At 61.6% G+C, this 57,466-nt stretch carries 48 protein-coding genes and 1 riboswitch (2 of these 49 cut by a window edge); of the genes, 18 read left to right on the top strand and 30 right to left on the bottom strand.

Features of this window, described 5'->3' with window-relative positions:
• Window positions 1-1,363, bottom strand: the 5' portion of a protein-coding gene (locus tag PI739_RS07990; RefSeq protein ID WP_003366102.1) for an adenosylmethionine--8-amino-7-oxononanoate transaminase. The gene continues 44 nt to the left of window position 1, outside the view; 1,363 of the gene's 1,407 nt are visible here — the first part of the coding sequence; its start codon is at window positions 1,361-1,363; its stop codon lies beyond the left edge, outside the window.
• 209 nt (window positions 1,364-1,572) lie between these two features.
• Here PI739_RS07990 and PI739_RS07995 point away from each other — a divergent pair, with 209 nt between their 5' ends.
• The 3 genes from PI739_RS07995 (at window position 1,573) to PI739_RS08005 (ending at window position 4,948) form a co-directional block, all read left to right on the top strand.
• Window positions 1,573-3,447 (top strand): flavin monoamine oxidase family protein, encoded by a 1,875-nt coding sequence (locus PI739_RS07995; RefSeq protein WP_054081275.1) that lies wholly within the window; start codon window positions 1,573-1,575, stop codon window positions 3,445-3,447.
• A 346-nt stretch (window positions 3,448-3,793) separates the two neighbouring features.
• Window positions 3,794-4,342, top strand: a complete 549-nt coding sequence (locus PI739_RS08000; RefSeq protein ID WP_054081276.1) for a cytochrome b — start codon at window positions 3,794-3,796, stop codon at window positions 4,340-4,342.
• A gap of 27 nt (window positions 4,343-4,369) precedes the next feature.
• Entirely contained in the window at window positions 4,370-4,948 is a 579-nt protein-coding gene (locus PI739_RS08005; protein ID WP_002551707.1) for a YceI family protein, read from the top strand.
• A 277-nt stretch (window positions 4,949-5,225) separates the two neighbouring features.
• Here the strand turns inward: PI739_RS08005 and PI739_RS08010 are convergent, their stop codons facing one another.
• From PI739_RS08010 to ahcY, 3 genes are all read right to left on the bottom strand, one after another.
• On the bottom strand, window positions 5,226-7,115 hold the full coding sequence (locus PI739_RS08010; protein WP_003366109.1) for an RNA helicase RhlE2: 1,890 nt from the start codon (window positions 7,113-7,115) through the stop codon (window positions 5,226-5,228).
• A 311-nt stretch (window positions 7,116-7,426) separates the two neighbouring features.
• On the bottom strand, window positions 7,427-8,272 hold the full coding sequence (gene metF, locus PI739_RS08015) for a methylenetetrahydrofolate reductase [NAD(P)H] (protein WP_044308697.1): 846 nt from the start codon (window positions 8,270-8,272) through the stop codon (window positions 7,427-7,429).
• 150 nt (window positions 8,273-8,422) lie between these two features.
• Window positions 8,423-9,832 (bottom strand): adenosylhomocysteinase, encoded by a 1,410-nt coding sequence (gene ahcY, locus PI739_RS08020; RefSeq protein ID WP_003366112.1) that lies wholly within the window; start codon window positions 9,830-9,832, stop codon window positions 8,423-8,425.
• Window positions 9,833-9,855: 23 nt separating this feature from the next.
• Window positions 9,856-9,966: riboswitch (S-adenosyl-L-homocysteine riboswitch) on the bottom strand.
• A gap of 220 nt (window positions 9,967-10,186) precedes the next feature.
• Here ahcY and PI739_RS08025 point away from each other — a divergent pair.
• Complete coding sequence (locus PI739_RS08025; RefSeq protein WP_003316713.1) at window positions 10,187-10,582, top strand: acyl-CoA thioesterase; 396 nt, start codon at window positions 10,187-10,189, stop codon at window positions 10,580-10,582.
• Window positions 10,583-10,741: 159 nt separating this feature from the next.
• Here the strand turns inward: PI739_RS08025 and otnI are convergent, their stop codons facing one another.
• The 7 genes from otnI to alaC all read right to left on the bottom strand — a co-directional run bounded on the left by otnI (window position 10,742) and on the right by alaC (window position 18,049).
• On the bottom strand, window positions 10,742-11,527 hold the full coding sequence (gene otnI, locus PI739_RS08030) for a 2-oxo-tetronate isomerase (protein ID WP_054081277.1): 786 nt from the start codon (window positions 11,525-11,527) through the stop codon (window positions 10,742-10,744).
• A gap of 22 nt (window positions 11,528-11,549) precedes the next feature.
• Window positions 11,550-13,007, bottom strand: coding sequence for a GntT/GntP/DsdX family permease (locus tag PI739_RS08035; protein WP_044308694.1), 1,458 nt, complete (start codon window positions 13,005-13,007; stop codon window positions 11,550-11,552).
• 135 nt (window positions 13,008-13,142) lie between these two features.
• Window positions 13,143-13,781, bottom strand: coding sequence for a 3-oxo-tetronate 4-phosphate decarboxylase (otnC, locus tag PI739_RS08040; protein WP_003392253.1), 639 nt, complete (start codon window positions 13,779-13,781; stop codon window positions 13,143-13,145).
• Complete coding sequence (gene otnK, locus PI739_RS08045; RefSeq protein WP_054081278.1) at window positions 13,781-15,070, bottom strand: 3-oxo-tetronate kinase; 1,290 nt, start codon at window positions 15,068-15,070, stop codon at window positions 13,781-13,783. The genes otnC and otnK overlap by 1 nt, the downstream gene beginning before the upstream one ends.
• A gap of 10 nt (window positions 15,071-15,080) precedes the next feature.
• Window positions 15,081-15,986: an L-threonate dehydrogenase gene (gene ltnD / locus PI739_RS08050; protein WP_003316718.1), complete on the bottom strand. Its 906-nt coding sequence runs from the start codon at window positions 15,984-15,986 to the stop codon at window positions 15,081-15,083.
• 225 nt (window positions 15,987-16,211) lie between these two features.
• Entirely contained in the window at window positions 16,212-16,667 is a 456-nt protein-coding gene (locus PI739_RS08055; RefSeq protein ID WP_002551717.1) for a YkgJ family cysteine cluster protein, read from the bottom strand.
• A gap of 173 nt (window positions 16,668-16,840) precedes the next feature.
• The gene (gene alaC / locus PI739_RS08060; RefSeq protein ID WP_003346356.1) at window positions 16,841-18,049 is read right to left on the bottom strand and encodes an alanine transaminase; all 1,209 of its coding nucleotides are present in this window, start codon (window positions 18,047-18,049) and stop codon (window positions 16,841-16,843) included.
• A 337-nt stretch (window positions 18,050-18,386) separates the two neighbouring features.
• Here alaC and ilvD point away from each other — a divergent pair, with 337 nt between their 5' ends.
• Window positions 18,387-20,234, top strand: a complete 1,848-nt coding sequence (gene ilvD / locus PI739_RS08065) for a dihydroxy-acid dehydratase (protein WP_044308688.1) — start codon at window positions 18,387-18,389, stop codon at window positions 20,232-20,234.
• A 69-nt stretch (window positions 20,235-20,303) separates the two neighbouring features.
• On the opposite strand, the gene PI739_RS08070 is transcribed toward ilvD, so the two are convergent.
• The 8 genes from PI739_RS08070 to PI739_RS08105 all read right to left on the bottom strand — a co-directional run bounded on the left by PI739_RS08070 (window position 20,304) and on the right by PI739_RS08105 (window position 26,682).
• Entirely contained in the window at window positions 20,304-20,627 is a 324-nt protein-coding gene (locus PI739_RS08070) for a DUF3392 domain-containing protein (protein ID WP_002551720.1), read from the bottom strand.
• 9 nt (window positions 20,628-20,636) lie between these two features.
• Complete coding sequence (gene hemW / locus PI739_RS08075; protein WP_271351683.1) at window positions 20,637-21,851, bottom strand: radical SAM family heme chaperone HemW; 1,215 nt, start codon at window positions 21,849-21,851, stop codon at window positions 20,637-20,639.
• On the bottom strand, window positions 21,848-22,441 hold the full coding sequence (gene rdgB / locus PI739_RS08080; protein WP_003366128.1) for an RdgB/HAM1 family non-canonical purine NTP pyrophosphatase: 594 nt from the start codon (window positions 22,439-22,441) through the stop codon (window positions 21,848-21,850). Before rdgB ends, hemW begins: the two co-directional genes overlap by 4 nt.
• Before the next feature lie 33 nt (window positions 22,442-22,474).
• Window positions 22,475-23,095, bottom strand: coding sequence for a methionine biosynthesis protein MetW (gene metW, locus PI739_RS08085; RefSeq protein ID WP_003316724.1), 621 nt, complete (start codon window positions 23,093-23,095; stop codon window positions 22,475-22,477).
• 7 nt (window positions 23,096-23,102) lie between these two features.
• The gene (metX, locus tag PI739_RS08090) at window positions 23,103-24,242 is read right to left on the bottom strand and encodes a homoserine O-succinyltransferase MetX (RefSeq protein ID WP_003432070.1); all 1,140 of its coding nucleotides are present in this window, start codon (window positions 24,240-24,242) and stop codon (window positions 23,103-23,105) included.
• Between the two features lie 297 nt (window positions 24,243-24,539).
• On the bottom strand, window positions 24,540-25,130 hold the full coding sequence (locus PI739_RS08095) for a YggT family protein (RefSeq protein ID WP_003366132.1): 591 nt from the start codon (window positions 25,128-25,130) through the stop codon (window positions 24,540-24,542).
• Between the two features lie 25 nt (window positions 25,131-25,155).
• Window positions 25,156-25,974, bottom strand: coding sequence for a pyrroline-5-carboxylate reductase (gene proC / locus PI739_RS08100; RefSeq protein ID WP_003366134.1), 819 nt, complete (start codon window positions 25,972-25,974; stop codon window positions 25,156-25,158).
• Window positions 25,975-25,995: 21 nt separating this feature from the next.
• Complete coding sequence (locus PI739_RS08105; protein ID WP_003366136.1) at window positions 25,996-26,682, bottom strand: YggS family pyridoxal phosphate-dependent enzyme; 687 nt, start codon at window positions 26,680-26,682, stop codon at window positions 25,996-25,998.
• Window positions 26,683-26,737: 55 nt separating this feature from the next.
• On the opposite strand from PI739_RS08105, the gene PI739_RS08110 reads away from it, so the two are divergent.
• A complete protein-coding gene (locus PI739_RS08110) occupies window positions 26,738-27,772 on the top strand; it encodes a type IV pilus twitching motility protein PilT (protein WP_003366137.1) in 1,035 nt (344 codons plus the stop codon).
• A 95-nt stretch (window positions 27,773-27,867) separates the two neighbouring features.
• On the opposite strand, the gene PI739_RS08115 is transcribed toward PI739_RS08110, so the two are convergent.
• Window positions 27,868-28,545, bottom strand: a complete 678-nt coding sequence (locus PI739_RS08115) for a C40 family peptidase (protein ID WP_003432065.1) — start codon at window positions 28,543-28,545, stop codon at window positions 27,868-27,870.
• 250 nt (window positions 28,546-28,795) lie between these two features.
• Between PI739_RS08115 and PI739_RS08120 the strand changes: the two genes are divergently transcribed.
• The gene (locus PI739_RS08120; RefSeq protein ID WP_271351685.1) at window positions 28,796-29,200 is read left to right on the top strand and encodes an NINE protein; all 405 of its coding nucleotides are present in this window, start codon (window positions 28,796-28,798) and stop codon (window positions 29,198-29,200) included.
• Window positions 29,201-29,291: 91 nt separating this feature from the next.
• On the opposite strand, the gene PI739_RS08125 is transcribed toward PI739_RS08120, so the two are convergent.
• The 7 genes from PI739_RS08125 to gshB all read right to left on the bottom strand — a co-directional run bounded on the left by PI739_RS08125 (window position 29,292) and on the right by gshB (window position 35,461).
• On the bottom strand, window positions 29,292-30,563 hold the full coding sequence (locus tag PI739_RS08125) for a dihydroorotase (RefSeq protein ID WP_129484618.1): 1,272 nt from the start codon (window positions 30,561-30,563) through the stop codon (window positions 29,292-29,294).
• Entirely contained in the window at window positions 30,560-31,564 is a 1,005-nt protein-coding gene (locus PI739_RS08130) for an aspartate carbamoyltransferase catalytic subunit (RefSeq protein WP_003366142.1), read from the bottom strand. The genes PI739_RS08125 and PI739_RS08130 overlap by 4 nt, the downstream gene beginning before the upstream one ends.
• Before the next feature lie 12 nt (window positions 31,565-31,576).
• Window positions 31,577-32,089: a bifunctional pyr operon transcriptional regulator/uracil phosphoribosyltransferase PyrR gene (gene pyrR / locus PI739_RS08135; protein ID WP_003366144.1), complete on the bottom strand. Its 513-nt coding sequence runs from the start codon at window positions 32,087-32,089 to the stop codon at window positions 31,577-31,579.
• Between the two features lie 255 nt (window positions 32,090-32,344).
• The gene (ruvX, locus tag PI739_RS08140; RefSeq protein ID WP_002551734.1) at window positions 32,345-32,785 is read right to left on the bottom strand and encodes a Holliday junction resolvase RuvX; all 441 of its coding nucleotides are present in this window, start codon (window positions 32,783-32,785) and stop codon (window positions 32,345-32,347) included.
• Entirely contained in the window at window positions 32,785-33,357 is a 573-nt protein-coding gene (locus tag PI739_RS08145; RefSeq protein WP_003366147.1) for a YqgE/AlgH family protein, read from the bottom strand. The genes ruvX and PI739_RS08145 overlap by 1 nt, the downstream gene beginning before the upstream one ends.
• A 75-nt stretch (window positions 33,358-33,432) precedes the next feature.
• Window positions 33,433-34,335 (bottom strand): energy transducer TonB, encoded by a 903-nt coding sequence (locus tag PI739_RS08150; protein WP_032609252.1) that lies wholly within the window; start codon window positions 34,333-34,335, stop codon window positions 33,433-33,435.
• 166 nt (window positions 34,336-34,501) lie between these two features.
• A complete protein-coding gene (gene gshB / locus PI739_RS08155) occupies window positions 34,502-35,461 on the bottom strand; it encodes a glutathione synthase (RefSeq protein WP_003316740.1) in 960 nt (319 codons plus the stop codon).
• 254 nt (window positions 35,462-35,715) lie between these two features.
• Between gshB and pilG the strand changes: the two genes are divergently transcribed.
• From pilG to PI739_RS08185, 6 genes are read left to right on the top strand one after another with little or no spacing between them, the layout of a single operon-like run.
• On the top strand, window positions 35,716-36,126 hold the full coding sequence (gene pilG / locus PI739_RS08160; RefSeq protein WP_003366149.1) for a twitching motility response regulator PilG: 411 nt from the start codon (window positions 35,716-35,718) through the stop codon (window positions 36,124-36,126).
• Between the two features lie 46 nt (window positions 36,127-36,172).
• The gene (gene pilH, locus PI739_RS08165) at window positions 36,173-36,538 is read left to right on the top strand and encodes a twitching motility response regulator PilH (protein ID WP_003316741.1); all 366 of its coding nucleotides are present in this window, start codon (window positions 36,173-36,175) and stop codon (window positions 36,536-36,538) included.
• A gap of 14 nt (window positions 36,539-36,552) precedes the next feature.
• Complete coding sequence (locus tag PI739_RS08170) at window positions 36,553-37,092, top strand: chemotaxis protein CheW (protein WP_003432055.1); 540 nt, start codon at window positions 36,553-36,555, stop codon at window positions 37,090-37,092.
• 50 nt (window positions 37,093-37,142) lie between these two features.
• Window positions 37,143-39,185 carry a methyl-accepting chemotaxis protein gene (locus PI739_RS08175; RefSeq protein ID WP_032609251.1) on the top strand — a complete coding sequence of 681 codons (2,043 nt, stop codon included), beginning with the start codon at window positions 37,143-37,145 and terminating at the stop codon, window positions 39,183-39,185.
• Between the two features lie 47 nt (window positions 39,186-39,232).
• Window positions 39,233-45,214, top strand: coding sequence for an Hpt domain-containing protein (locus PI739_RS08180; protein WP_271351688.1), 5,982 nt, complete (start codon window positions 39,233-39,235; stop codon window positions 45,212-45,214).
• Entirely contained in the window at window positions 45,207-45,677 is a 471-nt protein-coding gene (locus PI739_RS08185) for a chemotaxis protein CheW (RefSeq protein ID WP_002551743.1), read from the top strand. The genes PI739_RS08180 and PI739_RS08185 overlap by 8 nt, the downstream gene beginning before the upstream one ends.
• A 385-nt stretch (window positions 45,678-46,062) precedes the next feature.
• Here PI739_RS08185 and selO read toward each other — a convergent pair whose 3' ends face one another.
• Together selO and PI739_RS08195 are read right to left on the bottom strand one after the other, a co-directional pair.
• On the bottom strand, window positions 46,063-47,526 hold the full coding sequence (gene selO, locus PI739_RS08190) for a protein adenylyltransferase SelO (RefSeq protein ID WP_054081281.1): 1,464 nt from the start codon (window positions 47,524-47,526) through the stop codon (window positions 46,063-46,065).
• A 137-nt stretch (window positions 47,527-47,663) separates the two neighbouring features.
• Window positions 47,664-48,329 carry a GntR family transcriptional regulator gene (locus tag PI739_RS08195; protein WP_005778794.1) on the bottom strand — a complete coding sequence of 222 codons (666 nt, stop codon included), beginning with the start codon at window positions 48,327-48,329 and terminating at the stop codon, window positions 47,664-47,666.
• 253 nt (window positions 48,330-48,582) lie between these two features.
• Between PI739_RS08195 and PI739_RS08200 the strand changes: the two genes are divergently transcribed.
• Genes PI739_RS08200 through PI739_RS08220 form a run of 5 tightly spaced genes read left to right on the top strand, consistent with a single transcriptional unit; the run spans window position 48,583 to window position 54,736 of the window.
• The gene (locus PI739_RS08200) at window positions 48,583-49,815 is read left to right on the top strand and encodes an NRAMP family divalent metal transporter (RefSeq protein ID WP_002551747.1); all 1,233 of its coding nucleotides are present in this window, start codon (window positions 48,583-48,585) and stop codon (window positions 49,813-49,815) included.
• Between the two features lie 15 nt (window positions 49,816-49,830).
• Window positions 49,831-50,595 carry a LamB/YcsF family protein gene (locus PI739_RS08205; RefSeq protein ID WP_003366163.1) on the top strand — a complete coding sequence of 255 codons (765 nt, stop codon included), beginning with the start codon at window positions 49,831-49,833 and terminating at the stop codon, window positions 50,593-50,595.
• A 2-nt stretch (window positions 50,596-50,597) separates the two neighbouring features.
• Window positions 50,598-51,392, top strand: a complete 795-nt coding sequence (locus PI739_RS08210; RefSeq protein ID WP_003366165.1) for a putative hydro-lyase — start codon at window positions 50,598-50,600, stop codon at window positions 51,390-51,392.
• A 9-nt stretch (window positions 51,393-51,401) separates the two neighbouring features.
• A complete protein-coding gene (locus PI739_RS08215; protein ID WP_054081282.1) occupies window positions 51,402-53,006 on the top strand; it encodes a 5-oxoprolinase subunit B/C family protein in 1,605 nt (534 codons plus the stop codon).
• Window positions 53,003-54,736, top strand: coding sequence for an acetyl/propionyl/methylcrotonyl-CoA carboxylase subunit alpha (locus tag PI739_RS08220; protein WP_054081283.1), 1,734 nt, complete (start codon window positions 53,003-53,005; stop codon window positions 54,734-54,736). The genes PI739_RS08215 and PI739_RS08220 overlap by 4 nt, the downstream gene beginning before the upstream one ends.
• A 50-nt stretch (window positions 54,737-54,786) precedes the next feature.
• Here PI739_RS08220 and mscK read toward each other — a convergent pair whose 3' ends face one another.
• Window positions 54,787-57,466 carry the 3' portion of a mechanosensitive channel MscK gene (gene mscK, locus PI739_RS08225; RefSeq protein WP_003432039.1) on the bottom strand. Its footprint extends 710 nt past the window's final position, so 2,680 of the gene's 3,390 nt are visible here — the last part of the coding sequence; the start codon falls outside the window, past its right edge; the stop codon is at window positions 54,787-54,789.

Genomic DNA, 57,466 nt, shown 5'->3' on the forward strand with positions numbered 1-57,466 from the left:
CAACGCTGACGCTGCTACGTGTCGCGATATCAACGCCTTCGCTGGCCACTTCGGCGAGGAAGTCGATTTGCTCCGGCGTAATCACATACGGCGGCAGGAAATACACCACGCTGCCCAGTGGCCGCAGCAGTGCGCCACGCTCCAGCGCATGCTGGAAGACTTTCATGCCGCGGCGTTCCTGCCACGGGTAGGCGGTTTTGCTCGCCTTGTCCTGAACCATTTCGATGGCGATGGCCATGCCGGTCTGACGCACTTCCGCGACGTGCGGATGATCGGCCAGGTGCGCGGTGGCCGTCGCCATGCGTTGCGCCAGGGCCTTATTGTTTTCGATGACGTTGTCCTGCTCGAAGATATCCAGGGTCGCCAGCGCCGCCGCACAGGCCAGCGGGTTGCCGGTGTAGCTGTGCGAGTGCAGGAACGCACGCAGGGTCGGGTAGTCGTCGTAGAACGCGTCGTACACATCATCGGTGGTCAGGCAGGCCGCCAGCGGCAGGTAGCCACCGGTCAGTGCCTTGGACAGGCACAGGAAATCCGGACGGATGCCGGCCTGTTCGCAGGCGAACATGGTCCCGGTACGGCCGAAACCGACAGCGATTTCATCGTGGATCAGGTGCACGCCATAGCGGTCGCAGGCGTCGCGCAGCAGCTTTAGGTAGATCGGGTGATACATGCGCATGCCGCCCGCGCCCTGGATCAGCGGTTCGACGATCACCGCCGCAACGCTGGCGTGGTGTTCGGCAAGGGTCTGCTCCATGGCGACGAACATGTTGCGCGAATGCTCTTCCCAGCTCATGCCGTCCGGGCGGTGGTAGCAATCGGGGCTCGGCACTTTGATGGTATCGAGCAGCAACGCCTTGTAGGTTTCGGTGAACAGCGGCACGTCACCGACCGACATCGCCGCCATGGTCTCGCCGTGGTAGCTGTTGGTCAGGGTGACGAAGCGTTTCTTGTCCGGCTGGCCGCGATTGAGCCAGTAATGAAAGCTCATTTTCAGCGCGACTTCGATGCAAGACGAGCCGTTATCGGCGTAGAAGCAGCGGGTCAGGCCCTCGGGCGTGAGTTTGACCAGCCGTTCGGACAGTTCGATCACTGGCTGATGGCTGAAGCCGGCGAGGATCACATGCTCCAGCTGGTCGACCTGATCCTTGATGCGCTGATTGATGCGCGGGTTGGCGTGTCCGAAAACGTTGACCCACCAAGAGCTGACAGCGTCCAGATAACGCTTGCCCTCGAAGTCTTCAAGCCATACGCCTTCACCACGCTTGATCGGTATCAACGGCAGATTTTCGTGGTCTTTCATCTGGGTGCAGGGGTGCCACAGGACCTTCAGGTCACGCTGCATCCACTGGTCATTGAGGCCCATTTTCAATCTCCGGGTAGCGACTCGCCTGATGCGAGGACGAACAATCGCGCAAGCCTATGCAATGCCCGGCTGCGGAACAACCTTTGATGCAGTTTTAACGGGCGATGGACATTGCTGGCGGCTATTTGATGGCTCGCGTATCCTGCGCAGCGAGTCGATGTGTCGGGCTGACTTGCCCTATCTTCCCTATGTTTTCTGGAGTTCGCCGAATGCTTTCTGGTTGGCTGCGCGCCTGTGCGCTGATAGTGGCAGGGTTGGTCAGCGTTTCGACGCTCGCCGATGAAAAACAACGAACCGCCATTGTCGTCGGTGGTGGTCTGGCAGGTTTGACTGCCGCCTATGAACTGCAGGCCAAAGGCTGGCAGGTGACGGTGCTGGAAGCCAAGCCGAGTCTGGGTGGACGCTCCGGTCTGGCGACCAGCGAGTGGATCGGCAACACCAAGGCTCAGCCTGTGCTGAACCGTTACCTGGACAGCTTCAAGCTGACGACCGTGCCCGCGCCTGAATTCGTGCGCACGCCCAGCTACCTGATCGACGGCGTGTACTTCACCCAGGCTGACCTGGCCGTCAAACAGCCGGCGACCGCCGAAGCCATCAAGCGCTACAACGACACGCTGGACAACCTCGCGCGTTCGGTTGACGACCCGGAAAACCCGGCGTCCAACAGCACGCTGTTTGCGCTGGACCAGATCAACGTCGCCAACTGGCTGGACCGTCTTAACCTGCCTGCTACGGCGCGTCAGTTGATCAATCAGCAGATCCGTACCCGCTACGACGAGCCTTCGCGCCTGTCGTTGCTGTACCTCGCCCAGCAATCGCGGGTTTATCGCTCGGTTGACGAGCGTGACTTGCGTGCTGCGCGCCTGCCCGGAGGCAGTGCGGTGCTGACCCAGGCGTTCGTCAAGCAACTCAAGACCGTCAAGACCAACTCGCCGGTGACGGCAGTCGTCCAGGAGAAGGACAAGGTCACCGTCAAGGCTGGCGCGACCAGCTACACGGCGGATTACGTGGTCATGGCCGTGCCGTTGCGTTCGCTGGGCAAGATCCAGATGACGCCTGCGCTGGACGCTCAGCACATGGGCGCGATCAAGAGCACCAACTACGGCTGGCGCGACCAGATCATGCTCAAGTTCAAGACCCCGGTCTGGGACAGCAAGGCGCGCATGTCCGGTGAAGTGTTCAGTAACACCGGTCTGGGCATGTTGTGGGTAGAGCCGGCGCTTAAAGGTGGCGCCAACGTGGTGATCAACCTGTCGGGCGACAACGCGCGCATTATGCAGGCCTTCGGCGACAAGCAGATGGTCGATCAGGTGCTGATCCGTCTGCATGCGTTCTACCCTGAAGCACGCGGTGCGTACACCGGCTATGAAATCCGCCGCTACAGCGTCGATCCGTCCACTGGCGGTTCTTACCTGGCGTTCGGCCCCGGTCAGATCAGCAAATACTGGCGTCTGTGGGAACGGCCGATTCTGCGTGTAGCCTTTGCTGGCGAGCACACCGACACCTTGTACCCCGGCACTCTGGAAGGCGCCCTGCGCAGTGGTCAGCGTGCAGCCGGTCAGGTGCAGGATCTGGCCGCTGGCAAGTCGTTCGAACCGGTCAAGGTTGCACCGCCGAAAGCACCGGCCCCGGCTTCGCAGAAGTCCGAAGGCAATTTCTTCAGCAATCTGTTCGGTGGTTCCTCCGACAAGCCGGCCGAACCTGCCAAGCCGCAGGCTGACAAGCCAGGCTTCTTCTCGCGCCTGTTCGGTGGTGATGAAGCACCGGCCCCGGCCCCTGCTCCGGCAGAGAAGGCTGTAGAGCCTGCTCCAGCGCCTGCACCGGCTGCCGCTCCGGCACCCGTGGTTGCGCCGGTTGTCCAGCCTGCCACGCCACCGGTAAAAGCCGAGCCAGCGAAGAAGCCGGCGACCAAGACCGAGCCTGCGAAGAAAGTGCAGAGCAAGGAAGCGGCCAGGAAAGAAGCGGCTAAAAAAGAGGCTGCGAAGAAGGAAGCGGCCAAAAAAGAGGCCGCGAAAAAGGCTCAGAGCAAACCGGCTCCCGCCAAGACCCCTGCTGAAGCAGCGCCTGCAGACGCCAATAACTGACCGTCCGATGGCTGACTGAAAGGGATGCGGTTCATACCGCATCCCTTTTTTATGCGTGCTCGATTCGTTCTATCCCTGTGCTCAGGCCTGATGGTGCCGTTCATCGGCATCGAAAGGCCGATGGTCATTGCAAAGTGTTACTGACGGCAAATTATCGGGATGCTGCTGCAGCGCGGACAACTTGACACTGCTCAACAGTGGTTCAGGTGTTGAGGGAAGCAACAGAATCGAGGTACGAACTGCCCACCAGACCTATCGTATTGTTCGATACGTCCGAGCGAAATTTTGCGCTTTCATTCGATAGATAAAAAGCTAGTCTGGTAACACTTCTGACAAGGTACTGGTAATGCAGCTACGTAATTCATCCTCTCGCTACGGTCTGGTCAGCATGGTGCTGCACTGGGGTGTGGCTGCTGTCGTGTTTGGAATGTTTGCGCTGGGGCTGTGGATGGTCGGGCTGGATTACTACGATACGTGGCGCAAGGCGGGCCCTGATCTGCACAAGAGCATCGGCATCACGCTGTTTGCGATCATGCTGATCCGCGTGGTCTGGCGTCTGCTCAGTCCGCCACCGCCGCCGTTGACCAGCTACAGTAAGTTGACGCGCATCGGTGCTGCATTCGGCCATCTGTTTTTGTACGTCGCACTGTTTGCCGTGATGTTCGCCGGGTACCTCATTTCCACCGCCGACGGCGTGGGGATTCCGGTATTCGGCCTGTTCGATGTGCCCGCGCTGGTGTCGGGCCTTCCTGATCAGGCAGAAACGGCGGGCTGGATTCACCTGTATCTGGCCTGGATCATCGTGATATTCGCGGGGCTCCATGGTCTTGCTGCATTGAAACACCACTTCATCGATCGCGATGTGACCCTCAAGCGCATGCTGGGTCGTAATTGATTGTTCAACCAAAACGGGAATAAAAGCATGTTGAAGAAGTCTCTCGCCGCTCTGGCTCTGGGTACCGCACTGTTGTCTGCTGGCCAGGCCATGGCCGCCGACTACGTTATCGACAAGGAAGGTCAACACGCATTCGTTGACTTCAAGATCAGCCACCTGGGCTACAGCTTCATTCACGGTACCTTCAAGGACTGGGACGGCACGTTCAGCTTCGACGCTGCCAAGCCTGAAGCCAGCAAAATCAATGTCGAGCTGAAAACCGCCAGCCTGTTCACCAACCACGCCGAGCGCGACAAGCACATCTCCAGCAAGGATTTCCTGGACGTTGCCAAATACCCGGAAGCCAAATTCGTTTCCACCGCAGTCAAATCGACTGGCGAGAAAACGGCTGACGTCACTGGCGACCTGACCCTGCACGGCGTGACCAAGCCAATCGTCATCAAGGCAACCTTCAACGGCGAAGGCAAGGATCCGTGGGGCGGCTACCGTGCCGGCTTCAACGGTACTTCGACGCTGAACCTGAACGACTTCGGCATCAAGGGCCCAGGCCCGACGTCGCAGACGCTGGATCTGGACATCAGCTTCGAAGGCGTACAGAAGAAGTAATTGCACGCTTGATCGACAGAACGCCGACCCTTGGGTCGGCGTTTTTGTGGGTGCGATGAAACTTCCTGAGATGACTATCGTGCCAATGCTCCGCGTTGGCATGCATTTCGTGACGCTCTGCGTCACAGATCGGCGCTGCGCCACCCGCTTAAGATCGGACGCGGAGCGTCCAGGGCTGCGCTACCACGCGGAGCGTGGGAGCGATGATCAACATCCTCCGGGCCCACAAACAAAAACGCCCCGAACAGGTAGGGGCGTTTTTAGTGTTGCGTGGCTGTCAGCTGTCGCGGTTGCGGGTCAGCAGGGCCGGTTTTTCACCGCGTGGGCGGCTCGGCAACTGGTCCAGTTGCTCGGCAGACGGGAAACGGTCGATCTTGGATTCCTTGTGCACGATCTTCGGCTGAGGCTGGCCGTCGCGTGGTGCGCGTGCGGCTGGCTCCTGACCTTCACGTGGCAAAGGCTGGTCTTCACGTGCCGGGCGACGGCCACGTGGCTGACCATCACGCGAGCGTGGTGCCGATGAACCCGAGCCGTTGCGCTTTGGTGCGCCGCTGCCGGAGCCGTTACGAGCGCCACCGGCAGGACGACCCTGGTTGGCCGGGCGAGCTGCGCCGCCAGCGGCCGGTGCGGCTGCACCAGGCGCGGCAGCAGGGCGACGACCACGGTTCTGACCTTTGCCCTGATAAGGACTGACGTAGTCAGCGCGATTGCCGAAGTTGTCTACTTCGTCGTCGCGAAACTCGTCTGGCGCACGATCGGCTGCCGGACGCGGTATGGCGGGTTGCGATGCACGCTGTTCGCTGCGAGGCGTGCCCTCACGAGGTTTTTTTTCGCGTGGCTGCCTTGCAGGGCGTTCGCCAGTAGCGGATGCAGCGGCAGGTTTTTCCTTGCCTTTATCCTTGCCCTTGTCGCGACGACCACCGTTGTTCTTGTCACCATCGCCACGTGCAGGGCGTGCGCCACGCGAGTTTCGAACATCCGGACGCTCACGCACTTCCGGCTTCTCAGCCTCGACTGCTGTGATGTCGAAGCCCATCAGGTCGCCGTCGGCGATCTTCTGCTTGGTCATGCGCTCGATGCTTTTGAGCAGCTTCTCTTCGTCCGGCGCAACCAGCGAAATGGCTTCACCGGAGCGACCGGCACGGCCGGTACGACCGATACGGTGAACGTAGTCTTCGTCGACGTTGGGCAGCTCGAAGTTGACGACATGCGGCAACTGATCGATATCCAGGCCGCGTGCGGCGATATCGGTCGCGACCATGATGCGTACATCACCCGCCTTGAAGTCGGCCAGTGCCTTGGTACGGGCGTTCTGGCTCTTGTTGCCGTGGATCGCGACAGCCGCGAGGCCGTGCTTGTCCAGGTACTCGGCCAGACGGTTGGCACCGTGCTTGGTGCGGGTGAAGACCAGCACCTGTTCCCAGGCGCCGACAGTGATCAAATGCGCGAGCAGCGAACGCTTGTGGTTGGCTGCCAGGCGGAAAACCCGTTGCTCGATACGCTCGACCGTGGTGTTCGGCGGCGTGACTTCGATGCGCTCTGGGTTGTGCAGCAGCTTGCCGGCCAACGACGTGATGTCATTGGAGAAGGTAGCCGAGAACAGCAGGTTCTGGCGCTTGGCCGGCAGCCGCGCGAGGACCTTCTTGACGTCATGCACGAAGCCCATGTCGAGCATCCGGTCTGCTTCATCGAGCACCAGGATTTCGACGTGGGACAGGTCGACACTGCCTTGACCGGCCAGGTCGAGCAGGCGGCCAGGGCAGGCCACCAGGACGTCCACACCACGGGACATGGCCTGAACCTGAGGGTTCATGCCGACGCCGCCGAAGATGCAGGCGCTGACGAATTTCAGGTCGCGGGCATAGAGCTTGAAGCTCTCGTGCACCTGTGCGGCCAGTTCGCGGGTCGGGGTCAGGACCAGAACGCGTGGTTGACGCGGGCCGTGACGCTGGGATTTGTCCGGAACACCATTGGGAAACAGCCGCTCCAGAATAGGGAGGGCGAAACCACCGGTTTTACCAGTACCGGTCTGTGCCGCAACCATCAGGTCGCGACCTTGCAACACGGCGGGAATGGCCCGCTGTTGCACGGGGGTAGGCTGGGTATAGCCCGCTGCCTCGATGGCGCGGACTAAAGCCTCGGAGAGACCGAGGGAAGCAAAGGACATGAGTAATCCTGTTCTGTTGGAGCTTAAGCTCAAGGGATGTCTTGCCTGGCGCGAATGGCGTGTAAAGACAACGCGATCCCGTCCGGTCCTGCCGGGTCTTCAGTGCATTCCGTGACGTCTGCGCTTGATGAAAATTGCGCTGTTGGCGTGAACGGATGACGATTGCAAGACCGGGCGTCCGGGCGTAAGCCTGGCGGGAAGGCTGGAGTATAACAGAGCGAGCGCAATACGCCGCTTTCCTGCTGCCCAACGGTGTATGAGGCCGCGATCCCCCGGAAATTACCGGTCGGACCGCGGTGCCGCAGCCGTTTTCAGCGTGGCAGTTGCAGGTTGTTCCACACCGCCAGGCTCGGCTCTGCCTGGTTCAGCGTGTAGAAATGCAGGCCGGGGGCGCCGCCTTGCAGCAGTCGTTCGCACATCTGCGTGATGACTTCTTCGCCAAACGCCTGGATGCTTTGCACGTCATCGCCGTAGGCTTCCAGCTGTTTGCGGATCCAGCGCGGGATTTCCGCACCGCAGGCATCCGAGAAACGCGCCAGCTTGCTGTAGTTGGTGATCGGCATGATGCCCGGCACGATCGGAATGCTGACGCCCATCTTCTCGACCCGCTCGACGAAGTTGAAATAGCTGTCGGCGTTGAAGAAGTACTGCGTGATCGCACTGTCGGCGCCGGCGTTGGCCTTGTTGACGAAGTGCTTGAGGTCGTCTTCGAAATTGCGCGCCTGTGGATGCATTTCCGGGTAGGCGGCGACTTCGATGTGGAAATGGCTGCCGCTTTCCTGGCGAATGAAGCTCACCAGGTCATTGGCGTGACGCAGCTCACCGCTGGCCATGCCCATGCCGGAAGGCAGGTCGCCGCGCAGTGCCACGATGCGTTTGATGCCCGCATCCTTGTACTGCGTCAACAGGTTGCGCAGGTCGTCCTTGCTGTCGCCCACGCAGGACAAATGCGGTGCAGCAGGGACTTTGATCTCGTTTTCCAGCTGCAGCACGGTATTGAGCGTGCGGTCGCGGGTCGAGCCACCGGCACCATAGGTGCAGGAGAAAAAATCGGGGTTGTACGTAGCGAGCTGACGAGCAACGGTCAGCAGCTTTTCATGTCCAGCGTCGGTCTTGGTAGGAAAGAACTCGAAGCTGAAGCGGCGTTCTTGAGACATGGAGCCGATCTCGTCGTAGGAGCGAACTTGTTCGCGAAAAGGCCGGAACGGCCTTCAGATACTGAGCATCACCGGGGCAGCGAGTGCTGCCGGTGATGGCTGATCACGCTCGATCCGCTTCTGCGTAAGAAGCGGACCGAGCCTGCTCAATCAGTAGCGATACGCGTGCGGCTTGAACGGACCTTCGACGGTCACGCCGATGTAATCGGCCTGGGTCTTGGTCAGCTTGGTCACAACGCCGCCGAAGCCGCGGACCATTTCCAGGGCCACTTCTTCGTCGAGTTTCTTCGGCAGCACTTCAACGGTCAGACGCTCGGCTTTCTTGGCCGGTGCCAGGTCGGCGTACTTCTGCTCGAAGAGGAAGATCTGCGCCAGAACCTGGTTGGCGAACGAGCCATCCATGATGCGGCTTGGGTGGCCAGTGGCGTTACCCAGGTTTACCAGACGGCCTTCGGCCAGCAGGATCAGGTAGTCGTCGTTCTGTGCGTCGAACGAGCCTGGGCCGGTACGATGGATCTTGTGAACCTGTGGCTTCACTTCTTCCCATGCCCAGTTCTTGCGCATGAAAGCGGTGTCGATTTCGTTGTCGAAGTGACCGATGTTGCACACCACAGCGCGCTTTTTCAGCGCCTTGAGCATGTTGGAGTCGCAAACGTTGACGTTACCGGTGGTGGTCACGATCAGGTCGATCTTGCCCAACAGTGCCTTGTCGATGCTCGCTTCGGTGCCGTCGTTCTCACCGTCGATGAACGGCGAAACCAGCTCGAAACCGTCCATGCAGGCCTGCATGGCGCAGATCGGGTCGACTTCGGTCACTTTGACGATCATGCCTTCCTGACGCAGGGACTGGGCCGAGCCCTTGCCCACGTCACCGTAGCCGATCACCAGCGCCTGCTTGCCGGACAGCAAGTGGTCGGTGCCGCGCTTGATGGCGTCGTTCAGGCTGTGACGGCAGCCGTACTTGTTGTCGTTCTTGCTCTTGGTCACCGAGTCATTGACGTTGATGGCCGGGATTTTCAACTCGCCCTTGGCCAGCATGTCCAGCAGGCGGTGAACGCCAGTGGTGGTTTCTTCGGTGACGCCGTGGATCTTGTCCAGCATCGCCGGGTATTTCTTGTGGATGATCTCGGTCAGGTCGCCGCCGTCGTCGAGGATCATGTTGGCGTCCCATGGCTGGCCATCCTTGAGGATGGTCTGCTCGATGCACCACTCGTATTCTTCTTCGGTTTCGCCTTTCCAGGCGAACACAGGAATGCCGGCAGCAGCGATGGCCGCAGCAGCCTGGTCCTGAGTGGAGAAAATGTTGCACGACGACCAGCGAACTTCGGCACCCAGGGCAACCAGGGTTTCGATCAGTACGGCGGTCTGAATGGTCATGTGGATGCAGCCGAGAATCTTCGCGCCTTTCAGCGGCTGATCACCAGCGTATTTGCGACGCAGACCCATCAGGGCAGGCATTTCGGATTCGGCGATGATGGTTTCGCGGCGACCCCAGGCGGCCAGGGAAATATCGGCAACCTTGTAGTCATTGAATTCTGCGGGCGTCATTACAGCACTCATTGAGAGTCTCCATTCCATAAAAATGCGAATGGGCGCCGTTGTGCGTTTAAGGTTTGCCGGTCGAGGATCGTCCTGGCAAACAACGCCCCATCCGAGCCTGACAGGGAAAACCTGCTGCAGCGCCCCTCGGACAGGTGGCGGGAACGGTATCAAGCGTAGATGACCGTTTTGAAACGTTTGGCAGTATAGCGGTGCTCGCGATTCTACCCAAGGCTTTCTGTCGGTTTAAAGGCCATCCAATTGCCATCTGTCTGTAATAGGGTCGATGCACAGTCGCTATCACGCAGGCATGGGCGCGGGTCGCCGGCTCTGCCATCATGCAGCTATCCATCGGCCAGACGCTCAGGAGTGACCATGAATTTCCACACCCGCAAGTGGGTAAAGCCCGAAGACCTCAACCCCAACGGCACGTTGTTCGGCGGCAGCCTGCTGCGCTGGATCGATGAAGAGGCGGCGATCTACGCGATCGTTCAACTGGGTAATCAGCGGGTGGTCACCAAGTACATCTCTGAAATCAACTTCGTCAGTGCCTCGCGCCAGGGCGACATCATCGAACTGGGTATCACCGCCACGGATTTCGGTCGTACCTCGATCACCCTAAAATGCCAGGTGCGCAACAAGATCACCCGCAAGAGCATTCTGACCGTCGACAAGATTGTCTTCGTCAACCTCGACGAAGACGGTCAGCCTGCGCCGCATGGGCGGACTGAAATCCGCTACATCAAGGACCAGTTCGACGTAGAGGACTGATACCTCTTCAAGATCGGACGCGGAGCGTCCAGAACGGCATGCGACGCGGAGCGTCGCACGATAGTGTTTTCCCGGGCACGACAGTTACAGAATGATCGTTCCTCACGCTCCGCGTGGGAATGCCGTTCACGACGCTCCGCGTCGTCCATCCTGCTGGTTTCAGCCCCTGGCTTGTAACTCGCGCAACCACGCCAGACCCACGCTGGTATCGCCTTTCGGACGGTATTCGCAGCCGATCCAGCCGCTGTAGCCCAGTTCGTCGATGACGTTGAACAGGTGCTCGTAGTTCAGTTCGCCCAGATCCGGCTCATGGCGATCCGGTACCCCGGCGATCTGAATATGACCAATGCCTGCAAAGTCGCGACGCAGCTTGCTGGTCAGGTCACCTTCGACGATCTGGCAGTGGTAGCAGTCGAACTGCACCTTCAGGTTGTCGGCACCCACCAGCTTGCAGATGTCCTGTGCCTGATCCTGACGGTTGAGGAAGAAGCCCGGCATGTCGCGGGTGTTGATCGGCTCGATCAGAATCGTGACCCCTGCGCCCTTGGCTTGCTCAGCCGCGAACGCGAGGTTTTCCAGATAGACCGCCTGATGACGCTCACGCAAGCTTTCATCGGCCAGCAAGCCAGCCATGACATGCACTCGGTCATTGCCCAGCACCTGCGCATATTCCAAGGCCTGCTCGATACCGCTGCGAAATTCCGCTTCACGGCCCGGCAGCGTTGCAATGCCTCGCTCGCCTGCCTCCCAGTCGCCCGGCGGAGCGTTGAACAGCGCCTGCACCAGACCGTTGTCGCTCAGGCGCTGCTTGAGTTCCTGAGTGCCGTAGGCGTAAGGGAACAGGTACTCGACCGCGCCGAAACCATCGGCAGCGGCTGCGGCGAAGCGCTCAAGAAAATCATGCTGCGGGTACAGCATGCTGAGGTTGGCGGCAAAACGAGGCATGTTAACTCCAGTCTTCAAAGGGTCAGACGAATGGCCAAAGCAGCAGCGTGATCACGAAGCCCAGTGTGCCGAGCAGCGTGACCAGTACGGTCCAGGTGCGCAAGCCGTCGGCGACGTTGAGGCCCGCCAGCTTGGTGAACATCCAGTAACCGGCATCGTTGATGTGCGACATGGCCAGACCGCCACCGCCCATGGCCAGACACAGCAGGGCCAGGTGGTTGGCGCTCAGGTCCAGCGTGGCGATCAGCGGGCTGAGAATGCCTGCAGTAGTGACCAGTGCAACGGTGGTCGAGCCCTGGACGGCGCGCAGCAGGAGGGTCAGCAGGAAGCCCAGCGCGAGTACCGGCAGACCGGTGTTGCGCAGCGCCTCGGAGACCACGGCACCAATGCCGGTGTCGACCAGCACCTTGCCGAATACGCCGCCGGCGCCGGCAATCAGGATCACCATCGCCACACCCGGCAAGGCCGAGCCGATCACATCGGACACCTGAGTACGGCTCCAGCCGCGACGCGAGCCCAGCAGCCAGGCGCACAGCAGGGTATCGATCAGCAGCGCAACCAAGGGGGCACCCAGTACGGTCAGCACTGCGCGCAGCGTGGACGTGGCTGGCAGCATGGTGGTGGCCAGTGTGCCCATCAGAATCAGCACGATCGGCAGCAGGATCAGCGCGATGATCAGTCCGAAACCCGGTGCGGGCGCAGGCGGCAGCTTGCTTGCCAGGCTGCTGGCGCTTTCTTCGATGCCCATTGTTCGGGTTTCGGTCGCTTCGCGCGCAGCGGAATAATCGTTACGGGCCCAGGCTTCCAGGTCTTCGTTGGTGACGTGCGGGCCATAGACTTCGGCGCGGATGTCATCGGTCATCGGGTAGGTCTTGCGGGTCATGCGGCCCGCGACGAAGTAGCCGATCATGCACAGCACGGCAACGATCGGAATACCCAGCATCAGCACCCGGCCCAGGTCCGCGCCCAACTGGCTGGCGGCGGCAACAGCGCCAGGGTGCGGCGGCAGAAACGCATGCACGGCGAGCAGTGCGGCGCACATCGGCAGCGCGAAAATCAGCAGCGGCTTGCGTGCCGCACGCGCCACACCGTAAGCCAGCGGCATGAGGATGATCACGCCGACCTCGAAGAACACCGGAATACCGACCATGAAACCCGCAACGGTCAGCGCCAGAGGCGTGCGCTTGTTGCCGAAGCGGTTGATCAGGGTCTTGGCCAGTGCTTCGGCCCCGCCGGACAGCTCGATGATGCGCCCGATCATCGCGCCCAGCGCGATGATGATCGCGATATGGCCGAGCGTCTTGCCCATGCCGCCTTCGATGGTGGCAACCAGATCGGCCGGTTTAACACCGGCGACCAGCGCCACGATAATGCTGACCAGCATCAGGGCGACGAAGGGCTGGAATTTGTACTTGAGCACCAGAAACAACAGCAGTGCGATGCCCGCACCGGCCACGACCATCAACATGAGCGGCGTCATGCCCGTGCACTCCGGTCAATGGTGGTAAAGACTGACAACGAAACAGCGGGGTAGGGGTGAGTCATGCTCTCGATTCCTGTTGTTATTGTTTTTCGACCGGGAGGCGCAATGCGCTCCCCGATCACCGTGTGCTCGTTACCACCTGGCGCCGAACACCTGACGCAGCTCTTCAAGCGCCGCCGGGTCCAGCGGTGCAGGTTTGGGGTTGCTCATCAGCCACAGACGGGCAGTCTCTTCCAGCTCCTCCAGGGCATAGCAGGCCTTGGCCACCGAGCTTTCCCAGACCACTGGACCGAGGCGCTCCAGCATCACGCCGCGCACGCTGTTGGCCAGTTCCGCCACGCGCTCGGCGACTTTCGGTGAGCCGGGACGTTCGTAAGGGATCAAGGGGATATGCCCGACCTTCATGACCTGATACGGCGTCAGCGGCGGCAGAATGTCGTCCTCCTGCCACACTCCGGCCAGGGTCAGGGCGACCAGATGCGTCGAGTGCGTATGCACCACGCCGCCGACCTGCGGGTTGCGGTCGTAGACTTCGCGGTGCAGGGCCAGGGTCTTGGACGGCTTGCTGCCGGACACCCATTCACCGGCCAGATTGACCTTGGCGATATCGGCCGGGTCCATGCGGCCCAGGCAGGCGTCGGTCGGGGTAATCAGCCAGCCGTCGTCGAGTCGTGCGCTGATGTTGCCGGCGCTGCCCACCGTATAGCCACGGCCATACAGCAGACGGCCGACGTCGCAGATTTCCTGACGCAGTGCGTTTTCGTCGATCATCAGGCCGCCCCCGCCAGTTGCTTGAGCGCCTTGGCGAAGAAGTCGCGCGCACCGAAATTGCCGGATTTGAGGGCCAGAGCCAGCGGTTGTGCGCCGCTGCTCACCGTGGCCGGAACGCCCGGATCAATCTGTGCGCCGATCTGCAGCAACTGCACGCCCAGTGCCTGAACCACGGCACCGGAAGTTTCGCCACCGGCAACCACGAAACGCCGTACGCCTGCGTCCAGCAGCCCTTTGGCGATTTCGCCGAGTGCGGCTTCGACCATGGCTCCGGAGCGTTCGACGCCCAGCTCTTTCTGCACAGCTTTGACTTCATCCGGTGTGCTGGTGGCGTAGATCAATACGGTCTGCCCGGCATCTCTGGCGAAGGCCAGCGCCTGCTCGACCACTGGCTTGCCAGCGGCCAGGTCCAGCGGATTGATGCGCAGCGCAGGGCGATCGGCTTCCAGCCAGGCCGCAACCTGACCGTTGGTGGCGACCGATGCGCTACCCGCCAGTACCACTTCGCCGCCACTGATGGCGACCTGCTTGGCGGCATCGATATCGCGCAGCTTGCCTGCCTTGCGGAAGTTACCCGGCAGGCCCAGCGCCAGCCCCGAGCCACCGGTCAGCAGCGGCAAGTCGGCGCAGGCTTCGCCCAGGGTGTACAGATCGGCATCCGACAGGGCATCGGCGATCGCCATGCTCACACCTTCGGCGCGCAGCTCGGCAATTCTGTTGCGCACGCCTTCGACGCCCTGGGCAATGCTGTCATAGCGCAACAGGCCGACCTTGTGGCGGGTCTGCGCTTGCAGCACACGCACCAGATTGGCGTCGGTCATGGGCGTCAGCGGGTGGTTCTGCATGCCCGATTCACTGAGTAACTGGTCCTGTACGAACAGATGACCACGGAAAATCGTGCGGCCGTTTTCCGGGAAGGCCGGGCAAGCGAGGGTGAAATCGCTGCCCAGTTGCTCCAGCAGTGCTTCGCTGACCTGGCCGATGTTGCCCGCGGCGGTGGAATCGAAGGTCGAGCAGTATTTGAAGAAGATCTGCTCGCAGCCGCGCTCGCGCAGCCACTCCAGAGCCGCCAGGGATTCAGCCACCGCGTCGGCGCTGGGCGTGGTACGCGATTTCAGCGCGATGACAATCGCGTCGGCGTCGAGACCGGCAGCCATCTCGGCGCTGGGGATGCCAATGCTCTGCACGGTGCGCATGCCGCCCCGCACCAGCATGTTGGCCAGGTCGGTGGCGCCGGTGAAGTCATCGGCAATGCAGCCCAGCAGCGGGCGAGCGTTATTCAGGCTCATCAGTCGCTCCTCAGGCTTTTTCTGGCTTGGCTTTCGGCAACTCGATGCCCGGGAAAATCTTGATCACGGCCGAGTCATCCTCGCGACCGAAGCCGGCGCTGGATGCCTGCATGAACATCTGGTGCGCGGTGGCCGAGAGCGGCAGCGGGAATTTGCTGCTGCGTGCGGTATCCAGCACCAGACCCAGGTCCTTGACGAAGATGTCCACGGCCGACAGCGGCGTGTAATCGGCATTGAGGATGTGCGGCACGCGGTTTTCGAACATCCACGAGTTACCGGCACTGTTGGTGATCACTTCATACAGCGCGTCAGCATCGACACCTTCGCGCAGGCCGAGGGCCATGGCTTCGGCACTGGCGGCGATGTGTACACCCGCGAGCAACTGATTGATGATTTTGACTTTCGAACCCAGACCGTGGACGTCGCCCAGGCGATAGACCTTGCCGGCCATGCCGTTGAGGATGGCTTCTGCCTTGGCGTAGGACTCGGCAGGGCCGGAGGTCATCATGGTCATCTGACCTGCGGCAGCCTTGGCGGCACCGCCGGAGATAGGCGCATCGAGGTACAGCAGGTTCTGTGCGGCCAGACGCTCGCCCAGTTCGACGGCGAAGGTAGGCGCGACGGTGGCGCAACCGATGACCAGGCAGCCTGGGCGCAGGGCGGCAATGGCGCCGTTTTCGCCAAACAGCACGGTTTCGGTCTGCTCGGCGTTGACTACGACTGTGATGATCACATCGCAGGCAGCGGCCATGCTGGCCGGAGAGTCACAGGCAACCCCGCCTTCCTGGGCGAATGCTTCGGTCACGCTGGTGCGCACATCACAGGCATGCACAGTGAAGCCGCTACGCAGCAACGAGCGGGCAATGCCCAGACCCATCGCACCCAGGCCGATAACGCCAACGTTTTTGCCAGTCATGCAGTAATCCTCGAAGTCAGTGCCGATGCCTGTGAAGCCGACATTCGGACGTTATTGTTCTGATCTGTGAATCTGATAGTGAATCAATGAGTAAATAATGTGAAGTATTTTTATTTTTCACAAAAATTAACATCGATAGGCTTTTTCCATCGCGCACAAAAAAGCCCCTGTGCGGGGCTTGATTGATAGCGATGATGTCCGGCGTGCTGCGTCGCCTTTCACGAATCAGAATTTTGGCACTGGCGCGCTGGTGGCGTTTCTCAGTGAGCCGCTTTCCTGACGCACGACTTCTTTGGGCTTGTACGCGCAATAACCGGGACGCGGCCCGACTTTCGGGTGGTTGCGGCAGGTGTCCGGGCGCTTGTCATAGATGGTGCACAGGCGGCTTTTGCGGTCCAGGTACAGGCAGTCGTTGTTGCTCATGCGCTGCAAGGTGAAGATCTCGGACTTCTGGTTGTAGCGCTCGACGATGCCTTCTTTCTGCAGACGCTTGGCGATGTTCTTGGCCGGGTCGCCGCGTTCGAACTCATCGACGATGCCGATGCGGATCAGGTCCTTGATCTTCACTTCTACCGGCAACGTGCAGCAACTGGACACGCAGCCCCCGCACATGTGGCTGGAGTATTTGGCCCAGGTGTCGATGCGATCGAGTTCTGCGGCGGCGATCAAGGTGGGTTTCATTTCAGGTCAGGCTTCCGGGTGTATCGGGGCGCGCGATCATACCGGTCTGCAGCGATTTGCAGAAATCAAAAATTGCCGAGGCGACTGTCGGTCAGGTGTGGAGAGGCGGTTGGTTGCAGCGTCCACGCCTGCCGAGCGCAGTCGGTCAGCAGGCGCGGTGTCTCAGAAGGAACTCAGGACTTGAGCTTGTCGTCGGCCCTGAACATGCTGCGGATGCCACGAACGGCCTGGCGGATGCGGTCCTGGTTCTCGATCAGGGCGAAGCGCACATGATCGTCGCCGTACTCACCGAAACCGATGCCCGGCGAGACACACACCTTGGCTTCGGCCAGCAGCTTCTTGGCGAACTCCAGCGAACCCAGGTGCGCATAAGCCTGTGGAATCTTCGCCCAGACGTACATAGAGGCCTTGGGGTTCTCGACCATCCAGCCCAGCTCGTGCAAGCCCTTGACCAGCACGTTGCGGCGCTGGCGATACTGCTCGGCAATGTCGAGCACGCACTGCTGATCGCCTTCCAGCGCGGCAATCGCCGCCACCTGAAGTGGCGTGAAGGTACCGTAGTCGTGGTAACTCTTGATCCGCGCCAGTGCATTCACCAGTTCGGGGTTGCCGACCATGAAGCCAATCCGCCAGCCCGCCATGTTGTAGCTCTTGGACAAGGTGAAGAACTCCACGGCAATGTCCTTGGCGCCCGGCACCTGCATGATCGACGGGGCTTTCCAGCCATCGTAGACGATGTCGGCGTACGCCAGGTCATGCACCACCAGAACGTCGTACTGTTTGGCCAGGGCCACCACGCGCTCGAAGAAATCCAGCTCCACACATTGCGCAGTCGGGTTGGACGGAAAGCCCAGAATCATCATCTTCGGCTTGGGAATCGAGCCGCGAATGGCTTTTTCCAGCTCGTCGAAGAAGTCCACGCCTGGCACCAGCGGCACCGATCGCACCTGGGCGCCGGCAATCACGGCACCGTAGATGTGGATCGGGTAACTGGGGTTGGGCACCAGCACCGTGTCGCCCTGATCCAGCGTGGCGAGCATCAGGTGGGCCAGGCCTTCCTTGGAACCAATGGTCACGATCGCTTCGCTTTCAGGGTCGATGTCGACCTCGTAGCGCTTCTTGTACCAGTTGGAAATCGCCCGACGCAGGCGTGGAATGCCGCGCGAGGTGGAGTAGCCGTGGGTGTCTTCGCGCTGGGCGACGGTGATCAGTTTTTCGACAATGTGCGGCGGTGTGGCCCCGTCGGGGTTGCCCATGCTCAGGTCGATAATGTCCTCACCGCGACGACGAGCAGCCATTTTCAGCTCGGCGGTGATGTTGAACACGTAAGGGGGGAGTCGATCGATGCGCGCAAAGCGGCGCGGCGAACCTTGGTCTGCCATGAGTATCTCGCGTACGTAAGCGCCCGGAACCGTCCGAGCGACGTGGCCACATGAGGCGGCCTGCCGAGGAAGATAGATGGGCTGACAGCCTTTTGTCCATCGGGATTTGCAACGCCGTGCCAAGACCGATATTCGGACCCCACCAAACCACCCGGCGGTGTAGAATCGGCGCTATTCATCGCCAGTCATCCCCGGCGGGTTTATGAGCTCAGGCCGAATACACGGTGATCCCGTGGTGTTCGGTTTCTTCGCTGCCTGCGGTCACTGCCGCTCGTCCGCGACGTCAATAGAAGCTCACTCCCTTCCTGATCAGCCTTATTTTTGCCGGAGTGTTTCAATGCCTGATTACCGCTCGAAAACGTCCACCCACGGCCGTAACATGGCCGGCGCTCGTGCCCTGTGGCGCGCCACGGGCATGAAGGACGAAGACTTCAAGAAACCGATCATCGCCATCGCCAACTCCTTCACCCAGTTCGTACCCGGCCACGTCCACCTCAAGGACATGGGCCAGCTGGTCGCGCGTGAAGTCGAGCGCGCCGGTGGCGTGGCCAAGGAATTCAACACCATTGCGGTCGACGATGGCATCGCCATGGGCCACGACGGCATGCTCTATTCGCTGCCGAGCCGCGAGATCATTGCCGACTCGGTCGAGTACATGGTCAATGCGCATTGCGCCGACGCCATCGTGTGCATTTCCAACTGCGACAAGATCACCCCGGGCATGCTGATGGCGTCGTTGCGCCTGAACATTCCGGTGATCTTCGTCTCCGGCGGGCCAATGGAAGCGGGCAAGACCAAACTGGCCAGCCACGGCCTGGATCTGGTCGATGCGATGGTCATCGCCGCCGACTCGACAGCCAGTGACGAAAAAGTCGCCGAGTACGAGCGCAGCGCCTGTCCGACCTGCGGGTCGTGTTCCGGCATGTTCACCGCCAACTCGATGAACTGCCTGACCGAAGCACTGGGTCTGGCCCTGCCGGGCAACGGTTCCGCACTCGCCACCCACAGCGACCGCGAGCAGCTCTTCCTGCAGGCCGGCCGCACCATCGTTGACCTGTGCCGTCAGTACTACAAGGAAAACGATGACTCGGTGTTGCCGCGCAACATCGCCAACTTCAAGGCGTTCGAGAACGCCATGACGCTGGACATCGCCATGGGCGGTTCGACCAACACCATCCTGCACTTGCTGGCCGCTGCTCAGGAAGCCGAGATCGACTTCGACCTGCGCCACATCGACCGCCTGTCGCGCAAGGTGCCGCAGCTGTGCAAGGTCGCGCCGAACATCCAGAAGTACCACATGGAAGACGTGCACCGCGCGGGCGGGATCTTCAGCATCCTCGGCGAGCTGGCCCGTGGCGGCCTGCTGCACACCGACCTGCCGACCGTACACAGCAAGACCCTAGCTGAAGGCATCGCCAAATGGGACATCACCCAGACTGACGACGAGGCCGTGCACACCTTCTTCAAGGCAGGCCCGGCGGGCATCCCGACGCAGACCGCGTTCAGCCAGTCGACCCGCTGGGACAGCCTGGATGCTGACCGTGAAAACGGCTGCATTCGTAGCGTCCAGCACGCCTATTCGCAAGAAGGTGGCCTGGCCGTGCTGTACGGCAACATCGCACTGGACGGCTGCGTGGTGAAAACCGCTGGCGTCGACGAGTCGATCCACGTCTTCGAAGGCAACGCGAAGATCTTCGAAAGTCAGGACAGCGCGGTGCGCGGGATTCTCGCTGACGAAGTCAAAGCGGGCGACATTGTCATCATTCGCTACGAAGGCCCGAAAGGCGGCCCGGGCATGCAGGAAATGCTCTACCCGACGTCCTACCTGAAGTCCAAGGGGCTGGGCAAGGATTGCGCACTGCTGACTGATGGTCGCTTCTCGGGCGGTACGTCCGGCCTGTCCATCGGCCACGCCTCACCGGAAGCGGCGGCAGGCGGAGCGATCGGTCTGGTGCGCGACGGTGACAAGGTGCTGATCGACATCCCCAATCGCTCGATCAACCTGCTGATCGACGATGCCGAGATGGCCGAGCGTCGCACCGAACAGGACAAGAAAGGCTGGAAACCTGTCGAGTCGCGTCCACGCAAAGTGACCACCGCCCTCAAGGCCTACGCCCTGCTGGCGACCAGCGCTGACAAGGGCGCGGTGCGTGACAAGGCGTTGCTGGACAAACTGGTGCCTTGATCTGCATCGGCAACACTAAAAAGCCCGGCAGAGATGCCGGGCTTTTTGCTGCGTTTGAAAAAGCAGCGCTTACTTGCGGTCCGCAATTACCCCGATCAGCACCAGCACCACCAACAGCACCGGCGCCAGGCTGTAGTTGTTGAACTGGCTGAGGCCGCGCACTACCCAAGGCGTGGCATAGATCAGCGCCGCGCCGCTGCCCACGGCGCACAGCAGGGCGATGAGCGGGATGCGCAGAGCACCTGTGATGCCGCTGATTCGCTGTTCCAGCCAGCCTTTGATGTCCGAGCCAAACAGCACCAGCAGACAGCCCACCAGCGCGAGCGCGATTTCCGAGAGATTGCTGCGGCTCCAGCGCGAGACGGTGGCGAGCAAATCGAGTACGAAATCCATGCAGGGTCCTTAGATCAGAAAGTATTGCAGCAGGTCGTTGAGGAACAGCTGGCCTTGTGGCGTGGCGATCAGGCGTGTCGGGTCCTGGTGCAGCAACCCCTTTTGTTCAGCCTGTCGACGCGCCTCGGCCAGCGAATCGAGGCTTAGACCGGTTCTTTCGCGAAATAACGCAGCGTCCACACCATTTGTCAGTCGCAGTGCGTTCATCAGGAATTCGAACGGCAATTCATCCAGCGGCAACAGCTTGGAACCGGCCTGAAACGGCTTGTCCGGGTTCAGGTAATCCTTGGGCAGCCGGGTTTTCCAGGTGCGCATGATGCGCCCGTCCGGGTGGCTCAGCTTGCCGTGTGCGCCTGCGCCGATGCCGATGAAATCACCGAACGCCCAATAGTTGAGGTTATGCCGCGCCGGTTTTCCGGGCTGTGCATAAGCCGACACTTCGTATTGCGCGTAGTCATGAGTGGCCAGCAACTGCTGTCCGGTTTCCTGAATGTCCCAAAGAATGTCGTCTTCGGGCAGCACCGGTGGCTGATTCCAGAACACCGTGTTGGGCTCCAGGGTCAGTTGATACCAGGACAGGTGGGTCGGCGCGAGGGCAATGGCCTGGCGCAGATCGGCCAGCGCCTCGTCCTGGGACTGATCCGGCAGGCCGTGCATCAGGTCCAGGTTGAAGTTGTCGAAACCGGCCTGACGCGCCATATCGGCGGCACGAATTGCTTCGTCGCCGTTGTGAATGCGGCCCAGCGCCTTGAGTTTGGATTCCTGAAAGCTCTGAATGCCGATCGACAGTCGATTGATGCCCAGGCCGCGATAGGCGCTGAACTTGACCTGCTCGAAGGTGCCCGGGTTGGCTTCCAGCGTGATCTCGATATCGCTGGCAAAGCGGATGCGCTGTTCGACGCCTTGCAGCAGGCGCCCCAGCGCATCGGCGCTGAACAGGCTCGGCGTACCGCCACCAAAGAAGATCGATTGCAGCTCGCGGCCGTAGACGTGCGGCAGGTCCAGGTCCAGGTCGGCGAGCAGGGCGTCGACGTATTCCTGTTCCGGCAGCACCGGGCTGGCAGTGTGCGAGTTGAAGTCGCAGTACGGGCATTTGCGCACGCACCACGGAATATGGATGTACAGCGACAACGGCGGCAGGTGCGGCAGTGCAGGGCGCGGGCTCTCTGACGAGAAGCCGCTCTCGCCGAGAAACAGCGGCTGCGCAGGCGAATCGTGGGTCATTGCAGACCCAGGCGTTGCCGCAACAGGACCATCGCGCGGGCGCGGTGGCTGAGCTGGTTCTTCTCGGTCGGGCCCAGTTCGGCACTCGAGCAGTTGCGCTCCGGCACCCAGAACAGCGGGTCATAGCCGAAGCCGTGTTCACCGCTGGCGGCGTGCAGGATGCGCCCGTGCCACAGCCCTTCACAGAGGATCGGCAATGGATCGTCGGCGTGGCGCACCAGCGCCAATACGCAGACGAACTGTGCACCACGCTGGTCGTCCGGCACGTCTTTGAGCGCTTCCAGCAGCTTGGCGTTGTTGGCGGCATCGCCCTGGCCATCGGCGTAGCGTGCGGAATAGATACCCGGCGCACCGCCGAGAAAGTCCACCGCCAGCCCTGAGTCGTCGGCCAGCGCAGGCAGACCGGACAGACGCGCGGCGTTGCGTGCCTTGAGGATTGCATTCTCGACAAATGACAGGCCGGTTTCTTCCGGCTCCACCAGACTGAACTCGCTGACCGAGCGCAGCGTTACACTGCCGCCGAGCATGGCTTGGAGTTCCTTGAGTTTGCCGCCATTGTGGCTGGCCAGTACGAGTTGTGTGAGGTTCATGGTTGGCCTGTCGTGGTGCTTGGGAACGGTCGGTTAAACGGCAATCCTGTGGTCCGTCAGCCCAGGGCTGGTGACGCGGTAGATGCCGATCTCGCCGAGCAGATTGGGCCAGAGTTTACTGGCCCAGCCATGACGGTGCTGCTGATCGACCGCCAGCCTGTCGAGCACCTGCGCATCGCGCTCGCGGCACAGCTCTTCGAAGTCGCCGAAGGTGCAGAAGTGAATGTTCGGCGTGTTGTACCAGGTATACGGCAGGAATTCGGACACCGGCATGCGGCCCTTGCTCGCCAGGTACCAGCGGCAGCGCCAGTGACCGAAGTTCGGGAAGGTGATGATGCACTGGCGACCGACGCGCAGCATCTCGTCGAGGATTCGGTCCGGGTAATGCACCGCTTGCAGGGCCTGGGTCATGACCACGACGTCGAAGCTGTTGCTGGCAAAGTTGCCCAGCCCCTTGTCGAGGTCCTGCTCGATGACGTTGATGCCCTTGGCGACACACTCGGCAATGTTGGCCGCGTCGTTTTCCAGCCCGTAGCCGGTGACCTGCTTGTGGTCACGCAGCCAGGTCAGCAATTCGCCGTCACCGCAGCCCAGGTCGAGCACGCGGCTGCCTGCGGGAATCCATTCCTGAATGATTTCCAGATCGGCTCTCATGGCGTCCTCACAACGAAATTCGGTTCATGTAATTACCGAAAGCCTGCAAGTAGCGCGGAATCGGGATCAGAAAGGCGTCGTGGCCTTGAGGTGCGTCGATTTCCAGGTAACAGACGTCCTTGCGCGCGGCCATCAGCGCGTCCACCAGTTCCCGCGAGCGGGCCGGCGAGAAGCGCCAGTCGGTGGTGAACGACATCACGCAGAATTTGGCGGTGGCGTTGGCGAATGTCTTGGCCAAGTCGTCGTTGAAGTTCGCCGCAGGGTCGAAGTAATCCAGTGCCTTGGTCATCAACAGGTAGGTATTGGCGTCGAAACGCCCGGAAAATTCTTCACCCTGATAACGCAGGTAGCTCTCGACCTGAAACTCGACGCTGTGGAAGTCGTAGTTGAGTTTTTCGCTCTTCAGACCACGGCCGAATTTCTCGCCCATCGAGTCATCCGACAGATAAGTGATGTGCCCGACCATCCGCGCGAGCATCAGGCCGCGTTTAGGGATGACGCCGCGCTCCTGGAACGAGCCGCCGTGAAATTCAGGGTCGGTGAGAATGGCTTGGCGCGCCACCTCGTTGAACGCGATGTTCTGTGCCGACAGCTTGGGGGCAGAGGCGATCGCCAGGCAATGGCGCACGCGATCCGGGTAGCTGATGGTCCATTGCAGCGCCTGCATGCCGCCCAGGCTGCCGCCAATGACCGCTGCCCAAGTGTCGATACCCAGCAGATCCGCCAGCCGGGCCTGACTGTTGACCCAGTCTTCCACGGTCACCACCGGAAAATTGGCACCGAACGGCTTGCCGGTGTCCGGGTCAATGCTGCTCGGCCCGGTGGAGCCATTGCAGCCGCCCAGATTGTTAAGGCTGACGACGAAGAACTTGTTGGTGTCGATAGGCTTGCCGGGACCGATACAGCTGTCCCACCAACCGGGTTTGCGGTCATCGGCACTGTGGAAGCCTGCGGCATGGTGGTGCCCGGACAGCGCATGACAGATCAGCACGGCATTGCTGCGTGCGGCGTTGAGTTGACCGTAGGTTTCGTAAATCAGGTCATAGGCTGGCAACGAACGACCACAGGCCAGCGCCAGAGGCTCGCTGAAATGCGCCGTTTGCGGTGTGACCAGTCCGACAGAATCGTGAGGGAATACCGTGGGCATCGACCCTGCTCTCGCATAAATGAGGCGTAAGTCTAAAGACCGCGGGGTGCAGCGGCAATAAGGGATATTGTGAGACGTAAATCAACGGCACGATAGTTACGAGGTGATCGTTCCTCACGCTCCAGCGCGGGAATGCCTCGGGTGACGCTCCGCGTCACAGATCTGCGCCGTGCCGCATGCTCCGGATAGGACGCGGAGCGTCGAGAACGGCATGCCCACGCGGAGCATGGGCACGATAGGCGTTCTTTCGAACGTCACGCTCCAGCGCGGGAACCTCTAGCGCGGGAACAAGGGGGCTTACATCAACAGCCGCAGCACATCCGGCATGCCGCTCATGGCGGCGAGGTTGTTGATAACCAGCATGTCCAGCAGCTTGAGCACCAGGAATGCGAGGATCGGCGAGATGTCCAGGCCGCCCAGGTTCGGGACGATCCTGCGAAACGGTGCCAGTGCCGGTTCGCAGATCTGGTTGACCAGTTCCGCGCCAGGGTTGTGGCTGCCCGGTGCGACCCACGACAGAATCACGCTGATGATCAGGGCAAAGAAGAAGATCTTCAGGAACAGCGCGGTCACGCCGATGATCGACCACAGCAGCAGGTGCAGCGGGTCGCCCGTGGTGCCGAACATCAGCAGCAGGGTCAGGGCCATCAGGATCATCTGCACGATGATCGCCAGCACCAGCGACGACATGTCCAGCCCGAACAGGCTGGGGATGATGCGTCGCAGCGGCTTGAGCAGCGGCTGGGTGGCGCGCACGATGAACTGGCACAGCGGGTTGTAGAAGTTGGCCCGTACCAGTTGCAGGACAAAGCGCAACAGCACGATCAGCAGGTAAAGACTGCCAAGCGTCTGCAGGACGTAAATTGCAGCGGTGTTCAATCCGATCATCGATCTGCTCCAGAAAACCCGAAAATTATTTGCCCAGTTGTTCAGCCAGCTCGGCTGCACGATGGTCTGCGGCGGTCAGTGCCGTTTCCACCAGTGCCTCGAATCCGCCCGCCTGAAATGCCTTGATGGCCGCCTCGGTGGTCCCGCCCGGCGATGTAACGCGACGACGCAGCTCGCCAGCGCCTGCATCACTGCCAGTCGCGATCAAGGCCGAGCCCAGCGCTGTCTGCAGGGTCAGCTTTTTAGCAATGTCCTCCGGCAGACCCAGTTTCACGCCTGCCGCAGTCATCGCTTCCATCATCAGAAAGAAATACGCCGGGCCACTGCCGGACACTGCCGTGACAGCGTCCATGTGTTTTTCCTGCTCGACCCAGACCGCGATGCCGACTGCGGCCAGCAACGCCTCGGCCTGCTCACGCTGCTCTGGCGTGACGTTGTCGGTGGCGTACAACCCGCTGGCACCCTGACGCAGCAGTGAGGGCGTATTGGGCATGCAGCGCACCACCGGCTGCTCGCCCAGCCACTGCGTCAGGCTGGCGCAGGTGATGCCGGCCGCGACCGAAACAATCAGCTGGTGAGGTTCGAGACTGGGCTTCAAGGCCTGGCAGACGTTTTTCATCATCTGCGGCTTGACCGCCAGTACCACCACGTCGGCGCCATTGATCGCGTCGGCGTTGTCGGCGAATACCTGGATGCCGTGATCGTTGGCGATGCGCTCGCGGGTTTCGGCACCCGGCGCACTGGCACTGATCAGTGCCGCCTCCACGCCCTGGGCGCGCAGGCCGCCGATCAGGCTGGCGGCCATGTTTCCGGCACCAACGAAGGCAATACGGGTCTTGCTCATGAAGGGGTCCTTGTGAAGAGGTTATGGCTGGCCATAGTCGCGGGCGCCAAAAAGAGCGGTGCCGATGCGCACCCAGGTCGCGCCTTGTGCAACGGCGGCTTCCAGGTCGTGGCTCATGCCCATGGAAAGTGTGTCGAGCGGCAGGTGCAATTGCTCCTGCAGCGTGCGCACTGCGGCGAAGGATGCGTTCTGCGCTGCAGGATCGTCTGTAGGCTCGGGGATGGCCATCAGGCCGCGCAACCTGAGTCGCGGCAGGGCGCTGATGGCTGCGGCCAGCGCAGGCAGGTCCTGAGGCGTACAGCCCGATTTGCTGGCTTCGCCACTGACGTTCACCTGAATGCAGATGTTCAGCGGTTCAAGCGCTTCGGGGCGTTGCTCGGACAGGCGTTGAGCGATTTTCAGGCGGTCCACGGAATGTACCCAGTCGAAGTTCTCGGCGATAGCTCGCGTCTTGTTCGATTGAATGGGGCCAATAAAGTGCCAGCACAAGGGCAGGTCGCTCAGTTCGAGCTGTTTGCCCAGTGCTTCCTGTAAATAATTTTCGCCAAAATCGCGCAAACCTGCGGTGTAAGCTTCACGCAGGTCACTGGCGGGCTTGGTTTTACTCACCGCCAGCAGGCCGACGGACGCTGGATCGCGCTCAGCAGCAAGCGCTGCGTCGCGAATTCGCTGTTCGAGCGTTGAAATGTTCGCTGCTATCGTGGACATTGATTTGCGCCAGCAGGGCTAAAGTCTGCGGCATTCTATGTGATTGAGGAGCTGTATGGATATTACCGAGCTGCTGGCCTTCAGTGCCAAACAGGGCGCGTCGGACTTGCACCTCTCTGCAGGTCTGCCGCCAATGATCCGCGTCGACGGCGATGTACGGCGTATCAACCTGCCTCCGCTGGACGCGAAGGAGGTCAAGGCGCTGATCTACGACATCATGAACGACAAGCAACGGCAGGACTTCGAAGAACGGCTGGAAACCGACTTTTCCTTCGAAGTGCCGGGCGTGGCGCGGTTTCGGGTCAACGCTTTCAACCAGAACCGCGGTGCTGGCGCGGTCTTCCGGACCATCCCTTCGAAAATCCTGAGCATGGAAGACTTGGGCATGGGCAGTGTGTTTCGGAAGATTACCGACGTGGCGCGTGGCCTGATTCTGGTCACCGGCCCGACCGGCTCAGGCAAGTCGACCACCCTGGCGGCGATGATCGACTACCTGAATAACAACAAGCATCACCACATTCTGACCATCGAGGACCCGATCGAATTCGTCCACGAGTCGAAGAAGTGCCTGGTCAACCAGCGCGAGGTGCACCGCGACACACTGGGCTTCTCGGAGGCGCTGCGCTCGGCGTTGCGTGAAGACCCGGACGTGATTCTGGTCGGGGAGATGCGTGACCTGGAGACCATCCGCCTGGCGCTGACCGCGGCTGAAACCGGCCACCTGGTATTCGGCACGCTGCACACCACATCAGCAGCCAAGACCATCGACCGGATCGTCGATGTGTTTCCGGCTCAGGAAAAATCGATGATTCGCTCGATGCTCTCCGAATCGCTGCACGCCGTGGTTTCGCAGGCGTTGCTCAAGAAGGTCGGCGGCGGACGCGTGGCAGCGCACGAAATCATGATGGGCACCCCGGCGATCCGTAACCTGATCCGCGAGGACAAGGTGGCGCAGATGTATTCGTCGATCCAGACGGGCGGCTCGATGGGCATGCAGACGCTGGACATGTGCCTGGCCGATCTGGTGAAGAAGGGGCTGATCACCCGCGAAAGCGCGCGCGAACGTGCCAAGGTGCCGGATAACTTCTGATCGCAGGGAGGCTGCAGGAACGAAAAAGGGGTCTTGAACGCGTTCAAGACCCCTTTTTTCAGATGCGGCTTGCGGACCGCGGATTCATACCAGGATCAGCGCTGAACCACACGCATCTGTCCTGGTTGCTTGGGCAGCACGCGCTTGGCGATCTTGTAGTGACTGTTCCAATACGGTTTGTTCAGCGTATCGACAGTTACGGCCTTGCCACGGCGCGGCGCATGAACGAACTTGTTGTCGCCCAGGTAAATGGCGACGTGGTTGATGTTGCGGCTCTTGATATTGAAGAACAGCAGGTCACCGGGTTTCAGATCCTTGCGATCCACCGTTTGACCATGACCCTGGGCCATGGCATTGGAGGTGCGTGGCAGGTCGACCTCACGGACATCCGTGTAGGCGTATTTGACCAGTCCGCTGCAGTCCAGGCCTTTGCCGGGCGTGGTGCCGCCCCAGCGATAAGGCGTGCCCACAGCCTGCAAGGCGCGTTTTACAACGGCGCTGCCTTGCTTGGCAGGTGCAGAAGCCTGCAAGGCCGCGATTTTTTTGGCGTTCTTGCGTGAAAGCGGCTTCTGGACGGCGCTGGTAGCGCCGTACTGAGTTCGGGTGGTGGTGGCTTCCTTGGGTGCATTGCGAGTCGCGAGTGCCGGTGAAGAGTGGCTTTTGGCGGTGTAGCCCGTGAAGCTCGCAGGAAGTTGTTGCTCACGATTGGTGGCGTGGGCGGCCAGTGGCATAAATAGGCAAATGGTTAGCCATGTCTTGAAAAAAGGACGCATTCGGCAGGGCTCATGGTGGTCAGCGCGCAACTTTATAACAGCTTTTTCAAAAAAACTGACCCCATTTGTCGAGCGCATCACAGTGGCATCATTGCATTTTATGCGACAGACTCTTTCTTTTTTCGGGCTAATCCCTTTAGCGACAAGGGCTTGGCGGCATTAAACCGCCTCATGTGCCATACGTCGGAATAGGGAAACCAAGTCACAATTTTGTTATGTATTTTTTTCTATCAGCGCAAAGAGGGCAAAAATGAACGCCTATCGTTCAGACACACACAGCAAGGTCATGGGTTACCTGATGTGGATTTTCGGCTTCCTGGGAGCGCATCGCTTCTACTACGGCAAACCGGTCACCGGGACCATCTGGTTCTTCACGTTCGGTCTGTTTGGCATTGGCTGGCTGATTGACCTGTTCCTGATCCCGTCGATGGACCGTGACGCCGACCTGCGCTTTACCCCCGGCTCCACCGACTACAGCGTGGCGTGGGTGCTGCTGACCTTCCTCGGCCTGTTCGGCGTGCACCGCATGTACCAGGGCAAGTGGATTACCGGGGTTATCTACCTGTTTACCGGCGGGCTGTTTCTGGTGGGCATCCTCTATGACTTCTGGACATTGAATGACCAGATCTCGATGAAGAACGCCCGACGCAGGTAAGGCTTGGGCAGAGGGGCTGACGCAGAGCGTCGCCCGGCTCGCTCCCACAGTGATGCAACGAGGAACGTGGGAGCGAGAGCCCGGAGCGGGCTCAACGGCTGTAGCTGATCCGTCCATCCACCAGTGTGTAGCGTACCGAACCGGGCAGGCAGTGACCGATGAAGGGGCAGTTTTCGCCTTTTGACAGCCAGGTCTCGCCGGCAACCGTCGAGGCGGCAGGGTCGAACAGGACGATGTCGGCGGGTGCCCCTGCGCTCAGCTTGCCGGCTGGCAGGCGCAGCGCGGCGGCAGGGCCGCTGCTCAGGCGGGCGATTAGGCTCGGCAGGTCCAGCAGGCCGTCATCCACCAGGGTCATGGCCAGCGGCAGCAACAGTTCGACGCTGCTGATGCCCGGCTCCGTAGCGCCAAACGGCGCCAGCTTGGCATCGCGTTCGTGCGGCTGGTGATGGCTGGAAATCGCCTGAATGACACCGCTCTTCACCGCTTCACGCAGACCATCGCGGTCAGCGCGGGTGCGCAGCGGCGGCTGGACGTGATAGAGGCTGGAGAAGTCGATCAGCGCCTCGTCAGTCAGAATCAACTGATACAACGCCACATCCGCCGTCACCGGCAGACCGCGCGCCTGTGCCTGGGCGATCAGCGCCGCGCCACGGGCACTGGTCAGCTGGCTGAAGTGCGCACGTACACCGCTCTGTTCGACCAGCAACAGGTCGCGAGCCAGCGCTACGGTTTCGGCCGTCTCGGGAATGCCCGCCAGACCCAGGAAACTGGCCGTCGGACCATCGTGTGCCAGACCGCCTTCGGCCAGATCACGATCCTGCGAGTTGAAAATCACCGTCAGGTCGAAGGTCGCCGCATATTCCAGTGCCCGGCACAGCGTGCGGGTGTTGCTGAAGCTGCTCAGACCATTGCCGAAGGCCACGCAACCTGCGTCGCGCAGGGCGATCAGTTCTGCCAGCTGTTCGCCTTCCAGGCCCTTGCTCAGCGCCCCGATGGGGAACACCTTGCTGAACCCGGCCTCACGGGCGCGGTCGAGGATCAGCTCGGCCACTGCCGAGGTGTCGAGCACCGGTTTGGTACGTGGCGGGCAGCACAGGCTGGTCACGCCGCCTGCCACCGCTGCGCGGGTTTCGCTGGCGATGCTGCCCTTGCGACTGTAGCCAGGTTCGCGCAAGGACACATTGAGGTCGACCAGGCCCGGTGCTGCGACCAGCCCGGTAGCGTCGATGGTCTGAGTGGGCTCGAAACCCGCCGGGGCCGAACCGATGGCGCTGAGTTTGCCTGCTTCAAGGTGCAGGTCAGTGATTTGATCCAGCCCGCTGACCGGGTCGATGACGCGAGCGCCGAGGATGCTGAGCTTCACTGGGCGTTCTCCTGTTCGAATTGGCGTTGTGCGTTTTGTCCGCTCATGGCCATGGACAGCACCGCCATGCGGATCGCGATACCGTAAGTCACTTGATTGAGAATCACCGAATGCGCGCCGTCGGCCACTGCCGATTCGATTTCCACGCCGCGGTTGATCGGGCCGGGGTGCATGACAATCGCATCCGGCTTCGCAGCCGCCAGGCGCGCGGTGGTCAGGCCGAACAGGCGGTAGAACTCGCCTTCGCTGGGCAGCAGGCCGCCGGTCATGCGTTCACGCTGCAGGCGCAGCATGATGACCACGTCCACGTCCTTCAAACCTTCGTTGAGGTCGGTGTAGACCTTGACCCCGTATTGCTCGACGCCTACCGGCAGCAGGGTTTTCGGCCCGATCACGCGGATATCCGGGCAGCCCAGCGCCTTGAGCGCAAGCATATTGGAGCGTGCGACCCGTGAATGCAGGATGTCACCGACGATGGCCACCGACAGGTTTTCGAAACCGCCCTTGTGACGGCGGATGGTCAGCATGTCGAGCATGCCCTGGGTCGGGTGGGCATGGCGTCCGTCGCCGCCGTTGATGATCGCGACGTCCGGGCATACGTGCTCGGCAATGAAGTGCGCCGCACCCGAGTCGGCGTGGCGCACGACGAACATGTCGGCGGCCATCGCTTCGAGGTTGCGCAAGGTGTCGAACAGCGTTTCCCCCTTGCTGGTGGACGAGGTCGAGACGTTCAGCGTGATCACGTCGGCTGACAGGCGCTGGGCTGCCAGCTCAAAGGTGGTGCGGGTGCGCGTGGAGTTCTCGAAGAACACGTTGCACACCGTCTTGCCGCGCAACAACGGGACTTTCTTGACCGCCCGGGCGCCGACTTCAAGGAACGAGTCGGCCGTGTCGAGAATTTCGGTAAGCAGCTCGCGGGGCAAGCCGTCCAGAGACAGGAAATGGCGCAGCTGGCCCAAGTGGTTGAGCTGCAGCGGGCGCTTGGCGTCGAGAGGCGTCATCGCAATGGACTCTTAAAGGGCGGTGGAGAGGTCTTGAAGTTCGAGCGCCAGCGGCTCTGGGCCGGACAGCTTGATGCGTTCATTCGGTGCCAGCGACAGGGTGGCGCCGACCACGTTCGGACGCACCGGCAGTTCACCGGCGTCCAGGTCCAGCAGGCAGACCAGCGTGACACTGGCCGGGCGGCCGTAATCGAACAGTTCGTTGAGCGCGGCGCGGACGGTGCGGCCGCTCATCAGCACGTCATCGATCAGCACCAGATGCTGGCCTTCGATCTCGAACGGCAGTTCAGAAGGGCGCACCTGAGGGTGCAGGCCGTTCTGGCTGAAATCATCGCGATAGAACGAAACGTCCAGCGTGCCCAGCGGAGCGGGGTTGTTCAGTGCCTTGAGCAGCGCCTGGGCAACCCAGACACCGCCAGTGCGGATGCCGATGAAACGAGGGTCGCTGATGCCGCGCTTGCTCAGGTGAGCGTTCAGGTCAGTGGCCATCTGACGAATCAGTTCGGCGGGATCGGGCAGGCTCATGGTTGCTCCTTAGAGGCTCGGGCAGCGTCCTTCCCAGACTGTGTAAAAACTACTGCGCTTGGCAATACTGCGTTAAAAACAGGCGAAAAATGCTCATTTAGAACACCTAAGGTCGGTCGCGACCCCGGCCGTTTTCGCCTGTTTTTGCCTTGTCTTGCCTTCGCTCGTAACGTTTTTACACAGTCTGGTCCGTGGCGCGATGCTCAAGCGATAACGTGGAATCCGGGTATCTCGAAGCGATAAAGGCAGAAAAAGTCACACATTCAACAGTTCGGGGTGCTCGTCCAGCCAGCCTTGCAGCAATAGCGCAGCGGCAATGGCATCCACCGGATTGTCGCGATAGCTGCCCTTCTGGCCGCCGCGCGCCATGCGCTCGCCCTTGGCTTCGAAGGTGGTCAGGCGTTCATCATGGGTGTAGACCGTTACACCAAAGCGTCCGTTGAGCTTGCGCGAGAATTTTTCCGCGCGCGCGCTCATGTCGCTGGGCGTGCCGTCCATGTTCAACGGCAGACCCACCACGATCGCATCAGGTTTCCACTCGTTGATCAGCGCCTGGACCTTGTCCCAGTCCGGCACGCCATTCTGCGCCTTGAGCGTGCAGAGTTCACGTGCCTGGCCGGTAATCGCCTGGCCGACCGCAACGCCGATCTGTTTGGTGCCGTAATCAATGCCCAGCAGCAGCCGTAAGGCGGCCATCAAGCGTGCCCTGCCTGGGTCGAGATCAGGTTGAGATTGATGCCCAGACGTCTGGCGGCGGCGTCCAGACGCTGCTCGCTGTCCACATCGAACAGGATGGCCGGGTCGAACGAACAGGTCAGCCAGGCATTGTCGGCCATTTCAGCATCCAGTTGACCGGCGTCCCATCCCGCATAACCCAGGGTGATCACATTTTGATCAGGTCCGTAGCCATCGGCGATGGAGAACAGCACATCCTGAGAAGTCGACAAGGAAATTCCGCCCGGAAGATTGACCGTCGCCTGAAAGGTCTGGCCGCTGGGATGCAGGACAAAGCCGCGATCGGTCTGCACCGGCCCGCCGGTATGAATGACGATGTCCTGGCAGTGTCTCGGTGCCGGAAGCTCCGGTCGCAGTTGTTCGAGTACATCGGCCAGGGTCAGGCTTTGCGGGCGGTTGATCACCAGCCCCATGGCGCCATTGGCGTTGTGCTCGACAATGTAGGTCAAGGTCTGAGCAAAGTTCTCATCGTGCATGTGAGGCATGGCGATGAGGAACTGATGCTTGAGATAACTCGGAGAGACTTTTTTCATGAGCCCTAGTTTGGCGTTGCCTTGCGCGGCTGACAACTGACACGTGTGGGTGTCGAGCGTCAGCGGGCAAAAAGTTCAGTTGCTTGACAGCTTGTCTCCGCGTGCAAATTTCCAGGTGCGGATGATCTCCAGTCGATCGATATCCGCCAGATCGCCGGTGAACGGCGCAAAAGGCGCCGCCAGACGCACGATTCGCTGTGCGGCCTGATCCAGCAAAGGCTGCCCTGAAGATTCAAGCACCAGCACTTCATACAACGAGCCGTCCCGATTGATTGACACAAGAAGTCGTAAATTACCGTAGATCTGCTTGCGTCGTGCTTCCTCAGGATAGTTCAGGTTTCCGACCCGCTCGACCTTCTTGCGCCAGTCATCCTTGTACCAGGCGCCTTTGTCGCGCATGGTCGACGCCGCATTGAGGCGGTGGATCTTCGGGCGCTTGGCGTAAAGCTGCTGTTCGGTCGACAGTTCGGCTTCCAGGCTGGCGATTTCGTTGCTCAGTTCCGAGCTGTCGAAGGTCGGTGCAGCCTTGGTGGCGGGCTCGGGCTTGACCTCATCGCGTTTGGCAACGGTTTTCTGCTGGCTGGGCGCGGTAGTCGCGACGGCGGTCTTCGGCGCTTCCTGTTTGACCACCGGCTTGCTGGCCGGGGGCGGCGTGACCTTGTTGACCTTGGTGTCCTGATAGGGCGCCAGTTCAGTGGTCTTGAGCGTTTCGGCCTTGTCCAGGGTGCCGCTGCCCTGCTGATCGTCTTGCGCCAGAAAGTCAGCCTGCTTGGGCTTTTCTTCGCTTTTGAAGGTGGCCAGGGTGATTTCCAGCGTCTGCGAGATCTGCTCCGGCTTTACATAGGTGAACCCCACGCCAAGGATCACCGCGAGGTGAATCAGCGCCGCAATCATCATGGTAAAGCCCAGGCGATCGGCAGGACGCACACCGGCGTTGGCGAGTTCCAGGGGGAGGTCGTTTTTGGCCATGGATGTCATTGGCGGTTCAGCATCTCGTCAGCCTGCATGTCAAAATCCGTGTCGTGTTACAGGTGGCGCATGATAACGCAATGTGCCGCGCCGCTCTGCTGCGGATCGGACGAAGGGAATCGATCTGACGCCGTGGCGCACGGTGTTGACCGTGGCCGGCGGCGTCAGTGGCTGATCAGCCCTTGCGTGCTTGCAGCTTCTTCTCGATCGCGTCCATCAGCAGGCCACCAATGTTGGTGCCGAAGGCGTTGTCGATCTCGCGGATGCAGGTCGGGCTGGTGACGTTGATTTCGGTCAGGTGCTCACCGATCACGTCGAGGCCGACGAACAGCAGGCCTTTTTCACGCAGGGTCGGGCCGATCTGTTCGGCGATCCAGCGGTCCTTGTCGCTCAACGGACGGGCCTCGCCACGCCCGCCTGCCGCCAGATTGCCACGCGTTTCGCCGGCTGCCGGGATGCGCGCCAGGCAATACGGGACCGGTTCGCCATCGACCATCAGAATGCGTTTGTCGCCGTCCTTGATGGCGGGCAGGTAGCCCTGCGCCATGATTTGCTGCGTGCCGTGGGCGGTCAGGGTTTCGAGGATCACTGACAGGTTCGGATCGCCCGCACGATGGCGGAAGATCGACGCACCGCCCATGCCGTCCAGCGGCTTGAGGATCACGTCGCCGTGCTGTTCGGCGAATTCACGGATGATGTCCGCGCGGCGACTGACCAGTGTCGGCGGTGTGCACTGCGGGAACAGCGTGGCGAACAGCTTCTCGTTGCAGTCACGCAGGCTCTGCGGCTTGTTGACCACCAGGACGCCGGCACGCTCGGCCTGCTCCAGCAGGTAGGTGGCGTAGACGAACTCCATGTCGAACGGCGGATCCTTGCGCATCAGGATCACGTCCAGATCGTCAAGACCTGCGTCGACTTCGGCTTCGAACTCGAACCATTTGGCCGGATCGGCAAACACCTTGAGCGGCTTCATGCGTGCGCGGGCTTGGCCGGCGTTCTGATACAGGTCTTTCTGTTCCATATAGAACAGTGACCAGCCGCGTTCCTGGGCGGCAAGCAGCATGGCCAGCGAGCTGTCCTTTTTATAGGAAATGCGCTCAATGGGGTCCATGACAATCCCTAGGCGAACGCTCATGGGCAATATCCTCTGATCGGTAAGGGCCGCAACGGCCGTAAAATTGGCATCAGGGTGGCGCTCCGATTGCTCCCGGTCAAGGGGCAGGCCTGCCGCGATGCGCCAAGGTGCACTTTATGGATTGCGTCTGGAGAGTGTGCTAAAAAGGCTCGGCATCCGGTCTTCGGTCCCAGTGGGTCAACGAAGCGATACCGTCAGGCTCCCAGTGCCTCGCAGAATGCGCAAAAATTCGCTGCGGCGATGGAAGAGCAGCTATGGAACAACACGCCTCCGCCCTGAAAGTCATGGTCATCGATGATTCGAAGACCATCCGCCGCACCGCCGAAACACTGCTCAAGAACGCAGGCTGTGAAGTCATCACTGCGATAGACGGTTTCGACGCGCTGGCCAAGATTGCCGATAACCACCCGCGAATCATATTCGTCGATATCATGATGCCGCGTCTGGACGGTTATCAGACCTGCGCGCTGATCAAGAACAACCGGGCATTCAAGTCGACGCCGGTCATCATGCTGTCCTCCAAGGACGGCCTGTTCGACAAGGCCAAGGGGCGGATTGTCGGTTCCGATCAGTTTTTGACCAAGCCTTTCAGCAAGGAAGAACTGCTCAGCGCGATCAAGGCTCATGTGCCGGGCTTCGTTGCAGCAGAACAACACATACCATGACGCCCGCGCCTGATGTAGCGCGCTCGTAATCTGACGGGGAACACCCATGGCTCGAATATTGATCGTCGATGACTCGCCGACTGAAATGTACAAACTCACCGGCATGCTGGAAAAGCACGGTCATGAAGTGCTCAAGGCCGAAAACGGCGCTGATGGCGTGGCCCTGGCCCGTCAGGAAAAGCCCGATGCCGTGCTGATGGACATCGTCATGCCGGGGCTCAACGGCTTTCAGGCCACGCGTCAGCTGACCAAGGATGCCGACACCAGCATGATCCCGGTGATCATGATTACCACCAAGGATCAGGAGACCGACAAGGTCTGGGGCAAACGTCAGGGCGCACGCGATTACCTGACCAAGCCGGTGGACGAAGAAACCCTGATGAAAACCCTGAATGCGGTGCTGGCCGGCTGATTGCCGGAATCGCCATGGCCGAGCCGCGCACCGCTTTTGAACTGCTTCTGGATATGGATCGACGCTGTCGTTCGCTGGCGGCGGGCCTGCCGCTGCAGGAAGCCCATCAGCAGGACTGGGTCGGTATCGGCTTTCGCATGGGCGAGCAACGGTTTGTAGCGCCGATCGGCGAGATCGCCGAAATCCTTCACGAACCCCATCATGCGGTAATGCCCGGTGTGAAGTTCTGGGTGGCGGGTATCGCCAACCTGCGCGGTCGCTTGTTGCCACTCATGGATCTGTGCGGGTTTTTCGGCCACGAACTGGTGCCGGTGCGCAAACAGCGACGGGTGCTGGTGGTCGAGCACCATGATGTATTTGCCGGTCTGCTGGTCGATGAAGTGTTCGGCATGCAACGTTTCAGTCAGTTGAGCCTCATACCCCAGACCCCGCAGGACATGGATCAGCGTATGGTGCCGTTCCTGCGCGGGCAGTTTATCCGCGAACAGGCGTGGCAGATCTTCAGCCCGTGGGCGCTGGTGCAGTCTGCGGAGTTCATGGACCTGGCTTCCTAGCATGTCGGGCCTGGTGTGTTTCACAATTGATCCAGGCGGGGGCCTGATTAATGAGTAGTACAGACCGGTCAAGGGAAGGCGCAAGAAGCCGGACGCAGATTATTCTGCTGTTCGTGGCGCTTATCGTTTTCATCATGTTGCTGTTCGCCAACTTCGCTTACCTCAACACTCAGTCCAACTACGACAAACAGTACATCGGGCATGCCGGTGAGCTGCGCGTCCTGTCGCAACGCATCGCGAAAAACGCCACCGAAGCGGCTGCCGGCAAAACCCAGGCGTTCAAGTTGCTGGCCGATGCGCGCAATGATTTCGACGTGCGCTGGGGCTATCTGAGAAAGGGCGACCCGGCCACCGGATTGCCTGCGGCCCCCGACCTGATACGCGACGAATTGCGCACCGTGCAACGTGACTGGGAAGGACTGCGCAAGAGCACCGACGTGATTCTGGCCAGCGAACAGACCGTTCTGTCGCTGCATCAGGTGGCGGCAACACTGGCCGAAACCATTCCGCAATTGCAGGCCGAATACGAGAAAGTCGTCGAGAGCCTGCTGCAAAGCCGTGCGCCCGCCGCACAGGTGGTGGTTGCGCAACGCCAGGCGCTGCTCGCAGAACGAATTCTCGGCTCGGTCAACACCGTGCTGGCCGGTGATGAAACGGCTGTGCAGGCCGCCGACGCCTTTGGTCGCGATGCCAGCCAGTTTGGTCGGGTGCTCAACGGCATGCTGGAGGGCAACGCCACGCTGCGCATATCCCAAGTCGAGGACCGCGATGCGCGCGCGCGGCTGGCAGAGATCGCCGAGCTGTTCGAATTCGTCTCCGGCTCGGTGGACGAGATTCTCGAAACCTCGCCCGAGCTGTATCAGGTGCGCGAGGCCTCGGGCAACATCTTCAACACCTCACAGACCCTGCTGGATGAAACCTCGGTACTCGCCAACAGCCTGGAAAACCTTGCCAAGCGCCGCACCATGAACACCGTCGGCGGCTATGTGCTGGGCTTGCTGGCGCTGGCGTCGATCATCCTCATCGGTCTGGTCATGGTGCGCGAGACCAATCGCCAGTTGCGCGAAACTGCGCAGAAGAGCGAACGCAACCAGACGGCGATCATGCGTCTGCTGGACGAGATCGAGAACCTCGCCGATGGCGACCTGACGGTCACGGCCTCGGTGACCGAGGACTTCACCGGGGCGATTGCCGACTCCATCAATTACTCCATCGACCAGTTGCGCGAGCTGGTGGTGACCATCAACCTGACTGCCGAGCAGGTAGCGGCTGCGGTGACCGAAACCCAGGCGACGGCCATGCAATTGTCGGCTGCTTCAGAGCACCAGGCGTTGCAGATCAGTGCGGCGTCGACAGCGATCAACGACATGGCGGCGTCCATCGATCAGGTTTCGACCAACGCCTCGGAGTCCTCGGCCGTGGCGGAGCGCTCCGTGACGATAGCCAATAAAGGCAACGAGGTGGTGCAAAACACCATTCATGGCATGGACAACATTCGCGAGCAGATTCAGGACACCTCCAAGCGCATCAAGCGTCTGGGCGAGTCGTCACAGGAGATTGGCGACATCGTCAGCCTGATTGACGACATTGCCGACCAGACCAATATTCTGGCCCTCAACGCTGCCATTCAGGCGTCGATGGCCGGTGATGCCGGACGAGGGTTTGCCGTGGTAGCCGACGAAGTACAACGGCTGGCCGAGCGTTCGTCGTCTGCGACCAAGCAGATCGAAACGCTGGTCCGGGCCATCCAGAACGACACCAACGAGGCGGTTATCTCCATGGAGCAGACCACCAGCGAAGTGGTGCGCGGTGCCCGGCTGGCGCAGGACGCCGGGGTGGCGCTGGGCGAAATCGAAGGGGTGTCCAGAGTGCTGGCCGAGCTGATCGAAAGTATCACCGATGCCGCCCACCAACAGGCCGAGTCTGCCGGGCAGATTTCGCAGATCATGACCGTCATTCAGCAGACCACTTCGCAGACCACCTCGGGCACATCGGCCACCGCCGAAAGCATCGGCAACCTGGCGAAAATGGCCAGCGAAATGCGGCGCTCGGTATCGGGCTTTGCCCTGCCGTCATCGAAGAAAGCCGGATGATGTACCGCACATGAACAACCTTGATTGGGTAACGGACGGTACTCGTCATGGCTGATCGTCACGATTACGTAGCTCTTGAGTGGCTGAAGGGCGAGATCGCCGAAACGCTGCGCCAGGCCCGACAGGCGCTGGACCCGTTCATCGAAGACCCGACCAACGCTGCAGCGATGGCCGAGTGCCTGAACCTGGTGCATCAGGTTCACGGCAGCCTGCAGATGATCGAGTTCTACGGCGCCGCGTTGCTGGCCGAGGAAATCGAGCAACTGGCGCTGGCGGTCCAGCAGAACCGCGTCAGCCATCCGATCGAGTCCGAGCAACTGTTGATCCAGGCCATGAGTCAGTTGCCGGTTTACCTGGAACGCATTCATTCCGCGCGCCGCGACCTGCCGCTGGTGGTCTTGCCATTGCTCAATGACCTGCGCAGTGCGCGGGGGGAAAGTCTGCTCTCGGAAACCAGCCTGTTCGCCCCGCAACTGGTCGTCGTGCCGCCGCTTGATGACGAGGAGCTGGCGCGGCGCAATACCCCGGAATTGCCCAACCTGCTGCGCAAGCTGCGCCAGACCCTGCAGGCGGCGCTGGCCGGCCTGATGCGCGAGCAGGGCGTGCAGACCCAGCTCGGCTACATGGCCAAGGTGTTTGCCCGGCTTGAACAGTTGTGCGAAGACGCGCCGCTCGGTGCGCTCTGGCGGATCGCCTCGGCACTGGTCGAAACCATGCTCAATGGCAACTTCACCAACAGCCCGGCGCTGCGCAGTCTGCTGAAGGACGCCGACAAGGAACTCAAGCGTCTGGCCGAGCAGGGCGTCACCGGCATCAACCAGCCCGCCCCCGAAGAGCTGTTGAAAAGCCTGCTGTTCTATATCGCCAAGTCCGACAGCCTGGCGCCGAAGATGCTCGACCTCAAGGACCAGTACGCGCTGGCCGATGCCTTGCCCGGCAACGATGTGGTCAATGAAGAGCGCGCCCGCATGGCCGGTCCGGACCGTGACGCCATGCGTTCGGTGATCGTGGCCTTGTGTGAAGGGCTGGTCAGGGTCAAGGAGCGGCTCGACGTGTTCGTGCGCGGCGACCGTCAGCATGTCAGCGAGCTCAACGCGTTGCTGCCGCCGTTGCGGCAGATTGCCGATACCCTGGCGGTGCTGGGTTTCGGCCAGCCGCGCAAGGTGATCATCGATCAGTTGTCTGTGGTGCTCGGTCTGGCGCAGGGGCAGCGCGAGCCCAGCGACGCTGCGCTGATGGATGTCGCGGGTGCCTTGCTCTACGTCGAATCGACCCTTGCCGGCATGGCCGGCAGTCACGAGCAGGTCAGCCGCGAGGAAAGCCGCCTGCCGACTACCGACCTGACGCAGATTCATCAACTGGTGATTCGCGAAGCCCGCACGGTGTTGCAGCAGGCCAAGGACGTGATCCTCGATTACATCGACGGCGAGTGGGACCGGCAGCGGCTCGATCCGCTGTGCGCGCTGATCGTGCAGGTACGGGGTGCGCTGGCGATGATCCCGCTGGCCCGTGCTGCCAGCCTGCTGGCCGCTTGTAACGAATACATTCAGGAACACCTGCTGGTGGACGAAACCCGTCCCACCTGGGTTCAGCTCGATTGCCTGGCCGACACCATCACCGGCATCGAGTATTACCTGGAGCGCATGCTCGAAGACCATCAGGCGCCTGGCGACCAGGTGCTCGACATGGCCCAGCAAAGCCTGGCACGGCTGGGCTATACGCCCGCTGCGGACACTCTCGAAGTGCCGTTGCTCGAAGAGATCATCACTCAGGACGAGTTGCTGGAGCTGGATGACCGCAAGGCGCTGGTCAGCCCCACGCAGACTATTGCCCAGGTCCTCGCCAGCCCGGTCTCGGCCGTCAACCCTCCTGCCCGTAACGTACCCACCAGCCTGTTGCCGCCCGCGGCCGGAGAAGAGGCGGTGGACGACGAGTTGCGCGATGTGTTTCTCGAAGAGGCCGACGAGGTGCTCGACGCGCTGCGCGAGTACCTGCCGCGCTGGTTCACCTCGCTTGGCAGCGACGGCCATTGGGACAGCACGGCGCTGACCGAGGTACGCCGTGCGTTTCATACGCTCAAGGGCAGCGGCCGGATGGTGCGTGCACTGATCCTCAGCGAACTGGCCTGGGCGGTGGAAAACCTGCTCAACCGGATGCTGGAAGGCGACGTACTGCCGGGCCTCGAGGTGCAGCAATTGATGAGCGAAGTGCAGGCGCTGCTGCCGTCGGTCATCCGCGACTTTGCCGAAGATGCACAGTGCCAGCGTAACGATGTCGACCTGTTGGCGGCCCGTGCCCATGCGTTGGCCAATGGGCTGGAGCTGCCGACGCTGCAGGTCGCGGATGATCATGAGGCAGGCGAGCCTGTTGCCGCCGAAGCGCTCGATCCACAGTTGCTGGAGATTTTCCGTCAGGAAGCGCTCGGCCATCTGAACACCCTCGGCCGCTTCCTCGACAACGCCGAACAATCAGCGTCGCCGGCGATCAGCGACGCGGTGCTGCGTGCGCTGCATACGCTCAAGGGCAGCGCGCACATGGCCGGGGTGCTGCCGATTGCCGAACTGGCCAGCCCGCTCGATCAACTGGTGCGTGAATACAAGGCCAACCTCATCGATATCGGCTCACCGGAACTCGTCCTGCTGCGCAGCGCCGAGCCGTTGCTGCACAAGGGCCTCGAGCAACTCGACAGCACGCCGCTGGCCGATATTCCGGGTGCCGCGCCGCTGATCGAGGCCGCCCTGGCGATGCTCAACGAGCGCCTCACCGTGGTGCTGCGCGAGTCGGACAGCGGCCTGCGGATCAAGCGCAACCCCACGCTGCTCGCCAGTTTTCTGGCCGAAGGCATGGACATCGTGCTGGATGCGGAAAACCTCCTGCGGCGCTGGCGGCAGCACCCCGGCGAACGTCAGGAACTGAGCACGCTGCTCGATGAGCTGACCACCCTCGGTCACGGCGCGCATCTGGCCGACCTGCCGCAGGTCGATGAACTGTGCGAAGCCTTGCTCGACCTCTACGGGGCGGTCGAAGAAAGCAGTCTGGCGGTCAGCGAACGGTTTTTCGATGTGGCAGAAAATGCTCACGAAGCGCTGATCAACATGCTTGATCAGGTGGCTGCCGGCCAGGATGTCGAGCCGCGTCCCGAGTGCGTGCGTGCCTTGAACCAGTTGCTGGATCAGGCGCTTGACCCGTCGGCGACCGGGCTGGTCAAGAGCGACGGCCATCGCACGTTGAGCGTTACCGAGCTCAACGCCGCCACCGAGCAACTGGCCAACGAGGCCGGGCACACTGACACTGACGTTGCCGGTCCGGACGACGAAATCGTCGAGATATTTCTGGAGGAAGCCGTCGATATCCTCGACAGTGCCGGTCAAGCGTTGCAGCGCTGGCTGGCCGACCCAGAAAACCCTGCGCCGCTGGCCTCGTTGCAGCGTGACCTGCACACCCTCAAGGGCGGTGCGCGGATGGCTGAGGTGGGCGAGGTGGGCGATCTGGCCCACGAACTGGAAAACCTCTACGAAGGCTTGATCGACCGGCGCTTCAACCATTCGCCGACGCTGGCCGAGCTGCTGCACGAGAGCCACGACCATCTGGCGATTCTGCTCGAGCAACTGTATCGGCAGGAAGCGCTCAGCGACCCTTCGGCCTTGATCGAAGCGCTGCGCAGCTGCCGCACGCTCGAGAGCACCGGGCCCGAGGTGCAGGCCTCGCCGCTGGCCAATGAAGATCTTCCCGAACATGACACCGAGCTGCGTGAAGTCTTCCTCGAGGAAGGTTTCGACATCATGGAAAGCTCCGGCGCGGCATTGGCCCGCTGGCAGGCCGATCCGCATAACATGCTGGAGGTCGAAAACCTGCTGCGCGACCTGCACACCCTCAAGGGCGGCGCGCGGATGGTGGAAATCGCTCCGATAGGCGACCTCGCTCACGAGCTGGAGACGCTTTACGAGGGGCTTTCCACCGGAAGTCTGCAGCCCGCGCCGTTGATGATCGGCCTGTTGCAGAGCGGTCAGGATGTGCTGGCCGACATGCTCGATGCCGTGCGCAATGAAAAACCGTTGCCTGATGCCACCTTGCTGATTGAGAGCATTCGCAGGCTGGCCACCGATGAGCCGGTGGGCGCACCGCTGGCTGCGCAGGACCCGGAAGTCAGTCCGGAGTCAGTCGTCGCCGTGGCCCCGGTCGCCGAAGGGGAGGCCGAGCGCAGCGGCCCGGAAATGGTCAAGGTGCCTGCCGAGCAACTGGAAGACCTGGTCAACCTGGCCGGCGAAACATCCATCTTCCGTGGACGCATCGAACAGCAGATCATTGATTCGCAGATCGCTCTGGTCGAGATGGAAACCACCATCGAGCGGATGCGCGACCAATTGCGTCGTCTCGATATGGAAACCCAGGGGCGCATCCTTAGCCGGGAGCAGGTCCAGGCCGAGCGGCTGGGTTACGAAGAGTTCGACCCGCTGGAAATGGACCGTCATTCGCAGTTACAGCAACTGTCGCGCGCCTTGTTCGAATCGGCGTCCGACCTGATGGACCTCAAGGAAACCCTCGGTGCGCGCGCCCGCGACGCAGAAACGCTGCTGTCGCAACAGGCCAGGGTCAACACCCAGCTCCAGGAAGGCCTGATGCGTACGCGCATGGTGCCGTTCGAGCGATTGGTGCCACGCCTGCGTCGTGTGGTACGCCAAGTGGCGTCGGAACTGCACAAGAAAGTCCATTTCGAAGTGGGCAATGCCGACGGTGAAATGGACCGCAACGTGCTGGAGCGAATGGTCGCGCCTCTTGAGCACATGCTGCGCAACGCCGTCGATCACGGGCTTGAAAGCACCGAAAAACGCATCGCCGCCGGCAAGCCGGAGCAGGGCCATATCAGTCTGGAACTGATGTACGAAGGCGGCGATATGGTCATCGAACTGAGCGATGATGGCTCTGGCGTTGACCTCGCTGCAGTACGTCGCAAGGCCATCAAGCGCGGCATGATCCACCCGGATGCCGATCTGTCCGACCATGAAGTGTTGCCGTTCATTCTGCAGGCGGGGTTTTCCACCAGCGAGATCATCACCCAGATTTCCGGCCGTGGTGTGGGCATGGATGTGGTGCACGCCGAGGTCAAGCAACTGGGCGGTTCCATGGTCATCGACTCGGTGCCGGGCAAGGGCACGCGCTTCCGTATCCGGCTGCCGATTTCGGTGTCGGTCAACCGGGCGTTGATGGTGACGTGCGGCGAAGAACAGTATGCGGTACCGCTCAATACCGTCGATGGCATCGTGCGTGTCATGGCCAATGAGCTGGACGGCTATTACCAGACCACCCCGCCGCGCTATCAATATGGCGGACGCAGTTACGAGTTGCGCTATCTGGGCGAGTTGCTGGGCAGCAGCCCGCCCAGACTGGCCGGGCAATTGCAGCCGCTGCCGGTGTTGCTGGTGCATCTGCAGGATCAGTGGGTGGCGGTGCAGGTCGATGCGCTGGCAGGCTCGCGCGAGATCGTGGTCAAGAGCCTTGGTACGCAGTTCTCAAGGGTGCAGGGCATTTCCGGTGCGACCATTCTGGGTGACGGCCGCGTGGTGCTGATTCTCGATCTGATGGCGCAGATCCGTACCTTGCAGGGCTTGCCTTTCAGAGGGTTGGCACCTGCCTACCACGAAGCCGAGCACGCCAGACCGTTGCTGGTGATGGTGGTGGACGATTCGGTGACGGTGCGCAAAGTCACCAGCCGCTTGCTGGAGCGCCACGGCATGCACGTACTGACTGCCAAGGACGGTGTCGATGCCATGACCCTGTTGCAGGAGCACACGCCTGACATCATGCTGCTCGATATCGAAATGCCGCGTATGGACGGCTTTGAAGTGGCCAGCCAGATCCGCCAGGACGAACAGCTCAAGGAACTGCCTATCATCATGATCACCTCTCGCTCGGGCCAGAAGCATCGCGATCGGGCGATGGCGGTGGGCGTCAACGAGTACCTGAGCAAGCCCTATCAGGAAACCGTGTTGCTGGAGAGCATCGCTTACTGGAGCCAGGCGCATGTCTGAAGGCACGTTCCAGACCAGCCGGCTGACCAGTCTGACCGGCCTGCTGCTGCCGTTGAGTGACCGGCATCTGCTGCTGCCTAACGTCGCGGTCGCCGAGTTGATCGATTACCAGGATTGCAGCGCAGAGCCGGGCGCCCCCGAGTGGTACCTGGGACCGATCAGCTGGCGCGAACTGACCTTGCCGCTGCTCAGCTTCGAAGCCGCCTGCGGAGGCCGCACCCGTGTCGGCGGTCGAGCCCGGATCGTGGTGCTCAACGCACTGGGCGGACGCAACGATGTCAGGTTCATCGCCCTGCTGACCCAGGGCATCCCGCGCTCGTGCAAGGTCGACAGCCAGTTGAGCTACGTCGACGTTCCGCTGGCCGAACTGGAGCTGGCCGCCGTACAGATCGGCGAAACCGTAGCCCGCATTCCCGACCTCGAAGGCCTGGAGCAATGGCTGGTGGATGCAGGGCTGTCATAGGTAAAGAGGACGCGGAGCGTCCAGAACGGCATGCGACGCGGAGCGCCGCACGATAGTGTGATGATCGTTCCTCACGCTCCAGCGTGGGAATGCCGTGCGTGACGCTCCGCGTCACAGATCTGCGCCGCGCCGCATACTCAAGATCGGACGCGGAGCGTCCAGAACGGCATGCGACGCGGAGCGCCGCACGATAGTTGAGATTATCGTTCCGCACGCTCCAGCGTGGGAATGCCGTGCGTGACGCTCCGCGTCACAGATCTGTGCCGCACCGCACATTCCGGATAGGACGCGGAGCGTCCAGAACGGCATGCGACGCGGAGCGCCGCACGATAGTGTGATGATCGTTCCTCACGCTCCAGCATGGGCACGATAGAGGACAAATGCCTCACGACGAACAGCTGATTTCCAGGTGCTTGCCCCAGTCCGGCGGGCGTTGGGCGTAGCCTTGCATGCCGGGCTGTTCGGTGAAGGGGGTGCAGAGCACTCGATGCAGGCGGCGGACTTCTTCGTAGTCGCCTTTTTCCGCTGCGGCGATGGCGTTCTGCGCCAGGTAGTTGCGCAGGATGTACAGCGGATTGACCGCATGCATGCGGGTTTGACGCTCCTGCTCGGTGCCGTTGTCCTCGACGGCAATACGCGTCTGATACGCTTCTGCCCAGGCATCGAAGCCCTTGATATCGACAAAGTCGTCACGCAATGTGCGCAACGCCTCGGCGGCTGGCTGGTCACCCAGGCGGCGGAAGAACAGGGTGTAATCCACGCCACTGTTCTGCATCAGCTTCAGCAACTGACTGACCAGTTGTTCGTCCTGCTCCTGGGCAACGGTCAGGCCCAGTCGGCGGCGCATCAGGTCCATGTAGTGCGCCTGATACAGCGGCAGGAACAAACCGATGGCCTCGCGCAACGCTTCCACGCTGATGAACGGGGTCAGCGCCTGTGCCAGCGCGCTGAGGTTCCATTGCGCGATAGGCACCTGATTGCTGAAGGAGTAGCGACCTTCGTGATCGGAATGGTTGCAGATGAAGTGCTCATCGAAATCGTCCAGAAACGCGAACGGTCCGAAATCGAAGGTAATGCCCAGAATCGACATGTTGTCGGTATTCATCACGCCATGACAGAAGCCGTAGGCCTGCCACTTGGCAATCAGCTCGGCGTTACGCTCGACGATTTCCCGGAACATCGCCAGATACGGCTCAGGCTGCTCCTGGCAGTGCGGGTAATGCATCGTCAGCACATGCTCGGCGAGGGTCTTCAACTGCTCTGGCTGTTTGGTGTAGAAAAAGTATTCCAGACTGCCGAAGCGCACATGGCTCTGCGCCAGACGCAGCACCATGGCTGCATGTTCCTGGGTTTCGCGCCACACCGGCGTGCTGGAGCTGACCACACACCCCGCGCGGCTGCTGGGGATGCCCAGCGCGTGCAGGGCTTCGGAGGCCAGAAACTCGCGGATCGACGAGCGCAGTACGGCGCGCCCGTCACCCATCCGTGAATACGGTGTGCGGCCTGCGCCCTTGAGGTGCAGGTCCCAGTGCTCGCCAGCGTCGTTGTACACCTCGCCTAGCAACAGCCCGCGACCGTCGCCCAGGCGCGGGTTGTAGGAGCCAAACTGATGCCCGGAATACACCATTGCCCGCGGCTCTGCCTCGGACCACAGCTTGTGGCCGCTGAAGATTTCCGCGAACAGCGGCAGATCGGCCTGTTCAGGCGCCAGGTCCAGCAGTGCCAGCGCTGACTGGCTGGCAACCACAAGCTGCGGCGCATCGATGGGTTCAGGCAGCACGGAAGTGGAGAACGCATCGCCCAGACGGGCAAAGCGGTTGTCGAAAGTGAGTTCGTCGAGTGCTTTCAAAGCGTATCGCCTCCAGAGGGGAATTTCAGGCTTTCAACGAAGCGGCGGCCTGCCTGGCTCGTCGGGCGTGTTGCAACGGTCAGAACCCGTAGACCGGGTCCCTGGGTGGTAGTTCTGGTGATGGGCCTGCGCCCGGACTACCGGTTCCGGCTTCGCTCGAAGGCGGCCAGAATCGTTCGTTCCGATTGCACCAGATAATCCTCGAGCATGCGCGTCGCCTCATCGGTCTTGCCCGCGTCAAGGCGCCCGAGTACCGCTGCATTCATGTCCAGATAGGGCGAATGCAGCAGCTCCGGGTCGTTGAGCAGCCCGAAGGCCAGGCGCAACTCTGCTGATATCTGCGCATAAAACGCCGCCAGTCGCGGGCTGTCGGACAGCTCGACGATGGCCTTGTGAAACATCATGTTGGCGGTGCCCACGGCAATCCAGTCCTTGGCCTCACGCGCCTGCACGCCGGCCTCGACCGCGTTGCGCATGTGCAGCACACCGGGATGCTGTGGATAAGCCTGGGCAATCGCCCCGCATTCGATGAAGCGCCGAATTCGGTAGATATCGATGATTGAAGCCATATCAGGCTTGGCCACGGTGACCCCTCGATTGGGTTCGTGGGTCAGCAGTCCTTCGCGGGTCAGCACTCTGAAGGCTTCTCTGAGGGTGTTACGGGAAATATCCAGACTCTCGGCCAGCGCGGCTTCCGAGAGGCGCTGACCGGGTACCAGCTCGCCCTCGACCAGCATTCTGCGAAGCTCAGTGGTGATCGATTCTCCGAGGGTGCGAGGGAGGGCAGAAGCAGCGTCGTTCATAAAGGGTCCAGAGAAAGAAAAGCCAGGTCGATATTCCACGACAGCTCATTGGCTGGCAAGGACGAAGGTCAGCAGATGCTTCATCAGGTAGCACATCTGAGTCCTCGCGTAACAACATGGTGCACATGGTTGATTCATATCACCTACATTGTTCAACAATATTATCTTTATAGATCTACAACTTGGCGCGTTTGAATGACCTTTGGCATGGTCATTGCTCTGGCAGAATACCCCTCATCTCAGGAATGCCGCCGTGACACAGACTGCCAATGAGTTCACCAAGGCGCGCCGCGCCTCTTTGATCGCCGCGATCTTCATGATGGCGACGTCTGCCATCGGTCCTGGTTTTCTGACCCAGACAGCCACGTTCACCGCGACTCTGGGAGCGGCATTCGCCTTCGGCATTCTGGCCTCGATCCTGATCGACTTCGTGGTGCAGTTGAATGTCTGGCGCATCGTGACGCTGACCAGAATGCGCGCGGCCGATCTGGCCAACGCAGCGATCCCGGGCAGCGGTTATCTGCTCGCCGTACTGGTCATCTTCGGCGGCCTGGTGTTCAGTCTGGGCAACATCGCCGGTGCGGGCCTGGGCTTGAATGCGTTGACCGGTCTTGACCCCAAATGGGGGGGCGCCTTGAGCGCGCTGATCGCCATCGCGATTTTCTCATCGCACCGCGCCGGCATTGCCATGGACCGCATCATGATGGTGCTGGGCACTCTGAAGGTCTGCCTGATCCTCTTCGCCGCCTTTGCCTCGCATCCGCCGCTGGGCGAGGCCCTGCGCCAGACGATCCTGCCGGACATGGTCGATTTCGCGGCCATCACCACCATTGTCGGCGGCACGGTCGGTGGCTATATCACTTACGCCGGTGCTCACCGCTTGCTGGATCGCGGCACCGTCGGGGTCGAGAACATCGATGTCGTGTCCAAGGCGGCGCTGACCGGTATTCTGGTCACCGGGGTTGTCCGTTACATACTGTTTCTGGCGATCCTCGGCGTGGTCGCCAGCGGCGTCGTCATCGATGTATCCGGCCAGGGCGCAAACCCTGCGGCCCAGGCGTTCACCGCTGCCGCTGGCAACTTCGGCCTGATCATGTTCGGCCTGGTGCTCTGGGCGGCCGGCATCAGCAGCGTGATCGGCGCGTCCTATACTTCGATGTCGTTCATCACGGTATTTTCCAAACGCATCACCGAGCGCGTGCGCAACCTGGCAACTGTCGGCTTTATCCTGATCACCGTGGTCGTATACGTCATGTGGGGCAAACCACCGGCCGCGCTGCTGGTCTTTGCCGGGGGCTTCAACGGTTTGATCCTGCCACTGGGCCTGAGCATTTTCATGTACGTCGGCTGGCGCCGGTCCGACATGATGGACGGCTACCACTACCCGCGCTGGCTATTGGTGCTGGGCGTGCTGACCTGTCTGCTGTCGTGGTACATGGCGTTCAAATCGGCGGGAGCCATCTTTGCCTTCATCAATGCAGCCTGATTTCGGAGAATAAAAATGCCTGCAATAGACCTCAACAGTGATCTCGGTGAAAGCTTCGGCGCCTGGAGCATGGGCGACGACGAGGCGATTCTCGATGTGGTCAGCAGCGCCAATGTGGCCTGCGGCTTCCATGCCGGTGACCCGGCCGGAATCCTGCGCACCCTTGAGGCCGCTGCGGCCCGGGGCGTTGCCATCGGCGCGCATGTGGCCTACCCGGACCTGGTAGGGTTTGGCCGCCGCAACATGGACATCCCGAGCGACCAACTGACCGCCGACGTCATTTATCAGATCGGCGCGCTTCAGGGCCTGGCCCGCAGCGCCGGGACCCGCGTGAGCTACGTCAAGCCTCACGGCGCGCTGTACAACACCATTGCCGGTGATCAGCGTCAGGCCGCGGCAGTCATTCAGGCGCTGCTGCGTATTGACCCCGCGTTGAAGCTGGTGTGCCTGGCTAATTCCCCGCTGCTCGACTGGGCACGCGACGCCGGGCTTTCCTGCGTCGCCGAAGCGTTCGCCGACCGCGCCTATACCGCTGAAGGCACGCTGGTCTCGCGCTCGCGGCCCGGTGCCGTGCTGCACGACGCCGAACTGATCGCCGAACGCATGCTGCGCCTGGTGCGCGAAGGCATCATTGAGGCTGAAGACGGCCGCGAAATCAGCCTGCAGGCCGATTCGATCTGCGTGCATGGCGACAGCCCGGGCGCGGTGAACATCGCCCGCATCCTGAAAAACCGTTTGCACGATGCAGGCGTCACTGTCCGCGCATTCAATCGAGGTTGATCATGAATTCACTGCAACTCGCCCGCGAGGCAGCCAGCGCCGCCCGTGCCCGTTATCGCCAGGGATTCGTCGCGCCGACCGCCGGCGAAGCGCCCGGTCTGACCCAGTGCAACATGATCACGCTGCCGCGTGAATGGGCGTATGACTTTCTGCTGTTCGCGCAGCGCAACCCGCAAGCCTGCCCGGTGCTGGATGTGACCGAGCCCGGCAGCCACACCACGCTGTTGGCCGAACAGGCTGATCTGCGCACCGACCTGCCGCTGTACCGGGTCTGGCGCGATGGGCAACTGGCCGAAGAGCTGAGTGATGTGAGCCACATCTGGGCGCAGCACACTGATCTGGTCAGCTTTCTGATCGGCTGCAGTTTCACCTTCGAAACCGACCTGATGCACGCCGGCATCGATGTGCGCCACATCAGCGAAGGCTGCAATGTGCCGATGTACCGCAGCAACCGGATCTGCCGCCCGGCCGGCCGCCTGCAGGGCAACATGGTGGTGTCGATGCGCCCGATCGCGGCGGACCGGGTGGCCGAAGCGGCGCGCATCACCGGGCGCTATCCCGGTGTGCACGGCGCGCCGGTACACGTCGGCGAGCCTGGACTGCTCGGCATCGACGACCTGGCGAACCCTGACTTTGGTGATGCGGTGACGATCAGGCCCGGCGAGATTCCGGTGTTCTGGGCCTGCGGTGTGACCCCGCAGGCGGTGGTCATGGCGTCCCGTGTGCCGTTTGCGATTTCTCATGCGCCGGGCCACATGTTCATTACCGATATTCCGGACAGCTACTACCACGTATAGGAGAGGCTCATGCGTTTCTACCCGGCCAACCTGGATGCACTCCTGGTTGAACTGTCGAATCTGGACGAGACCCTGGCCCTGTTCGAATCGTTACAGCAGATGCCCATCGCTGGCGTGGAGGAAATCGTTCCGGCTGCCCGGACGTTGCTGGTGCATTTTCGACCAGCCGCCATCGGCTTCGAAGCCCTCGCCACACAGATCGCCTCGCGGGACATTCGTGGCAAGGCACGCGAGGCGGGCAAACTGATCGAAATACCTGTGCATTACAACGGCGAAGACCTGGCCGATGTCGCCCGAGAGCTGGGCATCAGCGTCGAGGAAGTGATCAAGCGCCACACCGGCAGCGACTACAACGTTGCGTTCTGCGGCTTTGCGCCCGGTTTTGCCTACCTCAGCGGCGGCGCCGGCTTCGTGGTCCCACGACGCAGCACGCCGCGCACGCGTATTCCGGCTGGCGCAGTGGCGCTGGCCGGTGGTTTCAGTGGCATTTATCCACAGGCCAGCCCCGGCGGCTGGCAGATCATCGGGGTGACCCCCTCAACCATGTGGGATCTGGGCCGCGACGAGCCCGCCTTGCTTCAGCCCGGCTACCGCGTGCGTTTCCAGGATGCCGGTCCGCTCCCGGAGACCCGTGTGCAGGTTGCCGCACCTGTCCGGCCGCAGGCGACGACGGTCAACGAGGACTATCTGCAGATCGTAACGCCAGGTCTGCAGACCCTGTTTCAGGACCTGGGTCGTCCAGGTCGGGCAGGGCAGGGTGTGTCCGCATCGGGCGCGCTGGATCGCGGCGCCTTGCGTGCTGCCAACCGCGCGGTGGGCAACGATCCGGCGACGGCGTGCCTGGAAATTCTCATGGGCGGGCTGACCTTCACCTGTCAGGGGCAGACTGTTGTGGCGATTACCGGGGCCCAGGTCAGCGTCGAGGTGCTGACCGCCGAAGGACAAAAGCTGCAGGCGCCGTTGTATGCACCGCTGGCTTTGCAGAGCGGCGATCAGGTGAGCATCGGTTCGCCCAGCGCCGGTCTGCGCAATTATCTGGCGGTTCGTGGCGGTTTCATTCATGAGCCGGTGCTTGGCAGCCTGTCCACTGACACGCTGGCCCAGGTTGGGCCCGCCGCGCTGGCAGCGGGTGACCGGCTGGGCTTCACGCGCAGAACTGGCGGCCTTTCAGTATCGACTGCCGAACAACCGGCCTTCGAGATGCCGCGTAGCGATGAGGTCATCACCCTGGATGTGGTCATGGGCCCGCGCAGTGACTGGTTCAGCGCCGAAGCCCAGCAACTGCTGGCGCAACAGACCTGGCGGGTCACGCCGCAATCCAACCGTATCGGTATTCGCCTGGCGGGCGAGCAATCGCTGCAACGTGCCGTCGATGGCGAGTTGCCCAGTGAGGGCACCACGGTCGGCGCCATTCAGGTGCCGCCCAGTGGCCAGCCGGTGCTGTTTCTGGCCGATCACCCGTTGACCGGCGGTTACCCGGTCATCGGCGCAGTCGCCACTTACCACCTCGACAAGGCCGGGCAGATTCCGGTCAATGCCCGCATTCGCTTCAATCCGCTGAGCGCCTTCGAGCCAGTGCGCCCCGCCACTTCAGACGAGACCAAGAACAGATGAAAAAGGTTCTGATTGCCAATCGTGGCGAAATTGCCGTTCGTATTGCCCGTGCCTGCCGTGACTATGGAGTCGCCTCGGTGGCGGTGTACGCCGATGCCGATATCGACGCGCTGCACGTGCGTCAGGCCGATGAAGCCTATGGGTTGCAGGGCGAGCGCCCGACCGACACCTACCTGAATATCGAAAAGCTGCTGGCGGTTGCCGCTCGTGCCGGTGCCGACGCGGTTCACCCCGGCTACGGCTTTCTCTCGGAGCGCGCCGAATTCGCCCGCGCTGTGATCGATGCCGGTCTGATCTGGATCGGCCCCGATCCTGCGACCATCGACGCACTGGGTGACAAGGTCCAGGCGCGGCGTATAGCCCTGAAAGTCGGCGCACCGCTGGTGGCCGGTACTGAAGACCCGGTGAACGATGCCTCCGAGGTGGTCGCGTTTGCCGAGCAGCACGGCCTGCCGATTGCCATCAAGGCAGCCTTTGGCGGCGGTGGTCGCGGCCTGAAAGTCGCCTGGAAGCTCGATGAAGTCAGCGAGTTGTACGAGTCTGCGGTGCGTGAAGCGGTGACCGCGTTCGGTCGTGGCGAGTGCTTCGTCGAACGCTTTCTGGACCGCCCACGGCACATTGAAGCGCAGATCATCGCCGACCGGCATGGCCGGGTGGTTGTGGTCGGCACCCGGGATTGCTCGTTGCAGCGTCGCAACCAGAAGCTGATCGAGGAAGCCCCGGCCCCTTACCTGACCGACGAGCTGCGTCAGCGCATTCATGAGTCGGCCCGCGCGGTCTGCGCCGAAGCGGGCTATGTCGGTGCCGGTACAGTGGAGTTCCTGCTCAGCGGTGATGGCACCCTGTCGTTCCTGGAGGTCAACACGCGCTTGCAGGTCGAACACCCGGTGACGGAAGAAACCAGCGGTGTGGATCTGGTCATCGAACAACTTCGCGTCGCCGACGGCCTGCCGCTGTCGTTCGACGGTACACCTGTGCCGCGCGGCCACAGCTTTGAATTCCGCATCAATGCCGAAGACGCGGGCAACGGCTTTCTGCCGACGCCGGGGTCTATCGCGGTATTCCAGCCGCCATCCGGCCCGGGCGTGCGTCTGGACACCGGCGTGACGGAAGGCTCACGGGTCTCACCGAACTTCGACTCGATGATCGCCAAGCTGATCGTCACCGGCGCAACCCGCGAACAGGCCATCAGCCGCGCCCGCCGTGCGTTGGCCGAGTTCAAGGTGGAAGGCGTGGCCACCGTGCTGCCGTTCCATCGGGCGGTCATGGACCATGACGACTTCACGGCGGCCAATACCTTTGCCGTCCACACCCGCTGGATCGAAACCGACTTCGCCGAGCACGTCACCATCGCCCCGCGCAACGCAGAACCGGCCGACCCGGGCGTGCTGCGCACCTTCGTTGAAATCGACGGCAAACGCCACGAACTGGGCCTGCCTGCTGCGCTGCTGGCCGGCATGAGCCTGAACGCTGCCGCACCGGCTGACGCCAGCCAGCCAACTGCCGAAGCCCCGGACCCGCACGCAGTACTGACGCCGGTCGCGGGCAACCTGCATGCCTGGGCGGTTGAAGACGGTGCGACGGTAGAGAAGGGACAGGTGATCGCCATCATGGAGGCGATGAAGATGGAAACATCGATACTGGCACCGTGTGCCGGAACTGTGCAGATCAGCAAGGAGCCTGGGGGATATCTGGAGGCGAAGGTGGTGATTGGGCGGGTTGAGGCCTGATTTGATTGCTGGTGGGTGTCGACCGCGGTCGACACCCACTGTCAGTATTCTCAATCCAGCCGCAACTCCGGCGGCTCGGGCGCATCCTTGGTCGCCGGGGTTACGGTAGTGTTCACCGGCTGCAGGGTGGTTTTTCCGGTCGGCGCATTGCCCTTGTCGCTTGGCTCTGCGGGCACCAGTTTGTATTCCAGGCCCTGGGTGTTCTTGAGGTAGATCTCCATCTGGCGGAACGAGATGTTGATGTGCTGCTTCTTGAACTCGCGATTGATGAAGCGGTTGATCTCGTCGAGTACCGGGTTGCGGTCGCCCAGGTCGCGTACGTGCATGCGCAGTTCGTGGTCGAGGGTACTTTCGCCGAAGTTCAGGAAGTAGACGATCGGCTCTGGTTCCTTGAGCACCCGAGGGTTTTCCCGGGCGGCTTGCAGCAGCAGGGAGCGTACCAGGTCCAGGTCCGAGCCGTAATCCACGCCCAGCTTGAGGGTTACGCGGGTAACGGTGTCGGTCAGCGACCAGTTGATGAGCTGGCCGGTGATGAAAGTCTTGTTCGGGACGATGATGTCCTTGCGGTCGAAGTCGGTGATGGTCGTGGCACGGATGCGGATCTTGCTGACCGTCCCCGACAGAGCGCCGATGGTGATGGTGTCGCCGATCCGCACCGGACGTTCGAAGAGGATCATGATGCCGGAGATGAAGTTGGCGAAGATTTCCTGCATGCCGAAGCCCAGACCCACCGACAGCGCTGCGACCAGCCACTGCAATTTGTCCCAGCTCACGCCCAGCGTCGACAGCGTGGTGACGAAGCCGACACCGGCGATGGTGTACGACAGCAGCGTGGTTGTCGCGTAGGCACTGCCCTGCGCTAGGTTCATGCGTGACAGCACCAGCACTTCCAGCAGGCCGGGCAGGTTGCCGGCGAGCACGAAGGTGATGACGATGATCACCCCAGCGCCGAGGAAGTCGCTCAGGCTGATCGGCACCATGCTCATGTTGGCACCGGTGCCGCTGGTGTATTCGTAGAGAATGATGTTATCGAGATAGGCGAACACAGTGATCAGCTCGGCCCAGACCAGGTACAGCGCGCCGACGAATCCGGCCAGCAGGGCCAGGCGAATCAGGCGCAGCGACTGCTGGTTGACCTGTTCGATGTCCAGCTTGGGTTCTTCGACCGGAATGTCGCTGTCGCCGTTTTCTCTGGCTGCCTGACGCTTGGCCAGCGCGCGCTGATAGGCCAGACGCCGGGCGGCCACGCTCAGGCCGCGGACGAACGTCGCCTCGACCATCAGCCAGATCATCATCAGGTACAGAGTGTCGATCAGACGGTCGCTGAGCTTGAGCGCGGTGTAGTAGTAGCCAAAGCAAACCGCCAGGAAGAGCGCGACCGGCAATGCCGTGAACACCACGCCGACGGTTTTGCGGAACAGTGAGGCATTGTGATGCGTGGGGCTTGAGATCAGCAGGCGACCGAGCAGCCAGGTCATCAGGGCGTAACAGGTCAGCACCACGCCGATCCCCAGCACGTCGTCGGCCAGTGCGGCAGGCTGGTGTTCAGCAACGGCCACCACCGCCACCAGGGCCAGAACGACCAGCCCCAGGCGTCGCACCCAGCCACGCAGGAATTCGACCTGCGCTGTTTCCCAGCGGAAGTGCAGTTGCGCAACACCTGACGGGGCGAGCACGCGGTAGGCGGTGTAGAACACCAGCCAGGCGAGGGCGATCTGCAGCAAGGCCTCGCCGAGGTTGGCGTTTTGACCGCGGGCGTCGATCTGCAGCGCGTAGCCGCACAGCGCCAGCCCCAGCGCGACGGGCATGGCCAGCAGCACGTTGATCAGCAGTGCCAGCGGCGTCTTCCATTGACTGTCACGTTTGAAGTGACCGATGTCGGCGTGCAGGCGATTGAGCTTCTGATACAGCGCCTTGCGCCTCCAGGTCAGTATGCCGATCAACAGCAGCAAGGGCAGGAACAGCAGCGGACGCTGAGTCAGGCCGTCTGACAGTTCGCTGAGGCTGGACGTCCATGGCAGGGTGGCGACCTGCTTTTGCAGGCGCGGCCAGATATTCTGAAACCATTCCACGTCCAGCGGCTTGTTGCTGGGGATCCAGAACATCTGCTCGTCGAGTGTGGCGCGCAGCCCCTGAGCGGTACTGGTCAGCTGCTTCTGATTCAGCTGTAGCGTGATGGACTCGTTGAGCAACGCGCTCAGCTCGCGATTGAGCCGCTCAAGCAAGTCACTGCGAGTGATGGCCAGGTCCAGCAGCGTCCGGCGCAGTTGTGGGGTGACGTTTTCAGGCGGCTGGGTAGCCAGGAGCTTTTCGACGTAAGCGGTCGGCGTGCTCATCTGTTCGCGTTGCTGGTTGATGTCGAACTGATACAGACGAATGTTGGCGATTTCGTCGGCCAGCCCCTTGTCCAGCTCCAGATGCGGCAACGCCTGCTTCTGCTTGTAGAGAATCTTGGACAGCAGCAGGCTGCCGCTCAGCACGTTGATCTGCTCGCTGAGGGCTTGATCGGTCTGGGTCAGGTTGTCCAGTTGCTGCTTGGTCTTGAGGTTCTGCTGGGTCAGCTCGTTGAGGCGATCGGTGCCGCGCAACAGGTAGTCCGACAGCTTGAGGTTGGCGGCGCTTTCGGTCGCCAGCAGGCTGCTGCCACCGGACTTTTGCGCTTCCAGAGACAGATCGGCGACCGTTTTTTGCGACTGGGCACGACGCTTGTCGTTGATCAGGGTCTGCAGG

The organism is Pseudomonas cerasi (genome assembly GCF_027983475.1).
GTDB lineage: Bacteria > Pseudomonadota > Gammaproteobacteria > Pseudomonadales > Pseudomonadaceae > Aquipseudomonas > Aquipseudomonas cerasi.

What these genes read in the sequence shown, in the direction of transcription:
- PI739_RS08150 (WP_032609252.1), bottom strand. Translation starts at nt 34,335, where the DNA reads ATGACATCCATGGCCAAAAACGACCTCCCCCTGGAACTCGCCAACGCC.
- PI739_RS08145 (WP_003366147.1), bottom strand. Translation starts at nt 33,357, where the DNA reads ATGAAAAAAGTCTCTCCGAGTTATCTCAAGCATCAGTTCCTCATCGCC.
- pilH (WP_003316741.1), top strand. Translation starts at nt 36,173, where the DNA reads ATGGCTCGAATATTGATCGTCGATGACTCGCCGACTGAAATGTACAAA.
- PI739_RS08205 (WP_003366163.1), top strand. Translation starts at nt 49,831, where the DNA reads ATGCCTGCAATAGACCTCAACAGTGATCTCGGTGAAAGCTTCGGCGCC.
- pilG (WP_003366149.1), top strand. Translation starts at nt 35,716, where the DNA reads ATGGAACAACACGCCTCCGCCCTGAAAGTCATGGTCATCGATGATTCG.
- PI739_RS08055 (WP_002551717.1), bottom strand. Translation starts at nt 16,667, where the DNA reads ATGAAACCCACCTTGATCGCCGCCGCAGAACTCGATCGCATCGACACC.
- PI739_RS08215 (WP_054081282.1), top strand. Translation starts at nt 51,402, where the DNA reads ATGCGTTTCTACCCGGCCAACCTGGATGCACTCCTGGTTGAACTGTCG.
- PI739_RS08115 (WP_003432065.1), bottom strand. Translation starts at nt 28,545, where the DNA reads ATGCGTCCTTTTTTCAAGACATGGCTAACCATTTGCCTATTTATGCCA.
- PI739_RS07995 (WP_054081275.1), top strand. Translation starts at nt 1,573, where the DNA reads ATGCTTTCTGGTTGGCTGCGCGCCTGTGCGCTGATAGTGGCAGGGTTG.
- ruvX (WP_002551734.1), bottom strand. Translation starts at nt 32,785, where the DNA reads ATGGCCGCCTTACGGCTGCTGCTGGGCATTGATTACGGCACCAAACAG.
- PI739_RS08035 (WP_044308694.1), bottom strand. Translation starts at nt 13,007, where the DNA reads ATGACGCCGCTCATGTTGATGGTCGTGGCCGGTGCGGGCATCGCACTG.
- pyrR (WP_003366144.1), bottom strand. Translation starts at nt 32,089, where the DNA reads ATGAGCCTGCCCGATCCCGCCGAACTGATTCGTCAGATGGCCACTGAC.
- PI739_RS08000 (WP_054081276.1), top strand. Translation starts at nt 3,794, where the DNA reads ATGCAGCTACGTAATTCATCCTCTCGCTACGGTCTGGTCAGCATGGTG.
- PI739_RS08010 (WP_003366109.1), bottom strand. Translation starts at nt 7,115, where the DNA reads ATGTCCTTTGCTTCCCTCGGTCTCTCCGAGGCTTTAGTCCGCGCCATC.
- PI739_RS08185 (WP_002551743.1), top strand. Translation starts at nt 45,207, where the DNA reads ATGTCTGAAGGCACGTTCCAGACCAGCCGGCTGACCAGTCTGACCGGC.
- ltnD (WP_003316718.1), bottom strand. Translation starts at nt 15,986, where the DNA reads ATGACTGGCAAAAACGTTGGCGTTATCGGCCTGGGTGCGATGGGTCTG.
- hemW (WP_271351683.1), bottom strand. Translation starts at nt 21,851, where the DNA reads ATGACCCACGATTCGCCTGCGCAGCCGCTGTTTCTCGGCGAGAGCGGC.
- PI739_RS08220 (WP_054081283.1), top strand. Translation starts at nt 53,003, where the DNA reads ATGAAAAAGGTTCTGATTGCCAATCGTGGCGAAATTGCCGTTCGTATT.
- metF (WP_044308697.1), bottom strand. Translation starts at nt 8,272, where the DNA reads ATGTCTCAAGAACGCCGCTTCAGCTTCGAGTTCTTTCCTACCAAGACC.
- PI739_RS08180 (WP_271351688.1), top strand. Translation starts at nt 39,233, where the DNA reads ATGGCTGATCGTCACGATTACGTAGCTCTTGAGTGGCTGAAGGGCGAG.
- PI739_RS08170 (WP_003432055.1), top strand. Translation starts at nt 36,553, where the DNA reads ATGGCCGAGCCGCGCACCGCTTTTGAACTGCTTCTGGATATGGATCGA.
- gshB (WP_003316740.1), bottom strand. Translation starts at nt 35,461, where the DNA reads ATGAGCGTTCGCCTAGGGATTGTCATGGACCCCATTGAGCGCATTTCC.
- ahcY (WP_003366112.1), bottom strand. Translation starts at nt 9,832, where the DNA reads ATGAGTGCTGTAATGACGCCCGCAGAATTCAATGACTACAAGGTTGCC.
- otnC (WP_003392253.1), bottom strand. Translation starts at nt 13,781, where the DNA reads ATGATCGACGAAAACGCACTGCGTCAGGAAATCTGCGACGTCGGCCGT.
- PI739_RS08095 (WP_003366132.1), bottom strand. Translation starts at nt 25,130, where the DNA reads ATGATCGGATTGAACACCGCTGCAATTTACGTCCTGCAGACGCTTGGC.
- PI739_RS08175 (WP_032609251.1), top strand. Translation starts at nt 37,143, where the DNA reads ATGAGTAGTACAGACCGGTCAAGGGAAGGCGCAAGAAGCCGGACGCAG.
- PI739_RS08210 (WP_003366165.1), top strand. Translation starts at nt 50,598, where the DNA reads ATGAATTCACTGCAACTCGCCCGCGAGGCAGCCAGCGCCGCCCGTGCC.
- ilvD (WP_044308688.1), top strand. Translation starts at nt 18,387, where the DNA reads ATGCCTGATTACCGCTCGAAAACGTCCACCCACGGCCGTAACATGGCC.
- PI739_RS08105 (WP_003366136.1), bottom strand. Translation starts at nt 26,682, where the DNA reads ATGTCCACGATAGCAGCGAACATTTCAACGCTCGAACAGCGAATTCGC.
- metX (WP_003432070.1), bottom strand. Translation starts at nt 24,242, where the DNA reads ATGCCCACGGTATTCCCTCACGATTCTGTCGGACTGGTCACACCGCAA.
- otnI (WP_054081277.1), bottom strand. Translation starts at nt 11,527, where the DNA reads ATGCCTCGTTTTGCCGCCAACCTCAGCATGCTGTACCCGCAGCATGAT.
- PI739_RS08195 (WP_005778794.1), bottom strand. Translation starts at nt 48,329, where the DNA reads ATGAACGACGCTGCTTCTGCCCTCCCTCGCACCCTCGGAGAATCGATC.
- proC (WP_003366134.1), bottom strand. Translation starts at nt 25,974, where the DNA reads ATGAGCAAGACCCGTATTGCCTTCGTTGGTGCCGGAAACATGGCCGCC.
- PI739_RS08130 (WP_003366142.1), bottom strand. Translation starts at nt 31,564, where the DNA reads ATGACGCCTCTCGACGCCAAGCGCCCGCTGCAGCTCAACCACTTGGGC.
- alaC (WP_003346356.1), bottom strand. Translation starts at nt 18,049, where the DNA reads ATGGCAGACCAAGGTTCGCCGCGCCGCTTTGCGCGCATCGATCGACTC.
- PI739_RS08120 (WP_271351685.1), top strand. Translation starts at nt 28,796, where the DNA reads ATGAACGCCTATCGTTCAGACACACACAGCAAGGTCATGGGTTACCTG.
- otnK (WP_054081278.1), bottom strand. Translation starts at nt 15,070, where the DNA reads ATGAGCCTGAATAACGCTCGCCCGCTGCTGGGCTGCATTGCCGATGAC.
- PI739_RS08005 (WP_002551707.1), top strand. Translation starts at nt 4,370, where the DNA reads ATGTTGAAGAAGTCTCTCGCCGCTCTGGCTCTGGGTACCGCACTGTTG.
- PI739_RS08110 (WP_003366137.1), top strand. Translation starts at nt 26,738, where the DNA reads ATGGATATTACCGAGCTGCTGGCCTTCAGTGCCAAACAGGGCGCGTCG.
- PI739_RS08070 (WP_002551720.1), bottom strand. Translation starts at nt 20,627, where the DNA reads ATGGATTTCGTACTCGATTTGCTCGCCACCGTCTCGCGCTGGAGCCGC.
- PI739_RS08025 (WP_003316713.1), top strand. Translation starts at nt 10,187, where the DNA reads ATGAATTTCCACACCCGCAAGTGGGTAAAGCCCGAAGACCTCAACCCC.
- rdgB (WP_003366128.1), bottom strand. Translation starts at nt 22,441, where the DNA reads ATGAACCTCACACAACTCGTACTGGCCAGCCACAATGGCGGCAAACTC.
- metW (WP_003316724.1), bottom strand. Translation starts at nt 23,095, where the DNA reads ATGAGAGCCGATCTGGAAATCATTCAGGAATGGATTCCCGCAGGCAGC.